This is a genomic window from Streptomyces sp. GbtcB7 (assembly GCF_019091445.1).
Lineage (GTDB): Bacteria > Actinomycetota > Actinomycetes > Streptomycetales > Streptomycetaceae > Streptomyces > Streptomyces mirabilis.
Genome location: NZ_JAGXJM010000044.1, coordinates 1 through 57,671, shown reverse-complemented (window position 1 = coordinate 57,671; position 57,671 = coordinate 1). Strand labels below are relative to the sequence as shown.

Below are 57,671 nucleotides of genomic sequence, written 5' to 3'. Positions count from 1 at the left end.
TCGCCGAGGCGCCGGGGCTCAAGCCTTCCGCCCTGGTCGGGGCGGTGCGTTACTGGGACGCGCAGGTCGACGACGCCCGCTTCACCCTGTCCCTGGTCCGTACCGCCGCTTCCTACGGTGCTCTGTGCGCCAGCGGGACCCGGGTCACCTCGTTCGTACGTGAGGAGGGCCGCGTGGTGGGCGCGGTCGTCCAGGACGTGGAGACCGGACGCGAACGCACCGTGCGCGCCCGGGCGGTGGTCAACGCGACCGGCGTGTGGACCGACGAGACACAGCAGCAGGCGGGCGGGAACGGCTCGCTGCGGGTGCGGGCGTCCAAGGGAGTGCACCTGCTGGTCCCACGCTCCCGGATCGCGATGTCCTCCGGCCTGATCCTGCGCACCGAGAAGAGCGTGCTGTTCGTCATCCCCTGGGGCGACGAGCACTGGATCGTCGGCACGACGGACACCGACTGGACGTACAGCAAGGAACACCCCGCGGTCAGCTCCGGCGACATCGACTATCTGCTGGAGCACGTCAACACCGTGCTCGCCTCTCCGCTCACCCGGGACGACATCCTGGGCGTGTACGCGGGCTTGCGTCCGCTGGTCTCCGGTGAGGCGGAGCAGACGGCCAAGCTCTCTCGGGAGCATGTGGTCGCGCGTCTTCAGCCGGGCCTGGTCGCCATCGCGGGAGGCAAGTTCACCACCTACCGCGTGATGGCCGAGGACGTCGTCGACGCCGCCGCGCGCGAACTGCCATACGGCGTTCCGGCTTCTTCCACGAAGGACGTACCGCTGGCCGGCGCCGAAGGCTACCAAAGCGTGGTCCGGCGCAAGACGGTACTGGCCAAGCGGTACGGGCTGGCCCCCGAGCGTGTCGAGCGGCTCGTGGAGCGTTACGGCACGCTCGTCACCGAAGTGCTCGAACTGGCCGCCGAGGACAGCACGCTCGGCGAGCCGCTGCGCGGCGCGCCCGGTTACCTCCGTGCCGAGATCGTGTACGCCGCCACACATGAAGGCGCGCTCCATCTCGACGACATCCTGACCCGGCGTACCCACATCTTCATGGAGACCAAGGACCGGGGCCTCGCGGCGGCCGAGGAGGCCGCCCGCCTGGTGTCTGCCCCGCTCGATTGGGACGGGGCCAGGGTCGATGAGGAGATCTACCGGTATCGGCAGCGGGTCGAGGCCGAGCAGGAGGCGGGCCGTCAGCCCAACGACCGACGCGCCGACGCCGCGCGGATGCGCGCACCCGGCTTCGGCGACCCACAGCCTGCACGTATGGGGTGACCGGCATGGACACCACCAGCGGGGCCTGCGCGACGCCCCCGCACATCGACGACAACGACAGCCGGACGCGGCAGGGCAGACGCCCCGACCGCCCCAACTGAGAAGGAGAGGAGGGCACATGGAGCACAGCAGCGGCAGCAGGTACGTCATCGGTATCGACAGCTCCACGACCGCGACCAAGGCCGTCGTGTTCGACGAGGCGGGCCACGCCGTCAGCGAGGGGCGCCGTACGTTCCCGCTGCAGCGCCCGCACCCCGGGTGGCATGAGCAGAACGCCCGGGACTGGTGGGACTCCACACGCGGCGCGCTGCGCGAGGCGGTCTCACAGATCGACGCCACCCGGATCGCCGCCATCGGCATCACCCACCAGCGCGAGAGTTTCGTCTGCCTGGACCAGCACGGCAACGAGCTGCGCCCGGCGATCCTGTGGCTGGACGGCCGGGCCGGCAAGCAGATCGCCGAGCACGGCAGCCGGTCCGTGCATGAGCTCTCCGGGAAGCCGCCGGACGTCACCCCGGCGTTCTACAAACTGCTCTGGCTGCGCGAGAACGAGCCGGACACCCTGCGGGGCAGCGCCCGCGTGGTGGATGTCGCCTGTTACCTGACCCACAAGCTCACCGGCGAGTGGCGCACCAGCTGGGCCTCGGCCGACCCGCTCGGGCTGGTCGACATGGCCTCGTTCACCTGGTCGCGGCAACTGCTCGACACGGTCGGCCTGACGGAGGATCAGCTGCCCGAACTCGTGCCCCCCGGTGCCGTACTGGGCGAACTGAGCCGTGACATCGCCGAGGAGCTGGGCCTCCCGGCGGACATCCCGGTCGTGGCGGGTGCGGGCGACGGCCAGTGCGCCGGCCTCGGCGCGGGCGTCACGCGCCCGGGACTGATGTACGCGAACATGGGCACTGCCCTCGCCGCCGGCACCTGGTCGGCGAGCTACCGCTGGTCCCGTGCCTACCGCACGCTGGGCGGCCCGGTCCCCGGCACCTACACGCTGGAGACCCTGCTGTCGGCCGGCAGCTATCTGATCAGCTGGTTCATGGACAAGTTCGGCGCGCCGCCGGGCCTGGGCCAGGGCCTGGGGCTGTCCGGCGAGGAGGTCATGGAGGCCGCCGCCGCCAAGGTCTCGCCCGGCGCGGACGGGTTGATGGCGCTGCCGTACCTCAACGCCGCGCAGACCCCGTACTGGGACCCGAACGCCCGTGGCGCGATCATCGGCTGGTCCGGCTTCCACGGCAGGCAGCACCTGTACCGGGCCCTGCTCGAGGGCGTCGCGTTCGAACTGCGGCTCACCACCGACGGCGTCGCCGACGACACCGGCATCCCCATCGAGCGGTACCTGGCGATGGGCGGCGGCTCGCGCAGCCGCCTGTGGACGCAGATCGTCGCGGACGTCACCGGGCGCCCCGTCACCGTGTGCGCCGAGACCGAGACCACCGCACTCGGTGCGGCGGTCCTCGCCGCGGCCGCCGTCGGGCTCGGCGGTGTCGACGACATCGAGGAGACGGCGGCCCGGATGGCGAGGGCCAAGGCCACCGTCGACCCCGACCCGATCGCACGCTCCCGCTACGAGGACCTGTACCAGGTCTACCGCCGCCTGTACCCGGCGCTGAAGGACCTCTTCCCGCCGCTGCTCGCCGCCTCCGGTGCGGCCGGCGGCAAGGCCTAGGGCCACCACACCGCCGGTTCACCGAACCGGCGGTCGGCACAAGCCACTTCGCTCACCTTCCGTACCACTCCTGGAGAACGACATGAGCACCATCGCCATCGGCTCGGACGACGCCGGCGCAGCGATGAAGGATGCCCTGCGCGACCACCTGGTCGCGCTGGGACATGAGGTGAAGGACTTCGGCTCGGGCGAGCAGGAGGACTACCCGGACGTCGCCGAGCGCGTCGCCGTGGCCGTCGCCGGCGGCGAGCACGAGCGCGCCGTCCTCGTGTGCGGCACGGGCATCGGCATGGCGATCACCGCCAACAAGGTGCCCGGGGTGCGCGCCGCCCTGGTCGCCGACGCCTACAGCGCCGAGCGGGCCCGCAAGTCCAATGACGCGCAGATCGCCTGCTTCGGCGCCCGCACGCTCGGCATCGAGCACGCCAAGATCTGCCTCGACCACTGGATCGCCTCCGAGTTCGCCGGCGGCGGTTCCCTGCCCAAGGTCCGCAAGATCCACGAAGTCGAGCGGCGCCAGCTCGCCACGTACGAGGAGAAGTCCGCATGAGCCGGCTCGCCGAGACCGTCACCATCCTCGGTGCGGGGGCGATGGGCAGCGCACTCGCCGCACCGGCCGCCGACAACGGACACGAAGTCCGGCTGTGGGGCACCTGGCTCGACGACGAACTGCTGGACGCCGTCGCGCAGGGCCGTCCTCACCCGCGGACAGGGGTCCCGCTCGACCCACGTGTGAAGACCTATCGCAGCGGCCAGCTGGCGGAAGCCCTCGCCGGGGCCACGTACGTCGTGCTGTCCGTCAGCTCCGACGGCCTGGTGGACGTGCTGCGTAAGGCGGCCGGGCACCTGCGCCCCAGTCAGGTCCTGGCCGTCACCACCAAAGGCTTCGTCCGTCTCGACGACCGCATCGTCACGCTCCCCGACGCGGTGACCAGCGTGCTGCACGAGACCGCACCGGACGGCAGCCTGGACCTGCCGCTGGTCGCCATCGGCGGCCCGTGCAAGGCCAATGAAGTCGCCGCCCGCAGGCCCACCGCATCCGTACACGCGTGCGGCTCGCCCGGCGTCACCGAGCGCTCCCGCGGCCTGTTCGCCACCGAGGCCTACGCGGTCGAGGAGAGCGACGACCTGATCGGCGTCGAGATCGCCGCCGCGCTGAAGAACGTCTACGCGATCGCGCTCGGCATCTGTCAGGGACTGGCCGAGCACGGCGGTGAGCCCTACCACGACCTGCAGGCCGCGGCGTTCGCCCGCGCCGTTACCGAGATGGTCCAGCTGGCCGGGCTGCTCGGCGGCCGTGCCGAAACCGTGACGGGACTCGCCGGCGTCGGCGACCTCGAGGTCACCGCCCTGTCCGGCCGCAACCGCGTCTACGGCACCCGCATCGGCGCCGGTGAAGCACCTCACGAGGCACTGCGGGCCATGCAGGACGCGGGCCAGACCGTCGAAGGCGTCCCCGCCGCGCTGCTCGCGCGTGAACTCGTCGACCAGCTGATCCAGCTCGGTGCACTGAGCGACTGGTCCGGGCTGCCTCTGCTGCGGCAGATCGCCGACCTGCTCAGCGGTCAGGAGCCGTACGCCGGTCCTGAGGAACTGGCCGGAGCATTCGCCCGAGCCGCCCTGCCGGCGCGCTCCCCAGCGGAGCGTTAGGCCATGCCCGGCATTCAGGGCCAGGGCGCCCGTGCTGGCAGCAAGGCCGCCGGCCAAAGCAAGGGGGCACGCGGATGACCGGATCGATCGGTACGGCCGCAACGCACGACAGCCCGACAGCGGGAGACACCGTGAGAAATACGGCCCTCGAATGCCGGGGCCTGGCCAAGGCCTTCGGAGGGATCCCCGTCCTGCGCGGGGTGTCCCTGAACCTGGAACCCGGCACTGTGACGGCCCTGGCCGGTGAGAACGGCGCCGGCAAATCAACACTGATGAAGATCGTGTCCGGTCAGGTCCGGCCCGACGCCGGGGACGTCCTCGTGGGCGGAGAAGCGCTGCGCCTCGCGGACGCGCGGATCGCCCGTGAGCTCGGCGTCGGGATCGTGCCGCAGGAACTGGCGCCGATCCTCGACATGACGGTGTACGAGAACCTCTTCGCCGGCCGGGAGCTCAAGCGCCGCTCCGGCCTGCTCGACCGCCGTCGGATGGCCGCTCAGGCACGCGAGATGCTCGAGGTGTTCGGTGTCGACATCGACCCCCAGGCCCCGATGCGACGGCTCACTGTGGCCCTGCGCCAGATCGTCGAGATCACCAAGACCACGTCATGGGGCGCCCGGGTGGTGCTGCTGGACGAGCCGACCTCGGCCATCTCCGGGCACGAGGTGGAGCGGCTGTACGGCGTGGTCGACAAGCTCCGCGAGCGCGGCGTCGCCATGCTCTACACCACCCACAAGATGGAGGAGATCCGGGCGATCGCCGACCGCGTGGTGGTCCTGCGGGACGGTGCGCTCGTCGAGGACCGCCCCTGTGCCGACATCACGGACGACGAGATCGTCCACGCGATGATCGGCCGCGAACTCGACGACCTGTTCCCGGCGCTGCCCGCCCCCGGCGACGAAGTGGCCCTGCGCGTCAGCGGTCTGCACGTGGCGGGCTATCCGGAGCCGGTGGACTTCCAGGTCCGTGCCGGTGAGATCGTCGGTCTCGCCGGTCTGGTCGGTGCCGGACGCACGGAGCTCCTCGAGGCGTTGTTCGGTGCGCGCGCCAGCACCGCTGGTGAGATCACGGTGTCCGGTACGGCGGTACGGCGTCACAACGCCGCGTCCTCGATCAGCGCGGGCATGGCCCTCGTCCCCGAGGACCGCAAGGGGGCAGGGCTCGTCCTCGGGATGAGTGTGCTCGACAACGCCACGCTCCCGCGACTGCCCGACTTCAGCCTCGGAGGCTGGCTGCGAAGCGGCGCACGCACGGCGGCCGTGGACCGGGCGATGACCTCGGTGCACCTGCGCAGCAAGGGCCTCGGCCAGCAGGTCGGCACCCTGTCCGGGGGCAACCAGCAAAAGGTCGTCCTCGCCCGGTGGCTGACCGGACACGTCAAGGTGCTGCTGCTCGACGAGCCGACCCGTGGCGTCGACGTCGGTGCGCGCAGCGAGATCTACCGCATCGTCACCGACCTCGCCGCCTCCGGCATGGCGGTGGTCATGGCGTCCTCGGACATGGCCGAAATCCTCGGGCTCGCGCACCGCGTACACGTGATCCGCGACGGCGCCGTCGCGGGCAGCCTGGACCGCGCCGAACTGTCCTTGGCCGACGCCCAGAGCCGCATCTTCCGTCTCGCCGCCGGACTCGACGGCACCTCCACCACCCTTCCCCTCTCCCAGGACGACGCTTCATGATCACGCAACAGTCCCCGCCCACAGACTCGCCCCACGCGACCGGCGCGGCCGTAGCCGCAGCCCCACTGCGCCGGCTCAATGCGGCGCGGTTGCGGGAGTTCGCGCTCAGCCACGCGATGGTCCTCGTGATGCTGCTGGTCGTCATGTACTTCAGCTACCGCAGCGCTCGTTTCGGCACGCTCGACAACTTCCAGACGATCACCACCGCCGCCGCGCCCTTCGCGCTCATCGCGGTCGGCCAGACCCTCGTCATCCTCACCGGCGGCATCGACCTGTCGGTGGGCAGCGTGATCGCCGTGAGCGCCATGGCCTCGGCCTCGACCGTCGCGGGACATCCAGACCGGCTGTGGACGGCCCTGCTGGTCGGCCTGGTCACCGGCCTCGTCGCCGGCTCGATCAACGGAGCGCTGGTCGCCTGGCTCAACGTACCGCCGTTCGTGGCGACGCTCGGTATGCTCACCGCGGCCTCAGGCATGGCCTATGTCATCGGCGACGGGGCACCGATCAACGGCCTGCCCGCGAACTTCAACCAGATCGCCGGCACCCGGATCCTCGGGCTCCAGCTGCCCGTGGTCGTGATGATCGTCGGGATCGTCGTCCTCGCCGTGGTCATGCGCTACACCGCGTACGGCATGCGGGTCTACGCGGTCGGCGGCAACCGGGTCGCTGCCGAACTCGCCGGCATCAAGGCACACCGCGTGCTGTTCAGCGTCTACGCCCTCAGCGGCCTGCTCGCCGGCCTGTCCGGCGTGATGCTGGCATCCCGTGTGCTGTCCGGCCCGCCCACGCTGGGCTCGGGATACGAGCTGGACGCGATCGCCGCGGTCGTCATCGGCGGCGCGAGCCTCATGGGCGGCCGCGGCACGATCTGGGGGACCGTCCTCGGTCTCTTCCTCATGCAAACCCTCAACAACGGCCTCGACATCCTCGTCGTGCCCGCCTACTGGCAGAAGGTCATCAAGGGCGTGCTCATCGTCGCCGCTGTCACGGTCGACGTGTGGGCCAACAGCCGACGCCGCTGACTCTTCTGCCCCTTTCGAAAGGTAACTCTCATGAACAGACGAACCCTGCGGTTGGCGGGCACCGCCGCATGCGCCATGGCGCTGGTGACGACAGCCGCGTGCGGGGCCGGTGACACGGGTGCGGACAAGCTCCGTATCGGCGTCACCGTCTATGACATGTCGTCCTTCATCACCCAGGGCAAGGAAGGCATGCAGGCCTACGCCAAGGCCCACAACATCGAACTGGTCTGGAACTCGGCCGGCGGCGATGTCAGCACCCAGGCCACCCAGGTGGAACAGCTGGTCAACTCCGGCGTGGACGCCCTGGTCATCGTGCCGGTCGAGGCCAACTCGCTCGCCCCGCAGCTCGCGGAGGCCAAGGCGAAGAACATCCCCGTGGTGGCCGTGAACACGACGCTCACCAGCTCCTCGGCGCTGGCCGCCACCGTGCTGCCCGACGATGTCGCCGCCGGGGAACAGGAGATGCAGATGATGGCCGACAAGCTCGGCGGCAAGGGCAACATCGCCATCCTGCAGGGTCCCCTCGGGTCCTCTCCCGAGCTGGACCGCTCGCGCGGTATCAACAACGTGCTCAAGAAGTACCCCGGCATCAAGGTGCTCGCCAAGGACACCGCCAACTGGAACCGCGACCAGGCCGTCGACAAGGTCAAGAACTGGATGTCCAGCTTCGGTGGCAAGCTCAACGGACTCGTCTCCGAGAACGACGACATGGGCCTTGGCGCGGTGCAGGCGCTGAAGGAGGGCGGCGGGAAGAAGATACCGGTGGTCGGTATCGACGGGATCGAGGACGGGCTGCGTGCCGTCCAAAGCGGCGACTTCATCGGTTCCTCGCTGCAGCACGGCCGGGTCGAACTCGCGGAAGGCCTCGCGGTGGCCCAACGCATCACCGAGAAGAAGACGGTCCGCACGCACTACTCGTACATCATGCCGCCGATCACCCAGTCCAACGTCGCCACCTATCTCGACCACGTGGTGACCGGCAAGGACGCCTTCCTCAAGCGGCTTCCCGCTCTCGTCGACGCCAACCTGCAAAGCGGAAGCCTGGCCAACGAGAAATGAGCCGCCCGGTGGGGGCAGTCCCGGAGCCGGCCTCCCCCCACCACTCCCCGGTCCCTGCCCGGGGCATGCCAACACCCCTTTTACAGGAGCACCCTTGAACGACACACTGCGCCGGCTCAACGACGCGGGGACCGCCGTCTGGCTGGACGACCTCAGCCGCGACCGCCTCGACTCCGGCGAGCTGGCACGGCAGGTAGGCGAAGGCCTGATCGCCGGCGTCACCACCAACCCCACGATTTTCCACCAGGCCATCACGGACAGCAGCGCCTACGACAGCCAGTTGGCCGCCCTCGCCCGGCTCGGCACCACCCCTGCCGACGCCCTGCGCCTGCTCACCTGCACCGACGTACGGCGCGCCGCGGACATCCTGCGCCCGATCCACGACGCCACCGGCGGGGTCGACGGCATGGTCTCCATCGAGGTCGCTCCCGGTCTTGTGCACGACACCGCGGGCACGCTGGCCGAGGCCCGGCTGCTCCACTGGCTGGTCGATCGCCCCAACGTCCTGATCAAGATCCCGGCCACAGACGCGGGCCTGTCCGCCGTGGCCGACTGTCTCGCCGAGGGCATCAGCGTCAACGTCACCCTGATCTTCGGACTTGCCCGCTACCGGCAGGTGATGGAGGCACATCTGGACGGACTGGAACGCGCTGCGCAGGCGGGCCACGAGGTCTCCCGCATCGCCTCCGTCGCCTCGTTCTTCGTCTCCCGTGTCGACGCCGCCGTCGACGCACGCCTCGACAAGAGGGACACCGCGCAGACACGCGCACTGCGCGGCCGGGCCGCGATCGCCAACGCACGGCTCGCCTACGAACTCCACGAGCATGTCCGCTCCGGGCAGCGCTGGCAGGCGCTCGCCGCGCTCGGCGCCCAGCCGCAGCGCCCGTTGTGGGCATCGACGGGGGTGAAGGACCCCGCGTACGACGACACCCGCTATGTCGTCGAACTCGCCGCGCCCGACACCGTCAACACCATGCCTGCCGCCACCCTGAGCGCCGTCATCGACCACGGCGAGCCGCGCGGCGACACCGTACGTGGCCAGTACGAACAGTCCCGCAGCACCCTTGAGGAGCTTGGCGCCGTAGGCATCGCCCTCGACACGATCACGGAGGAGCTGGAGACCGACGGCGTCGCCCGCTTCCAGGACTCCTGGCAACAACTGACCGCCGACATACGCTCCGTGCTCGGCGCCGAGGAGAACCCCGATGCCTGAACTGCTCACCGCCGGCGAGGGCCTCGACGACCTGTGCGTCACCACCCTGCGCACCCTGGCCATCGACGCGGTGCAGGCCGCGAACTCCGGCCACCCGGGTGCCCCGATGGCGCTCGCCCCCACCGCCCACACCCTGTGGCACCGCTTCCTGCGCTACGACCCCACCAGCCCCCTGTGGCCGAACCGCGACCGCTTCGTCCTCTCCGGCGGCCACGGCTCGGCGCTGCTGTACGCGCTGCTGCACCTGGCCCGGGTCACGGAGGTCACCGCCGACGGAAAGGTGTCCCAGCGCCCGGCCGTCACACTCGAAGACCTCCAGCGTTTCCGGCAGTTGGACTCGCGGTGCGCCGGACACCCCGAGCACGGCCTGACCACCGGAGTCGAGGCGACCACCGGCCCCCTGGGCACCGGTGTCGCCTCCGCGGTCGGTATGGCCGTCGCCGCCCGCTGGCTCGCGGCCCGCTACAACCGCTCCGGATATGAGCTGTTCGGATACGACACGTACGCGCTGTGCGGCGACGGCGATCTGATGGAGGGGGTCGCCGCCGAAGCTGCCTCGCTCGCCGGGCATCTGAAGCTGGCCAACCTCTGCTGGATCTACGACAGCAACCGGATCAGCATCGAGGGCAGCACGAGCCTCGCCTTCACCGAAAACGTCGCCGCCCGCTTCCGGGCGTACGGCTGGAAGGTCACCCGCGTCACCGACGCCAACGACCGGACGCGGATCGGCCGTGCGCTGGGCGTCTTCCACGCCGAGCGCACCAAGCCCACTCTGATCATCGTCGAGAGCAGCATCGGCTACGGCGCCCCGACCAAGCAGGGCACGGCCGCCGCCCACGGCGAGCCGCTCGGCGAGGACGAAGCCGCCGGTGCCAAGCGGTTCTACGGCTGGCCCGAGGACGCCCGCTTCCTGGTGCCCGACGAGGCATACGCGCACATGGCAGCCGGCATCGCCGAGCGCGGGCAAGCACTGCGCCACGCCTGGGACGAGCAGTTGGAGGAGTACGCGGAGCAGTACCCGGAACTCGCCGAGGAGCTGCGCCTGATGCGGCGCGGGGAGCTCCCCGTCGGCTGGGGGCGGGACATCCCCGCCTTCCCCGCCGACCCGAAGGGCCTGGCCACCCGCGACTCCTCCGGGCAGGTGCTCAACGCGGTGGCCCGCAACGTGCCATGGCTGCTGGGCGGTTCGGCGGACCTCGCGCCGTCGACCAGGACGACGCTCACCTTCGACGGCGCCGGGGACTTTGCGGCGGACCATCCGCAGGGACGCAACCTCCACTTCGGCGTCCGGGAGTTCACCGCCGCCGCGGTCACGGGCGGCCTCGCCCTGTCGGGGCTGCGTGCCTACTGGTCGACGTTCCTGGTCTTCTCCGACTTCGCGCGCGGGGCGCTGCGGCTCTCCGCCCTCATGAAGCTGCCGGTCGTGCACGTCTTCACCCACGATTCCATCGCCGTCGGTGAAGACGGGCCCACCCACCAGCCGATCGAGCACCTCGCCTCACTGCGTGCGATGCCGGGCCTGGACGTCTTCCGCCCCTGCGACGCCAACGAGGCAGCCGAGACATGGCGTGTCATCGTGGGGCAGGCCGGCCGCCCGGCCGCTCTGGCCCTCACCCGCCAGGCCCTGCCCACCCTGGACCGTACGGTATACGGCCCGGCGTCCGGCCTGGCCCGGGGCGGTTACGTGCTCGCCGACCCGGCCGACGGCGAGCCCCCGGAGGTGCTGCTGATCGCCACCGGCAGCGAGGTGCACCTTGCCCTGGAGGCGTTCCACAAGCTGGCCGCCGACGGCGTCCGTGCCCGCGTGGTGAGCCTGCCGTGCTGGGAGCTGTTCGAGCGCCAGTCCGCCACGTACCGGGACGAGGTGCTGCCTCCGTCGGTCGCCGCGCGCGTCGCCGTGGAGCTGGGGTCTCCCTTCGGCTGGGAGCGCTACGTCGGTCGGGACGGCGCCATCGTCGGGCTCCGTTCCTTCGGGGAATCCGCTCCGATGGACGTTCTGCTCACGGAGTTCGGCATCACCGCCGAAGCGGTCACCGAGGCCGCACGAGCTCAACTGGCCGCCGCGGGCTGACAGCCCATCCCACAAGCGCGGTCCCCCGCGTGGGCCGAGCGTCCCCGACCAGACGCTGTCCGGCCCGCTGCGGGGGGCCGCCGTCTTCTCCCCGGTATGGAGCGGCGCCATCCGCCGGTTCCCCGTCAGCGACAGCCAGCTGTACCGCGCCCCGATCCACGAGCCGGCCACCGCCCGGCAGGACGCCTGGTTGATCTCATGGGGGCGTACAGCGCCGCACCCTCCCACGTACTGCCGACCCATCGCGCCGAGAAGGATCAAGCCATGACGACGGCCGCAGCCCTGTCGCGTCAACGGCCAGCCGCCGCCCGCTTCCGGAGGATCACGCACATCCCCGCCGCCGCCGAGGAGTTCCTGTTCGGCGCACTCTCCCCGAGCGACTGCCGGTTCACCCTCACCGACCAACTGCCGTGCGCAGAACTGCCGTACGAGGAGGGCGCCGGCCTGCCGCTCGATCTGCACTACGTCACGGAGGCCATGCACAGCATCTGCGAACTGGCCGCCAGCCGCGTGCCACGCTTCGCCGCTCTCGGTCAACTGGCCGTCGCCCGAGCCGTGGTGACCGTCGAGGGCGGCGAGTTCTGGCGCTGCACCACCCAACGGCGCCACGCCGTCATGGAGTCACGGCTACGAGGTGCCTTTCCACCCGCTGAACCGGCCACCCTGCAGTGCGACGCCACCCTCCTGGTCCAGGGCAAGCCCTACGCCTCCGGGTTCCTGCTGCTGCGGGAAGCGGCCGTACCCGAGAGCACGGGGAAACCGCCCCGGCGGCTGCCCTCCCGGCGGTCGGTTCCCGCCCAGGTGGCCCGCTGCGACCCGCGCAACGTGGTGCTCGCCGATCCCCGCTTCGACTCCCACGGCGTCATGCTCGCCGACATCGCACCCGATCCGGCCAACACCGCCTTCGACCCCGTGGCCACCTCCCGGGCCCGGATCACCATCACCGTCGAGGCCACCCGGCAGGCCGCCGTACTCGCCGCCGCGGAACTGCACGGATTCTCGGCCGCCCACTGCATACCCACCCGCTGGAGCGCCGAACTCCCCGAAACCCAGGTGTTCCCCGACATGCCGGCGCGGTGCCGGGTGGTCGCCGGCCCGGTGGTCCGCGATGCCCTCGGGCGCCCCGAAACCACGATGAGCATCGTCCTGTCCAGCTCAGACGGGGGCCCGGCCGGGGCGGTCACCGTCACGCTGGCCCAGGACTGCTGACCGATGAGATTTCGGCTCCTGGGGCCGCTGGAGGTCCACCCGCAGGTCCCCTCGGCCGCCAAGCAACGGACCATCCTGGCCCGCCTCCTGATGGACGCCGGCCGCATGGTGTCCACAGACAGCCTGATCGAGGAGCTGTGGGGCGCCGGAGTGCCCCGCACCGCCCGCAGCACCCTCCAGGTCTACGTCTCCCAGTTGCGCAAGACGCTCGCCGTCGGCGGTGCCACGGCGCTCCTCACCCGGGCCTTTGGCTACCAGCTCGATCCGGGGGCCGGCGAACTGGACCTGCACTGCTTCCAGGAACTGAGCGCCGCAGGTGACCGCTCGTACACGGCCGGCGCATACGAGAAGGCGGCCGGCGAACTGACAAGAGCCCTCGCGCTGTGGCGGGGCCCGGCCCTCGCCGACGTGCCGCAAGGGACGTATCTGCGGGGTGCCGTGGACCGGCTGGAACTGCTCCACCTGGACGTTCAGGAACAGCGGATCTCCGCCGACATCTGGCTCGGCCGCCATCGCCAGGTCATCCCTGAGCTGACTGCGCTGGCCCGCGCCCACCCGCTCCGCGAGTCGCTGCACGCCCACCTGATCGTCGCCCTCTACCGTGCCCAGCAGACATCCGAGGCCCTGGCCCGGTACGCCGCCCTGTGCACCCAGCTGGCCGACGAACTGGGCGCCGATCCCGGCCCGGCGCTACGCGAGCTGCATCTGCGCATCGTACGGTCGGCCGAGGTCCGGCACGTCGAGGAGTGCCTCACCCCGCACTCCGATCCGATCGGGATCACGGTCCTGCGGGGGGCGGACCCGGCACCGCTACCGACCGCACCCGTCGGGCACCTGCCCCGTATGCCCAAGGTCTTTGTCGGCAGGGGCAAGGAGCTGGCCGAGGCCGAGGCTGTCCTGCGCGACCGCCGGCCCGGCATCCTCGTGGTCACCGGCGGCCCCGGCGTGGGTACTTCCACCGCCGCCGCCGAACTTGCCCACCGCACCGCCGGCGCCTTCCCGGACGGCCTGGTCTTCCTCTCTCTCCGGTCGCCCGACGGCGGCCACATGACGACCGGCCGGATCCTGGCGCTGCTGCTTCGTAAATTCGCCCCCGAGCGCGCCGGACGGTACGCCGTCCCGGAGCTCGACGTGCAGGAAATGGCGGACCTTCTGGCCACCGTGCTGGAGGGACGCCGGGTGCTGCTGGTCCTGGACGACGTCCACCACGAGGCGCAGGTCCGCCCGCTGACCGTGACCGATGCGACCCTGCTGCTGACCACCCGGCGCCGCGCGCTCGCTCTGGAGGGCGCCGTGTGTGTGCCGTTGGGGCCGCTGACACCGGACGACTCGGTGGCGCTCCTGTCCGGTGCGGCCGGCGGGGGAGCCGACGCCGTCCGGCAGGACCCGGAGACGGCCGGGGCCATCGCCGCGTATTGCGAGCACCTGCCCCTGGCGCTGCGCGCGGCGGCCGCCTGGTTCGGAGCCCACCCCTCCTGGCCGGCCCGCGTACTGCTCACCCGGCTCCGGGACCCCGCGACCCGACTGGATGCACTGGCCGTCGGCGACCTCGACATACGCGCCCGACTGACCGCCGCTGCCGATGAACTCCCGTCCCATGTCCGCAGGGCCTTCGGTCTGCTCTCCCTCGCTCCGTCCGGCGGTTTCGAGGCATGGGCCGCGGCCGCCCTGCTCAACGAGCCGACGCCACACCGTGCAGGCGAGCCCACCCCGCCTCCCGAACCGGCCCCGGAACCGGCGTGGGGCGACGATGCCGCACCGGGCACCGTCGTCCGCGGCAAGCCCGCGCCGCACGCCGTACGGGGCGAGAAGGCACTGGAGACGCTGTTCCAGACGCGACTGCTGGACGCCCGTACGGTGCCCGACGGGCCGGTGCGCTATCGGATGAACGGGCTCGCCGGCGCGGTCGCCACCGAACTGCTGGCCCACGAGGATCCGGACGGCACGCGGACCCGGGCTGCCGTGGAGCGGCTCAGCGCGGCCTACACCGCCCATGCCTGGCGGGCCATGCGGCTCCTGCTGCCCAGCCGGCGCCCCGCCCACCCGTCCGCTACCGGGCCTGCCCAGCCGGGCTTCGCCAGCGCCGCGGCGGCGCTGCACTGGTTCCGCGAGGAGTGCGACGCCCTCGCGGACCTCACGGGCCGGGCACACGAAGCGGGCCTGTGGACCTGGACCGGCGCGCTGGCCGAGAGCCTTGTCGGCTATTGCGAGGCGGGTTTCCTCTGGAAGACCTGGTCCCGGGTGAGCGTGCTGGCCCTGGACGCCGCTCGGCACGCCCGGGACCCGCGCGCCGAGGCGATCGCCCTGTGTTCCCGCGGCAGCCTGGCCTGGCAGCGAGGCCAGGCTGACCTCGCCGCCGCCCGCTTCGACCTGGCCTACCGCCGCGCTCGTCAGGCGTCCCACCGGCACAGCGAGGTCCTCGCCCTGATCGGCCTCGCGGACACCGAATACGGCTGGGGCCACTTTCTGTCCGCCCGTCACCTCTATTCCAAGGCCCTCGCCCTCAGCCACACCGAGAACCATCAGCACAGCACCTGCGACGCGCTGCGCGGACTGGTCCTGGCCGAGGCCGCCGAGGGCCACCTTCCGGCCGCCCTCGAAGCGCTCAGCACCGGCGCCGGCATCGCACGCGCTGCAGGCGACCGCCGTTGGTCCTGTTTCCTCGAACGGCTCGCTCACTGGCTCACCACCGACTTCCGGTCCGGCGGCCCCATCGAGGTGCGCCCCGGCGTCTGGCACGTGCCCGCCCACTCCGGCTAGGACCAGGCTGAATCGCCCCAGGCTTCGATAGGACGGCGGACGTCATGGTCGCGAGCGCCGCCGCGCGCCCGTGGGCTGGGCGCGCGGCGGCGGGGTGTGGTTCAGCCGGTGAGGGGGATGGTGCCCTTGATCGGGAGACCGTTGCGCGGGGTGACGGTTACGGTCAGGTGGGCGGCTGTTGAACACCAGTGAGGGTGATGCCGCCGTGGTTGTTGTCCGGCGCGGTGTGCACCGCAGCCACCCGGACGCACTGACAGGGCCGAGGTGACGGTGCCCACCGCCGTCACCTCGGCCCTGCCGGCCCGTGGCCGATGCACCTACACGGTGGGCAAGGTACCGCCGTCGATGACGTGCTCGGCCCCGGCAATCCCAGAGGCACGGTCGGAGCTGAGGAAGGCGACGAGCTCGGCCACCTCCGCGGTCGTCACCGGCCGGCCGAGGGGGATCCCGCCGGGGTACAGCGCGTCGGCGATCTGCCGCAGCACGGTGGCCCGGTCGGTTCCCGCATCGTGAGCGAGCCGGTCGGCCACCTCTTCGGTGGCGGGCGTCAGGATGAGGCCCGGGGCGACCGAGTTGACGCGGACGCCGGCCGGCGCGACCTCGGAGGCGAGTCCCTTGCTGTAGACGGTCAGGGCGGCCTTCGCGGCAGACAGCGCGATGCTGTTCTGCGGCGTGTCACCGCCCACCGCACCCAGCCGCACGTTCGTCAGCGGCATACCACGCTGGATGGTGGTGACGTGCAGCACGACACCGTGGCCGGCCGCGACCATGCCGGGCACGAGAGCCCGGTCCAGACGCACGGCGGCCATCAGCGCGATGTCCAGGATCTTGGTCCACTGCTGGTCGTCCACATCGGCGAAGCCGCCTTGCGTCAGGCTGGCGCCGACGTTGTGGATGAGCACGTCCAGGCCGCCTAGGTGATGGCGTACGTGGTCCACAACGGTCTCAATGCCGGAGACGGTGGACAGGTCGGCCGAGACGAAGACCGGGTGCGCCGCGTCGGACGGGGGTGCGGTGCGGGCGGTCACCAGGACGGTCGCGCCGGCCCGGCTGAGGCGCTCGGCGATCGCCGCCCCCAGGCCTTGGGTACCGCCGGTGACCAGGACGCGCTTGCCCCGCAGGTTCTCGTCGGGGATGTGGTCGCTGAGGGGAGAGGCGTGGGTCATTGTGGTCCGACTTCCGTGTGCGCGCCGGTGCGAGCACATCGCGCGCGGCGCCTGGGGGCGGTAGATGGGTGACGCGGGGGCCGGGAGGGCGAGTTCGCCGGCCCCGTACTACTGGGCCGGCGAACCCTGGGCGAGCTGCGGCATCAGACGTTCGGCGTTGCGGGTGGTCAGGGTGTGCCACGTATCGGGTGACGGCTGTTCGGCTGTGTCGAGGGAGGCGATCTGTGCGCTCACGCCGAAGCCTGGGGTCCAGCAGTAGTCGGAGCCGTACAGGATGCGATCAGAGCCGAAGCCCGCGGCCAGAGTGGGGATCTGCCGGGGGAAGGGGGTGCCGGCCATGTCGAACCACAGGCGGCTGATCTGCTCCAGGACGGTCTGCTCAGTGGTGTCGGCCTGGCCGGTGTCGCCGAAGACGGTGCGGAACAGCTCCATGCGGTCGGCGAGCAGGGGGATCGCGCCGCCACTGTGGGTGAAGATCCACTGGATGCCGGGATAGCGGCTGATGACGCCGTTGAAGACGAGGTCACTGATGGCACGTGCGGAGTCGAAGATGAACTCCAGCATGGGCCGGGGCCGTCCCAGGGCCACGGCATCGGCGTGCGGGGGAGAGGTGGGGTGGACGAAGACGACACCGCGGCGGCGGTCGAGTTCGCTCCACAGCGGTTCGTACCGCGCGTCACCGAGGTACACCCCGCCGGTGTTGGTGGTGACGGCCACGCCGTCGCTGCCCAGGACATCCAGGCCATGGGCGAGTTCGCTCAGGGCACCCTCCACGTCGGGCAGGGGCAAAGAGGCGAAGTGGCCGAACCGCCCGGGATGCCGGTGCCGGACCTCGGCCGCGTACTCGTTGACCGCCCGGCTCAGGAGCCGGGCCGCCTGATGGTCACCGAAGTGCACGCCGGGCGACGAGAGCGACAGCACGGAGGTGCGGATGCCGTGGCGGTCCATCAGCTGGAGGTGTTCGGTGGCGTCCCAGCGGGGCCAGTGAGGCATGCCGTCGGGGTAATGGTGACCCGCCGACCGGGCTGCCTCGACATACTGCTCCGTGACGAAATGGGCGTGCAGGTCGATGAGGAGACCGGCCGGCGTGGTCATGGGGTGATCCTTTCAAGGTGCTGCGCCGCAGCGGGAAGAGGTACTGCCTCCGTCCCGTGCCGCGGATGGGGCGGGTGGTGGTGTCCGTTCAGCGGCCGAGAAGCTGGGGGACGCCGACTGCGATGGAGCAGCGCTCCGCGAAGCCGAGGACCTGCAGGCAGTACTCGTGGCCGACGATGCTGTCCGCGACGCCGTGCGCGGAGCCGGCGAAGAGGGCCGCGTCGACGTAGGGGGAACTGGTCAGCAACGCGGCGGCGAACTCGTCGACGAGGCCCTGCCGGACTGTCCACATGGTGTCGAACTCGCCCAGGCGGTAGTGGACGGGAACGGTGATCGAGGAGGCGACGCGCTGCCACTCCCGTACCCAGCCGCCGACGACCTCCATCCCCTCGGCCCGCAGCACGGGCTCCAGAATGCCGGGTATGGCGTGGAGGCCGAACTGATAGGGGGCCAGGGCCCACAGGGGCGGCATGGTCAGCTGGGCCTGCAGCTTCGTCATGTCGGTGCGTTCTTCGACGGCGCTGGAGCGCCAGGCGTTCACCACGTTCTCCCGCGGAAGCTGGCCGATGTCCGCGGCGGCCAGACCGAGCAGCGGCCAGCCGGGCTGGTCCTGCTCGCTCCACAGGGAGGCCAGATGCAGGCTGATGGCGGCCCCGATGGAACACCCGACCACGACGACACCAGGTGCGGTCTCGCGGTGCCGCTCCCACAGTTCGGCGACAGCCAGGTCGAGACGCTCCGCGTGGGCCCTCATCCCGCCCGTGTCGGAGTCGGGCGGGAAACCGAGCGTCTCGTTGCCGCCGTAGCCGGGACGATTGAGCGCGTAGGAAGGGAATCCGTGATGCGCGGCCCGCAGGATCTGGGAGTGGCCGGGAATGTCGAAGCTCTTCGCGGTGGCTCCCCCGCCGTGCACGAACACCAGCACGGGCATGTCCGTCGCCTCGTCAGGCAGTGCGGCGATCCCGGTCGTCTTTCCCTCGAGCAACGAGACGTCGCTGGTCAGAACTTTCATGGAGAACTCCTGGGCTGGGGGGCACGGCGCCGCGCGGGCACCGCCCGTGAACATGGCCCTAACCTAAGAGCACGTGCCATACAGAGGCATCAGGTATGCCATTGAGTGGAACAAAGGAGCAGGAACGTGCCTGACAGGACCTCGCCCGAACCATCCCCCCTACGGGGCCGCAGGCCCCCGCAGGGGGACGCGGTCATCGACAGGGCCTTCGCGCTGCTGGGCGCCTTCGACCCCGCACACCGGGTCCTGTCCCTGGCCGACCTGACGCGCCTGACCGGCATGCCGCGCAGTACCACGCTGCGCCTGGCCAGGAAACTGACCGGCACCGGCGCGCTGGAACGCCGCGAGGACGGCCGGTACACCATCGGCCTGCGGCTCCTGGAGATCGCCTCGCTGGCGCCGCGCGGCCACGGCCTGCGCGCCGTCGCCATGCCGTTCATGGAAGACCTCTTCCACGTCACCCGCCAGCACGTCCTTCTGGCCGTACGCGACGGCGACGAGGCACTGCTGGTCGAGCGGCTGTCCGCCCACGACGCCGACCCGGTGCTGTACCGCGTCGGCGGACGTATGCCACTGCACTCCACAGGCGTCGGCCTCGTCCTGCTCGCCGGCGCACCGCCATCCGTGCAGGACCGGGTTCTGGACAACCTCCCCGCTGAGGGGGCTGATCGGCGCACGCAAGGACCGGCAGAACTGCGCCGGGTCCTGGCCGAGGTGCGCCGCGGCGGATTCGCCACCGTGACACTGACCACCCCGTGGCCACGAACCTCCGTAGCCGCACCCCTCCACGGTCCCGACGGCACGGTCTGCGCCGCCCTGTCCGTCGTCGTACCCAGCGCAACCGCAGACCACAAATTCGTGACACCCGCCGTCCGTACCTGCGCGCGGGCGATTTCACGCGAGCTGTGCAGCACACCTTGCCAAGACAAACCCCACCCCTTCACCGGTTGAAACGGACAGCCGTCGCCCGAGGCCCGTGGAAGCCTGCCGGAGGAAGGTGCCGGCCCTCGACGCCCGCTGGCTGCGGACCCTTTCGTGTACTGTACGTACAGTAAATGAGAGGCATCGTGGCGTCGCTCGGCGCAGGCAGCTGTGTCCGCGCCTGGCTCGTCCCTCCTTGGCGGTGACCTGTCGTTCCGTCGGCTGAGCGGGAAAGCCCACTCCTCACTGCATGAAAGAAGCCACAGGCAATGAGTACTTGGATGGTTACTGGAGCCTCCCGCGGATTCGGCGCGCGGATCACGCGAGCCGCCCTCGAGGCCGGGCACGACGTCGTGGCCACCGCCCGCGATCCGCGGGCGGTCAGCGCTCACTTTCCCGACGCGGGAGACGCGCTGCTCGTTCTGCCCCTGGATGTCACAGACGAGGACCAGGCGCGGGCGGTCACCGCCGCGGCGACCCAACGGTTCGGCGGCATCGACGTCCTCGTCAACAATGCGGGCCGAGGCCTGCTCGGTGTGGTCGAGGAAGTTTCGGACGAGGCGGCCAGGGCGGTGTACGAGACGAATGTCTTCGGCACCCTCAACATGCTGCGCGCTGTCCTGCCGGGCATGCGCGAACGCCGCTCGGGCCACATCTTCAACATGAGTTCCGTCGGCGGCTTCACGGGCGCTCCCGGCTGGGGCGTCTACGCCTCCACCAAGTTCGCCGTGGAGGGCCTGTCCGAAGCGCTCGCGGCCGAGACCGCGCCGTTGGGAATCAAGGTGACCGTGGTCGAACCCGGCCTCTTCCGCACCGACTTCCTCGACGGCTCCAGCCTCCACACCGAGACGAACGTCATCGACGACTACCAGGCCACCGCGGGCGGCACCCGGACCTTCGCCGCGGACCGCAACCATGACCAGCCGGGAGACCCCGCCAAGGCGGCCCGCATCATCGTCGGCCTCGGCGGCAGCGAGGAGGCCCCGCTGCGCCTGCAACTGGGGGCAGACTGCGTGGCCCGGGTGGAGGACAAGCTCCGATTCGTGCAGAGCGAGCTGGACCAGTGGCGCGAGGTGGCCATGAGTACGGATCACGACGATGTCGCTGCCGGCTGAGCCGCCCTCCGCGGTGCCCGCGCCGGCGGTCCACCCCCGCAGCGTGCGTGCGAGAGAAGCGGTCCTGGCCGCGGCCGCTGAGCTGCTCGCCGAGGGCGGAATCGCGGCGGCCACGGTCGACGCCATCAGCGCGCGGTCGGGTGTGAGCAAGATGACCATCTACAAGCATTGGCCGTCCCGGACCGCCGTTGCGGCCGAGGCGTTCGGCCGCCGGATGGCCGACGCGATCCCGCTGCCGGACACCGGGGACGCCGCCGCCGACCTGCGTGAACAGGTGCGCCGCGTGAGCGCCTTCTACGCCAGCGACACAGGCCAGGTCTTCCGGCAGCTGCTGGCCGCGTGCGCCACTGATCCCGAAGCGGCCCCGTACTTTCGCACCTACTTCCTCCAAGCCCGCCGCGAAGCCATCGCCCTGCTGTGGGAACGGCTCGCCACACAGGGAAAGGCCCGTGCCGGCGTCAGTGCGGAGACGGCGACCGACATTCTCTTCGGCCCGCTCATCTTCCGCCTGATGAGCGGGCACGCCCCGCTCGACGAGGAACAGGCCGACGCGATTTCCATGGCGGCTCTGAACGGACTGATCGGCCCCGACACGTAGTCCACGCGGTCCATCGCCGCGCCGGACAGAGGAGACCACGTGACCGAGAGCGTGAAGGGGCAGCACCGCCTCCGTCGCCAGAGCGGACTCCGGTGACGGCGTGTCTGTCGGAGTTCGGTGCCGAGGCCGCGGTTCTGCAGCTCAGCCGGAGGTGCACTGCCTGGTCCGGTGGGCGTGGCCCTTGGCGACCAGGCTGTCGGCCGTGGTGCGCACCACGGTGGTCTTGATGGTGCGGTCGGGGTGGGCCCGGGCAAGCGCGGTGGTGATTTCCGCGGCGGAGCGTAGTTCGGGTCTGCTGGCCGAGGTGGTTGCGAATGAGCCCGGCGGGGGCGGGCTGGGCGGTTGCCTTGGCTGTCTTGTCAGCCGCGGTCTGTCGGACGGCGGGGGAGGAGAACCGGGGCAGCGCCACCGCAGGGTAGGTGAGCATGGGCGGCCTGTCCTGGATTGAGGATCACCCTTCCGCGCCCCGTTCACCGTCGCTGGGCGCAACAAGTGGGCATACGTAGCCCTCGCCGGCTGGGCGGCTGAACTGCACGCCAGCCAACACCGGTGCTCGTCCACGCCATTGGGACTGGGGCTTCAGTTGGCCTGACGTTCCGACACTCCGCCGCGAAGACCTGGACGACGAATAGCCGAGGCGGATCATGGCAAGAACGGGTGCCCCGCCGCTGCCACGAAGAACTTGCTGGCGGCGGTGGCGGTGCGCAGTGCCCCCGGATCTTGCCTTCGGTGCCGATGTCGGCGAGTGCGGTGAACATCGCCCGCCCGGTGGCATTTTTGATGTTGAGGGCAGCGGAGGTGCAGTGGCGCGCGAAGACGACCGGTTCCGGCGCGCTGTGGCCGGCGCGCCGGAACCGACATCACCTCGCTGTCACCTCTCTGGCTGGTGTGGTGAGCCGGAGACCTCAGGGAGCGATACCGACGCCGTCGATGAGGCTCCAGGACTTCTCCTGGGCGGCGGTCATGGCCGGCCAGACGAGTCCGCCCGGCCGTGCATTGACCCGTGAGGCGTAGGAGCTCGGGTGGAAGCTCGGGTCGTAGAGGCAGCCGGTGCCGTATGTACGATCGAACCGCGTGCAGGATGCCGCGATCGACTGGGGCGTCGGCTTCTTTCCGGTGCGCACCCACCTGTCCAGGGTGGAGATGGAGTTGGCGTACTCGGAGTTGCTCAGTGCGCTGTGCTCGCTCTCCTTGGTGAAGGTCTGCACCACGTACTTTGCCCGGTGCGCGCCTTGGAGGGTGGCTCGGTAGGCCGCCTCGTGTTCGACGAACGCCGTCGGGTCGTCGATCGCGTGGAGGGTGAGGACCGGGATGTCGACCTTGCCGGTGAGGTCGCTGTCATAGGACAGGTCCCGTACAGCGGTCGGGTCGGCAGAGAACCGCTCGACGCCGGCGTTGAGCGCCTTGTCGTCATGTGAACCGGAGTACCACACGCCCTGGTTGCTGAACGGATTGCGGTCGCCCAGCCGGTTGTGCACGATGTCGCGGAAGGTGAAGGTCGCGAACTGCAGATGTGACTCCAGGGTGCGCTCGGGGATCTTTGTGACGGCGAGAATGTCGTCGAGGTTGCGCTGCTGCAGCGCGGTCCGATCCTGCGGGGCGGAAGCGTATCCCGTGCATTCCTGCAGGCGGGCGCGGAGCCCGGCGGCTGTCATGGTCGAGCCGGCGCGCAGCCCTTCCCACAGCGGGTACTGAGGCTCGCTGGGACGGGGGTGGTTCTGGCAGTAGTACTGGTAGACCACACGCAGGTCGACCCGGTAGTCGTATCCGCGTGAGCCGCCGCCGAGGACGCCGCTGGTGAGCAGGGCTCCGTCGTACGGGCCGTTTTTCTTGCCGTAAAGTTCCACGACCTTGGCGGCGACGTTCCCGCCCCAGGACTGGCCGTGCACGTAGGTTCGCTTCGGCTTGCCGAACTCCTGGACGAACAGGCGGCGCAGGTTCTCGGTGTCGGCGGCCGCCATCCGGGTGCCGTAACCACCGCGACGATAGGACGAGCCGGCCCAGGCGTAGCCCTCGTCCACCATGACCGACCAGCGGTCCAGATCGTTGATGCTGCGGGCAGGGTCGGAGCCTTCGCCGAGGTCGGGACCGCCGTGGGCGTGCACGACGAGCGAGCCGTTCCATGTCTTGGGGATGGCGATCGCGTAGTAGGCGCCGTTCGCATCCTGACCGGTGTAACACGTGGCCCTTCCCGTCAGGCTTGACGGGCATGCGACGGATGCCGGATGGCCCGCGTCTGCATGGGCGGAAGATGTGCTCGTGAGTGCGCCGATGACCACCCCGGCAAGACAGGCGGCCAGCCCCACGCGGCGCTGCTTACCGGACCGGAACCATCTGGGGATGCGTGCGAGCGTGCTGGACCTGTCCAAGGTGCGGCTTCCTGTCCTCGTGGGCGCACCGTTGCGCCGCGAGTGGTGATGCTAAGGAGGCTGCAGCCGAGGGGCCACGCTCTTGATCATTATGTTCATAGTGTTCGCTCAGCAATGCGCTGACCCGCGGCCTGCAACGCTCAGCCGCCCGGCCCGAGCCCGCGGCCATACGCAGTCACACCCACCTCAACTCCAGCGACATCACCGCCATGCTGCACGGCATGGCCCTGCCCTCTCGTTTCAGGGGGTGGTGGTTGAAGGTGGTGTCCTGATGGCACTTCGCCTGGCTGACCTGCCTGTTGGCGATGGCCGGAGGCGTCTTCGACGGGGATCCCGATGGCTGTTTCGTCGCAGCTCGTGAAGATGCCGGACATCGGTGACCCCAGGTGCCCCCTTGGGGCATGGTGGATGTCCCGCGCGTGGGTCCACGGTGATGACACCGTGTTTTCGATCTTTGGGCTGCGATGAGCTGTGCCTGCGTTCCTCGGGTGGCGAGCGTTTCCTCCTCCCGGCCGGGGAAGTGCCGCCCCGGCCGGGGGTGTTCGTCGTGCCCCGGGTCAGTGCGCGGCCTGGAAGGCCCGGCCTGCTGCGGTCGTCGTCGTGCCGTTCGTGAAGAGGCCGCTGCTCGGCTTCGACGGGTCGGCGCCGAGCCCGAACCACGCATAGCGCTGGAGGTAGGGAAGGGAGTCGAGGGTTTTTGTGGACGCGGTGATGAAGGCGGCCTGCTGCGCCGGGGTGGGGAAGCGGGTCCCGTGGGAGAAGTCGATCAGCGCGTATTCGGTGAGCCAGATCGGCTTGTGGTAGCGCTGGTAGACGGACTCCAGGTACGACCTCAGCTGATCAACGGCCTGCGGGGTGCGAAAGTCCCCTCCATACCAGTGGAGCGTGATGAAGTCGACCCGGTACCCCCTGGCCGCAGCGCCGGACATGAAGCGGTCCAGCCAGCCGCCGGGGACGTCCGCGCCTGTCGCTACCGCCGGGCTGCCCAGGATCTTGCCGGCCTTCATGAGCCGCGGCCACAGCTCCAGCGCCTGCTCGACCGTCATGTTCGACTGCTGGGCCATGTCGGGCTCGTTGAACCCGAGCAGGTAGGGGCCGTGCGCGCGGGCCTGGGCGAGGGAGGCGTCGGTGACGGAGGCCGCTCCCCAGATCATGGGCACGAAGGTCGCCGACGGCGGTGTCGTGACGCCCGGATGCTGGGTGGCCCAGGTGTAGTACCAGCTCGCCCCGGATGTGGCGAGCGCCTGGCTCGCTCCGTTGAAGGACCACACGCCTACGCCCTTCTTGGCGGAGGAGATGACCTGCACCGGGGCCGCGGCCCCGGCGGTACGCGTCGGCTTGGAAGTCGGTGCCGCCGTCCGCGTCGGGGACGTGCTGGGTGAGGCGGACCGGACAACCGAGGGCGAAGGGCTCGGGGACGCGGTGACCGCCCGGGTGGGCGGGGCGGGCAGTGTCGTCTTCGCGGCAGGGGCAGAAGAACCAGGCGTCAGATGGGCCGCGACCAGTACGGCCACCGCGACCAGTGCCACCGCCGCGCCGCCGAGGACCGGCTTGGGGACGGCACGTGTCGCCCTTCGGTCGGGCCGGCGCGCCGGGCGTCTGCGATTCGCCCGATGGCTGCGCCCGACTCCCGCCGCACGCGCGGGCTCCGAGGAGCCGCCGGTGTTGGACGACAGCCCATGGTGGGTGCCGAGGTCTGAAGGGGGCGTACCGCTTCCGGTGACAGCGGCGAGCACGCGGGCCGGGTCGAGGCTGGTGGGAAGGGCGAGCAGGGGCAAACCGCTCAGCAGGCGGCCCATGGGGACCAGCTTCCGGTCCAGGCCCGCGCAGACTGGGCAGCCGCGGATGTGGCGGGCGAACCGCTTACGCCACAAAGGGCTTGGCGTGCCGTCCCACGTCGATGCGGTTTCGTCAAGCCCGGAGCAGCCCGGGGCGGCTCCCAGGCCGCGCACCACCAGACGTGAAACCTCCATCTGCTTCTTCATACGCTGCACACGCACGCTCGCGTGACGGGCTGACAGCCCGAGGGCGGAGGCGAGTTCGGCCCGCTCCAGCTCGCCGGTCTCCTCCAGCCACCACAGGGACAGCAGGTCCTGATCGTCCGGGTCCAGCCAGCGCGTGGCCTCGGCAACCTCACGGCGCTGCTCGGTCAGTCCGAGGCGCAGGATGGTCAGGCCCGCGAAGTCCAGCGCGGGGTCGGGTATCGCCTCCGCCTCTTCCAGGCGCGTATCACGGGTGCGCGCCGTGGCCCTGACACGTTCGCGGTCCCGTACCTGCCTGATGGTGATGGCTACAAGCCAGGACCGGAACGCGGAGGGTTCCTGCAGTTCCGGCAGTCCTCGCACCATGCGCAACAGCGTCTCCTGTACGACGTCGTCGACATCGGCGTGACCCTTCAGGGCCCTGCCGACGATGTTGTAGACCAGCGGCAGGCACTGAGCCACCAGATGATCCAAGGACTGTCGGTCACCGGCGCGCGCCGCCATCACCACCCCGGTGCCGGGTCCACTCCGGTGAATCTTGAGCATGTAGGTCCATTCCTCTGCGTGTGGGTCCAGCTGTGGCAGCTTCCCCGGCCCGCAGTCCGGACCGTGAGGACGCTCCCTTGAACGGAGACCGCCGGCGCACACGCGGACAACAGAAAGTTCGGCAGGGGGGATGTGAAATTTGTGTTGTCAGGCTGCCGCCGACACGGTCACCGATACGTGCGCACGCACCCGAAGAGCACGAGGAAGGCACAAGGATGGCACGAGGACGCAGTCGACACGGCGCGAGACCTCCGCGACACCGCTGGTGGTACGCCGGGGCAGTCGCCCTCGCGACGGCCGCCACGGTCCTGATCACCTACAGCGTCTGGTCACCGTCCGGGACCAACGGCAATCCCACGGCGAACCGGCAGGTCGCCGCCGGAGAACCCACGGCCACCGCGTCCCCGTTTCGGACGCCGAGAACCTCTCCCTCCCCGTCGACATCGCCGAGCCACAAGCCCTCTCCTTCCGCCACGGCGAGCGCGTCGGCGCACAGCGGGAGCAAGGCAGGGGGCGGGGCGGGCACGCCCGCGCAGCAGCCGTCGACCGCGCCGGCGGGCAAGCGCCTGATCACGGTCGTCAACCGCACCCAGAAGACGGTCTGGGCGGTCGTCACCAACACCTCGGTCTACCCGGAAGGCCGCAAGCTGGCGCCGGGCCAGAGCCTGTCGCTGACCGTGGCGAACAACTGGGGCGGACGCATCTGGGGCCGGACGGGATGCACCTCCACGGCAGCGGGGTTCTGCGCGACCGGAGACTGCACCAGCGTCTGCAACGGCCCCAACCCGCCCACCACCCTGGGTGAGTTCTCCTTCGACGCGTACGCCGGCATGGACTTCTACGACGTGAGCATGGTCGACGGCTCGAACCTGCCCATGTACATCAACATCTCCCACACCACGACCACCGACCCGGTCAGCCCCGCGGGATGCTACAAGGGCGTCTGCACCACGGAGGTCAACTGTCCCAGCCAGATGCAGGCCCTCTCCAACGGCCAGGTCGTGGGCTGCAAACCGCCGTGCGCAGCGTTCGGCGGCGACACATACTGCTGCCTCAACAAGTGGGCGGGCCGCGAACACTGTGTCCCCTCGAAATGGCCGGTCGACTACACCCAGGTCTTCAAGAAGGCCGCACCTTACGCCTACTCGTACGCCTTCGACGACGGGGCGACGATGCCGTGCAAGGGCGCCTGCTACTACCGCGTCACCTTCGGCACCACCGGCTAGCCCCGCACCCTCAAGGCGGGCCGGCCGCTGTGAAGGGGTGTGCACAGCAAACGGCTTTGTCGCACTTTCGGTGGTGACGGAATGTGAGGTCACGCCAAGAGGATGCGGTGGCGGGGGATCGGGAAGCCGGCTCGACCGTACATCTGCCGCGCGATCAGCTTCCTCTTGGTGTTGACGCCCTCGGTGGGGCCGTTGCCGTAGGGGAGAGCGAGCCCGGCCAGGACTGCCTCGCGGTCTTGGCCGAGGCCGTTGAGAAAGGGGACCGGCTCCCCGTCAGGCCGGGGCCGACCACGCTGAGCGCGACGACCGGCTGACCACCGACGAACGCGAGGAACTCGCAGTTGGGTTGCGCGCACGTCGGCCGTCCACCGGCACGTCTGCCACGATCCGCTCGTGGTAACCATTCGCCCGGCTGCGGCGATCGCCACGGTCACCGTCCTCGAACGGCTCGGCGTCGAGGTGGACTTCCCCCTCGAGCAGACCTGCTGCGGCCAGCCGCAGTACAACACCGGCTACCGGCCGGGAGACCGAGCCGCTGGTGCACCGCACGGCCAAGGCGTTCGACGGCTACGACTACGTGGTGGCCCTGTCGGACTCCTGCGTGGCCATGGTCCGCGACAACTATCCGCGGCTCGGCGCAGCACGCGCCGTCGCCGAGGGACGAGGCAACGAGCCGGCCGACCAGGCCCGTTCGCCGGTCGGCCGGGTCCACGAGTTCACCGAGTTCCTGGTCGACATGCTGGGCGTGACCGACGTCGACGCCTACTTCCCCCAGGCCCACGCGTCCAGCACCCGGCCGTGCTGCTGATGCTCGAACGGTTCGGCTCTCCCGACCCGCTGAGGAAGGCCGGACGCCGCAGGCTGGTCGGCATCTGCTCTTCTCGGGTGAACTCGGCGTGGCCAAGCCGGACCCGGATGTGTGCAGCGTCCTGGCCGAGCAGCCGGGCGCCCGGCCCGCGGACTGCCTCTTCCTGGACGACCGGCAGGAGAACGTCGACAGCGCCCGCCGGGCCGGGCTCCGCGCGGAACACTGGAGCGGCACCGGCACCGGCACCGGCACCGGCACCGGCACCGGCACCGGCACCGGCACCGGACGGACCGGCCGGAAACCGCTACCGGGTGTGCTCGGCACCGTCCCGGTCCCGTCCCGCCGCACGCCGGCCAACCCCCTGAACGTTGATTTTTCGGTCGCGGTGCCACCGGACCACGGCCCGTTTGGCGGTGGAGTGTCCCCGGGCCTCACCTATTGCCCATGGGGACGATCGTTCGGGTGAAGCCTCATGGAGCCTTTCGCCGCGTAGGCGACCGCCCTTCATGACCACGCACACGTTCAGCCCCGGCCAGGATCCGCCGGGGCTGTGTGCGTCATGGGCCATCGGCCGGAAGGGCCGGGCGAGCTCCTCCGCCGGCTGCCGGCCCAGTTTTCGTTGTCCACGACCCCACACGTCGTCTCCTGAATGTAGGCCTCCGCCGACCCGCCATGACTCGGCGGTGCGCGGATGCGGACAGGACAGAACAGAACAGGAGAAGTGAACATGGATCATCCCCCGCCGTCGAAGCGCCGACGGAGTCGGCCGACGGGTGCTTCCGGAAGGCGAAGGCGCGTGCCACGGCGCCCGTTGACCGCGCGCGGCGGCGTACGCGCGGCCGGTGCGGCCGTCTTCGCCTGCCTCGCATTGACGACAGGCGTGCTGCTCGCCCGCACGCAGACGGACACCGGGCCGGGAGGGGGCACCGTCTCTGCCGACCGGCCGTCCGCGCCGCGCACGGTAGGTGCCGGGGGAGCCTCCCTGCCCAGTGCCTCCGCCAGTGCTTCCGCCAGTGCCTCTGCCTCGCCGCGGCCCTCCGCTTCCCCGAACGCCCTTCCGTCCGCCACGGTCCGCGCTTCGAAGTCCCCCACCGTCAAGAAGCCGTCGGCGCCGGCGGCCGGGCCCGGCGAACGGACCATGACGCTGGTCAACCGGCTCGACCAGACGATCTGGCCCGCCATCGCCGCAGACCCCGTGCACCCGGTCAAGGCCACGGGCTGGGTCCTGCCGCCCGGCGGCAGCCTCAGCTTCACGATCCCGGACCACTGGGACGTACGGGTGTGGGCGCGCACCGGCTGCGACTTCGACGCTGCCGGCAACGGTCACTGTCTGACCGGTGACTGCGGGCACTTCCAGTGCGGACGGACCTGGGGCGAGTTCCCCTCAACACTCGCCGAGTTCAACCTCAACGCCTGGACCGGCATGGACTTCTACGACGTCAGCCTGGTCGAGGGCAACAACCTCCCGATGTGGATCAACAGTTCCGGCGGCACCTCGCACGACAAGATCGATGCCAACGGATGTTCGGCCGCGGGCTGCACGCGTGACGCCAACGCTACGTGCCCCGCAAAGCTCCAGCGCATCCGTGACGGCCATGTCGTGGCCTGCCTGAGCGCCTGTTTGGTCTTCAAGACGGACCGAACCTGCTGCACCGGCCCCAACGCCGCCCGGCCGCAGTGCGTTCCCTCGTCCTGGCCCGTCAACTCTGCCGCAGTCTTCAAGAAGGCGGAGCCCTTCGCCTATTCGTACGTCAATGACGACGAGACGAGCGTGCTCACCTGTTCCGGAGAGTGCGACTACCGCATCACATGGGGAGTCACTACATGACCTACCTTCAGCGAGGAAGAGAGTGACAGGCTGGTATCGAGTGACGTCCGATGCGGCCCCCGTTCTTTGACAGCTCGGTCATGTCACAGGGATGCGATCTGCGTCGGCCAACGGGCCGTTCACGGCTTCACCAGCTTCCCGTCATGACTCCTGCATCGTGACAGAGGCCGGCCTGTACTCCCGCGAGGCATGCCATCGCTACCTGGACGGGGGCCTTGGAGAGCGTCTGTGAACTGGGTCAGCGGGTGGGGCGGTTGCTGAGCTGCCAGGTGGCGACGGTCCAGATCACGGCTTCGCGGGCGGCTGGGAGGGTGTCGTAGTCGCGTACGAGGCGGCGGAACTTGGTCAGCCAGGCGAAGGAGCGTTCCACGACCCAGCGGCGGTGGAGCAGGACAGAGCCCTTGGTCTGGTCGGGGCGCTTGACGATCGCCACGGCCAGGTCCCAGATCTTGCGCGCGTCGCGGACGAACCGGCCTGTGTACCCGGCGTCGGCCCACGCCAGGGTGATCGTGGAGAACGTCTCGCGCAGCGCGGCGGTGATGCGGAACGCACCGTCGCGGTCCTGCAAGGAGGCGGTCGTGAGCCGCCAACCGGCCTGGGGGGGAACACTTATGACGCTTCGTCAGCGTTCTGGGTTCACCCATGCTGCCACCCTTCAGGGTGAGCCGCCGGGCGGCATCGAGCCTCCGGCGGATTTCCGGGCGGCGTGTCAGTCCGGGGATGTACGCCTTTGGGCTCTGCCGGCTGTGTTCGGCTCCGTCCGGCCCGCTGTCCGTGGCGTACTTGGAGCGGGCCCGCCCGTCGGGCGCCCAGTGCGAGTTCGGCGTTCGGAGTCCAGCCGAGGGAGGCGAGGACCTGGGCCGCCACCTCCTCGTGGCGCCGCTCGCGGTCCGGCGCGCCGGCTGCGAGCCCGGGCCCGCGCAGGCGGTTCACGCCGTGGTCTCCAGGCCGGAGCGGCCGCGGTGGCTGCCCTCGTCGCGGTGGACGTGGTCGGTGACGACGATTTTGAGCGTCCAGTCCTCCTGCGGGTACGTGACCCGGTCGCGAACCGCCGCGAGCAGGCGGCCGGCGCGGGCGTCGGTGACGGCAGGCACCACCGCGCTCTTCCACTTCGGCAGGCAAATGCGGCCGGCCGCCGGGGGCAGCGCCGGACCGGCCGCCTTCGGCGCCGTCGCCACGTCCGCGCAGCGCGCCGCGGGCGGCCGCTTCGCTCGCCGGCAGCGCACCGAGACGCGGGCCACGGTACTTCGTGTGGACCCGGTGCCTCCTGAGTTGCCCAACTCTGGCTCGATGTTGGCCATTTTGTGCACCCGGACTTGCCGACGCCTTGACGATCCGTTTCCTGGACGTTCAGCCAGCCGCCTGTGCCTGCGTTGTGTGCCGTCCCTAAGGTCCCTGAGTGTTTCGGAAGAAGGGGCTCATGGACACACCTCTCGCAGTTCAGGCGCGCGGGATCACCAAGTGTTTCGGTGACGTCGTGGCACTCGACGGCGTCGATCTGGACGTGGCGCAGGGCCAGATCCACGGCCTGGTCGGACCGAACGGCGCCGGCAAGACGACGCTGCTCGGTCTCCTGCTGGGCCTGGCCGTCGCCGACAGCGGCCACCTCGAGATCCTGGGCACGCCGCTCAGGCGCGCGCTCGCCGCCCCCGACGGCGTCGCCGGCTTCGTGGACGGACCCGGCCTCTACCCCTCGCTCACCGCCCGGCAGAACCTCGCCGCGCTGGCCGCTCTGCGAGGCCACGACGCGCGGACAGCGGGGGTCGACGACGTGCTCGACCAGGTCGGGCTCACCGATGTCGCCGACGACCAGGCCCGCGGCTTCTCCCTCGGCATGCGCCAGCGGCTCGGACTCGCCGCCGCCCTGCTCACCAAGCCCCGGCTGCTGGTGCTCGACGAACCCTCCAACGGCCTCGACCCGGCCGGCAAAAAACACGTACACGGTGTCCTCACCCGGCTCGCCGCGGACGGAACCAGCGTCGTGCTCTCCAGCCACCGCATGGACGACCTCCAGGCACTGTGCTCCGAGGCCACCATCGTCGCCACCGGACGGGTCGTCTTCTCCGGCCCGCTGAGCAAGCTGGCCGCCGAGAGCCGCGAACTCGACTACCGGCTGCTCACTTCCGACCCGCAGGCCGCCCGCCGGCTGGCCCTCGACATGGCCGCAATCCGCGTCGTCGACGACACCGGGACACGCCACGACGCCGAGGCGCTCGTCGTGCGCGCGCCGGTGCCCGCCCTCGACGAACTGGTGGTGCGGCTCGTACAGGCGGGCATCGCGCTGCGCGAGCTCGCCCCCCTGGTGTCGCCGCTCGAAGCCGCGTTCCTCGCCCTCACCGAGCAGAAGGAGACCGGCCGGTGACCGCGACCCTCACCCACGACAACGTTGCCGAAACCCGTCGCGTCTCCGTTCCGCGCGCCTACCGCTTCGAACTGGTCAAGCTGGTCTCGCAATGGCGGATCCGCCTGCTGGTCCTCGCCTGCTGGATCGCGCCGGCGCTCTTCGTCGCCGCGGTGAGCCAGCAGAGCACACTCCCCTCCGACACCCTCTTCGGCCGCTGGATGCACGCCACCGGGTGGGCCGGAACGCTGGTGATGCTCGGCTTCGCGGGCACCTGGGCGCTCCCGCTGCTGACCTCGGTGGTCGCCGGCGACGTGTTCGCCTCCGAGGACCGGCTCGGCACCTGGCGCCACCTGCTCGTGGCGGTCCGCTCACCCAGGCGGATCTTCGCGGCGAAGGCATTGGCCAGCCTCACCGTCATCCTGCTGCTCGTGGCCGGACTGGCCGCATCCAGCACGGCCGGCGGGATCGTCGCGGTCGGCAACCAGCCGCTGGCAGGCCTCGACGGCCACCTGCTGAGCCCGGCGGACGCCGCCGGCAAGGTCCTGCTCGCCTGGATCTGCGTACTCGCCCCGACCCTGGCCCTCGCCGCGATCGGACTGCTCGGGTCCGTCACTTTGGGGCGCTCCCCGATGGGACTGCTGCTGCCCGCGCTCGTCGCGCTCGCGATGCAGCTCGCCCAGATGATGCCGCTGCCCGTCGCCGTACGCCTCGCCCTGCCCAGCTACGCCTTCATCGCCTGGAACGGCCTGTTCACCAGCCCCATGCAGCTCGGCCCGCTCCTGATCGGCATCGTGGTCAGCCTGCTGTGGGCCGTGACCGCGACCGCGCTGGCCTACGTGCTTTTCCTGCGGCGCGACTTCACCAACCCGACCTACGACGGCTCGGGGCGCCGCGCGGTCACCGCCGCAGGCCTGCCGCTCGCCGCTCTGGTCGCCGTGACGGTCGCGGTGCTCGCCTCGGCGAGCGGGGCCTCGGGCTCCGGGATCGAGCAGGACAAAGTGCAGCGCTCGGTTGCCACGGCGTTCGCCCACCTCTATCGCTTGCAAACCGAGCAGCTCAACCGCCCCGCCGTCACAGAAGCGCAGTTGAAGGCCACGGCGACGTGCGACAAGGGCAGCGTCAAGGTCGCCGCCGAGGGGCCGGGCAACGACTGGCGCTGCGTCGTGTCCTGGCATCTGCCCGGCATCGAGGTCGTGGGGACGGCGATCTACCAGCTCGACCTCACACCTGACGGTCGTTTCATGGCCGACGGCGACGGACCGAAGGAAGTCAACGGCTACTTCCTGGTCCGCACCCCGACCGGGGACGCACCCAACCCGCTGTGGCAGTTCGACGGCAACGTCGACCTGCTCGCCACCCCGAAGGGATAACTCCATGCAGGTAGCACGGCAGCGTCGGAGCAACGAGAAGGAACAGATCAACCTCTTTGGCAGACGCGTCGGACGCCGGAGCACTCTGGTAGCGGCGGGCATCGCTGTGGCCCTCGCCGTCACGGGCACCGCTGTTGCCTCGACAAGCCAGTTCGCCACCCAGCAGGTCGGCCAGATCACCGCCAACGGCCAGGTCATCTCGAGCGACCAGTACATCGCCCCGTACGGCAGCCGCACCGTCATCAACAACGGCAAGATCATGTCGTCCTCGGTCAGCCCGGACGGGGGCCATCTCGCGGCCTCGGTCACCGACGGCGACGCGTCGCTGGTCGTCATGGACCTCAAGACCGGACAGGTGCAGCAGCGCGTCGGCACCGCCTCGACGGACGACCTGCGCATCACGAGCGGCGCCGTCGGCCAGGAGGGCCCGACGTACTCGCCCGACGGTTCGCAGCTGTGGCTGGGCCAGAGCGACGGCTACACCAAGTTCACCGTGAATTCGGACGGAACCCTCTCCAGCCCGACGACCATCTCGATCCCGGCCGACGGCTCCAAGCACGCACTCGTGGGTGCCGCGGTGTTCTCGGCCGACGGCTCCACCGTGTACTGCGCGGTCAATGGCCAGAACCGGGTGGCCGCCATCGACGCGGCGACCGGGACCATCAAGCAGAGCTGGGCCGTTGGCAACGCACCCCGTGGCATCGCCATGGCCGGCAACAAGCTCTACGTCAGCAACGAGGGCGGGCGCCCGGCCAAGGCCGGCGACACCACGATCAACTCCTACGGCACCCAGGTCCCGGCCAACCCGCAGACCGGTGCCACCACCACCGGCACGGTCAGTGTCATCGACCTGGCGGACCCGACCGCAGCCGTCGGGAGCATCGACGTCGGTCTGCACCCGACAGCCCTGTACGCCAAGAACGGGGCGGTGTTCGTCACCAACACCGCCGACAACAACGTGTCGGTCATCGACACCCGCAAGAACAAGGTCGTGCAGACCATCGCCACCCAGCCGTGGCCGGAGGCGTCGGTGGGCTACGAGCCCAACGCGGTGACGCTCACCGACGACGGCCGTCTGCTGGTGACGCTCGGCCGCGCCAACGCCGTCGCCGTCTACCGCTACAAGTCACCGCAGGAGCCCGCCAGTTACGTCGGCCTGCTCCCGACGGACTACTTCCCCGCGGAGATCACCACCGTCGGCAAGAAGGTGATCGTCTCCAACACCCGCGGTATCGACGCCCGCCGCCCCACCAGCAAGGCCGGACACGGCACCCACGACACGACGTCGAGCCTGACGCAGTTCACGCTGCCCGACGACAGCGTCATCAGGTCCCAGACGGGCAAGGTCTTCAAACAGAACGGCTGGACGCGCGGCTCGGTCTCGCTGGCCCATGGCAAGGGCAACCAGAAGCCGGTGCCGGTCCCGGCGCGGCTCGGCGCTCCCTCGACGATCAAGCACGTCTTCATGATCGTCAAGGAGAACCGGACCTACGACCAGGTCTTCGGCGACATGCCGCAGGGCAACGGCGACCCGTCGGTGACGCAGTTCGGCGAGAACGTGACGCCGAACCAGCACGCGCTGGCTTCGCAGTTCGGGCTGTACGACAACACATACGACATCGGCACGAACTCCGCCGAGGGTCACAACTGGCTGATGCAGGCCGACGACCCGGAGTACACCGAGTCCTCGGCCGGTGAGTACACGCGCAGCTACGACACCGAGGACGACGCTCTGGGCCACCAGAAGTCCGGCTTCATCTGGACCGGTGCGCAGGCGGCCGGGAAGTCCGTCAAGGACTTCGGCGAGTTCCAGTCGTTCGAGAGCAAGCCGGCCGGTGCGTCCTGGCAGAACCTGTACTGCGACACCAAGAACATGGAGGCGACCGGGCAGGACACCGCCTACCCCATTCAAACGGGCTCGGCGATCCCGTCGCTCAACAAGGTGTCGGTGCCCGGCTTCCCGCTGTTCGACACCAGCGTCCCGGACGTCTACAAGGAGCAGATCTGGAAGCAGGACTTCGAGAAGAACGGTCCGGCGAACCTGAACATGTTCTGGCTCTCCAACGACCACACCGGTGGCCCGGCGAACGCGGCCGCCCAGGTCGCGGACAACGACCTCGCGGTCGGCCGGATGGTCGATGAGATCTCGCACAGCAAGTACTGGAAGGACTCGGCGATCTTCGTCGTCGAGGACGACTCCCAGGCCGGCCTCGACCACGTCGACGGCCACCGTGCCCCGATCCAGATCATCAGCCCCTGGGCCCAGCACGCCGCCGTCGACAGCCACTACTACTCGCAGATCACGATGATCCGGACCATCGAGCAGATCCTCGGGATCCACCCGATGAACCAGAAGGACAGCGCGGCCACCCCGATGCGCGGGGCGTTCACCCGGCAGCCCGACTTCACGCCGTTCAAGGCGCTGCCCAACCGGACCTCGCTGACCGACGGCCTGAAGACCCCGCCCGCCTGCGGCGTGGACACCCCGGCACCGCAGGACCCCAGCGCGGCGCCCGTGCCCTCGGCCAAGGTGCCGGCCAACAAGCGGGCACTCGCGGCGACGTGGGAGGAGTGGAAGACGCACCAGCGGCTGACCGGGCCGGGCGCCATTCCCGACTTCGCGAACCCCGCACAGATGAACCACTTCACCTGGTACCAGACCCACGGATGGACCAAGCCCTACCCCGGTGAGGACAAGATCTTCGCGCCCAAGGACGTCCCGGGCGCCTACATCCCCTCCTCGGAGTCCGACGGCTGACGCAGACTCACCGCGTCAAGGGGCCCCCGGCCGGCGTCACCGCCGTCTGGGGGCTCCTTCTGTCTCCCGCGCGGCACATAGAGGATGTGGACTCGAACCACCGACGTCCGCTCAAGCACAGGACCGCCCACCAGACAGAAAACACCCCGCGCGGAACGCGAGCCGCCTCTCCTGCCGCGGCCAGGAGAGCGCCGTGACAGATGCCGGATCCGGACGACGACCCGCAGGCAACCCCAACGGCCGCTCGCCCAGGCCGCGTCGGTACGAGCCGTGCACACCTCCCGCCCCCACCCGGCAGCCCGGGCACAGGCCCGGCCCACCGGGGCGCGGCGCCGGCCGCGCTGAGGCCGCAACAGCAGGGAGGCAACAGGACATTGCGCCTCCGCCGCCCGGTTCCAGGGCGCTGAAACCATCGTGAAACCGCGCTGAATGCGCCCTGCCGCAACCTCCTCGGCATGACGACAACGACCTCGCACTCACTCGCCATCGCGGCCAAGGGGCTGCGCAAGGCCTACGGCGACAAGACGGTCCTCGACGGCATCGACCTGGCGGTGCCGGTCGGCACGGTCTTCTCCCTGCTCGGCCCGAACGGCGCCGGCAAGACCACCGCCGTGAAGATCCTCTCCACCCTCATCACCGCCGACGCCGGCGAGCTGCGGGTCGGCGGTCACGACCTCGCCGCCGACCCGCAGGCCGTACGGGCCGCGATCGGCGTCACCGGACAGTTCTCCGCCGTCGACGGCCTGATCACCGGCGAGGAGAACATGCTCCTCATGGCGGACCTGCACCACCTGTCCAAGCAGGAGGGGCGCCGCGCCGCCGCCGAACTGCTGGAGCGCTTCGACCTCACCGAGGCCGCGAAGAAGCCCGCCTCCACCTACTCCGGCGGCATGAAGCGCCGCCTCGACCTCGCCATGACGCTGGTCGGCGACCCGCGGATCATCTTCCTCGACGAGCCGACCACCGGCCTCGACCCGCGCAGCCGCCACAACATGTGGCAGATCATCCGCGAGCTGGTCTCCGACGGCGTCACCGTCTTCCTCACCACCCAGTACCTGGACGAGGCCGACGAACTCGCCGACCGCATCGCGGTGTTGAACGACGGCAAGATCGCCGCCGAAGGCAGTGCCGACGAGCTGAAGCGGCTCGTCCCCGGCGGCCACGTCCGGCTCCGCTTCACCGACCCCGCCGCCTACCAGTCCGCCGCCGTCGCCCTGCGCGAGGTCACCCGCGACGACGAGGCACTGGCGCTGCAGATCCCCAGCGGCGGCAGCCAGCGCGAACTGCGCGCCATCCTCGACTGGCTCGACTCCACCGGCATCGAGGCCAACGAGCTGACCGTGCACACCCCCGACCTCGACGACGTGTTCTTCGCCCTGACCGGCCCCACCACCGTCCCCACCCAGCCCAACCAGCCGAACCAGCCCAAGGAGAACGTCCGATGAGCGCCCTCTCCCTCGCCGTCCGCGACTCGAACACGATGCTGCGCCGCAACCTCCTGCACGCGCGCCGCTACCCGTCCCTCACCCTGAACCTGCTGCTCACCCCGATCATGCTGCTGCTGCTCTTCGTCTACATCTTCGGCGACGTGATGAGCACGGGCATCGGCGGCGCCGACCGCTCCGACTACATCGCCTATATCGTCCCGGGCATCCTGATGATGACCATCGGCGGCACCGTCATCGGGACCGCGGTGTCCGTCGCCACCGACATGAACGAGGGCATCATCGCCCGCTTCCGCACGATGGCGATCCACCGCGGGTCCGTGCTCGTCGGGCACGTCGTCGGCAGCGTGCTGCAGTGCATCGCCAGCGTGGTCCTCGTCGGCGCCGTCGCAGTCGCCATCGGCTTCCGGTCCACCAACGCAACCGCCCTGGAATGGCTGGCGGCGTTCGGCCTGCTCGCGCTGTTCGCCCTGGCACTCACCTGGATCGCCGTCGGGATGGGCATGGCCAGCCCGAACGCCGAGGCGGCCAGCAACAGCGCGCAGCCGCTGATCCTCCTCCCGCTCATCTCCAGCGCCTTCATCCCGGCCGACACGATGCCGGGCTGGTTCCAGCCGATCGCCGAGTACCAGCCGTTCACCCCGGCCATCGAGACCCTGCGCGGCCTGCTGCTCGGCACCGGGATCGGCAACAACTGGTGGATCGCGATCGCCTGGTGCGTCGGCCTGACCGTGCTCGGTTACCGCTGGTCGACGGCGTCCTTCAACCGCGACCCGAAGTAGCGGCCATGACAGCGCGGGCCGCCTCCCGCAACTCGTCCCGCTCCAGGGCGGCGTACCCCGACACCGCGTCGGCGTACGCCGCCCTGTCGGCGACTTCCGCCGCCTTCCGGGCGCGGTCCGCCGACATCGTCGGCTGGAACTCGCGCATCACCCCCAGCCGTTCGGCCAGCGCGATCATCCGTACGGCATCGGTGTCGCCGGACGCGAGCCCCGTCATACCGAGGGCGTGCAACACCGTGCCGAACAAGGGGAGTTCGGAGGGCGAGCCGACCGGATCGCACAGCAGCGTCCGCAGCCGCTGCCGCAGCCGGTCGACCACCTCCGCGACCAGCCCGAGCCGGCCGGCATGCGCGTGCGCCGTCACCGCCACCGACTGGATCAGGAACGCCCACGGGTCGAGCCGGGCGTCGCCGCCGCGCAGCGAGCCGGCCGCGAGCATCCGCTCCACAGCACCGCGCCACAGGCCGAGCCCGACCTCCGTCAGCCCGCGGGCGAGCGCGATCTCGGCGCGCCCGCCGAGGTCGGGCCGGTAGAAGTCGTCCTCCTGCGGGGTGTTGTCGCTCTCCGCCTGCCGCAACCAGTCCTCGGCCTCGTCGGTCTCGCCGCGCTGCAGACAGGCGAGAACCAGGAGCGAGCGGATGCTGATGTAGTCGTGCCCGTCCCCGAGCCGCGGCAGCACCTTGAGCGCCGCCTGGAGATGCTCGTACGCCTCCTCGCCCCGCCCCGTGCGCAGGCACAGCTCGCTCAGCCGGGAATGCACCATCAGCTGCACGGACGGGTTGTCGACCGCCGCCAGTCCGGCGACCGCCCGGCGGGCCGAGACGAGCGCGCGGTCGATGTCGTGCTCGAACTCCCAGACGTAGCAGGCGACGCACTCGGCGATGCCGGAGAGCAACGGCTGCGCGCTGCCGCCCTCGCCCTCGCCCTCGCAGAGCCTCCGCAGCACGTCGTAGCCGGGAGGCCGTATCTCGGGGATCGCGCTCAGCACGATCGCGGTGGCGCGCATCAGTGTGTCCGGCGGGGCCGGAGGCAGCCGCCGCAGGGTGACGAGCTGGCGTACGGCGCGCGGGCCGGGGCCCATGAACACGGTCGCCGTGCCCAACACCGCGGCGGTGCGGGCGACTTCGACGTACTCGGGCCCAGGGTGGTAGTGCGACAGCGGCGGGCCGGTGTCCGCGGTGATGGCGGCGAGGCGGGGAAAGTTGGTGCCGGTGGACCACAGACTGGCGAGGACGGCGGTGACGGCGGCGGTGGCGGGGTTGTCCGTACGGGCCAGGGCGTGCCGCAGCGCCAGCACGAGGTTGTCCTGCTCGGCCTTGATCCGCTCCCAGGCGGCCTGCGCATCCGAGCCGAAGAGCGCGTCGTGGTAGGCGACCCCGAAGTCCCGCGCCCAGGCGAGGAGCCGGCCCACGGCCTCCTCGTCCCCGCCCGTCTCCGCACGCCGGGCCGCGCTGAACTCCCGTACGGTCTCCAGCATCCGAAACCGCACCCCGGCCGGGGTCTCGGCGACGGTGAGCAGCGACTGACCGGCCAACTGCTCGAGAAGCAACAGCGCATCCTCGCCGAGGACCCGCTCCGCCGCTTCACCGCCAAACCCCCCGGGGAACACGGACAGCGTGCGCAGCGCCGCCCGGGCGTCTTCCGCGAGCAGGTTCCAGCTCCACTCCACGACCGCGTGCAGCGTGCGGTGACGCTCCGGCACACCCCGCACCCCGCCGCGCAGCAGCGCGAACCGGTCACTGAGGCGGCGGCCGATCTCCGGCACCGACAGCACCCGCACCCGCGCCGCGGCCAGCTCCACGGCGAGCGGCAGCCCGTCGAGGTGACGGCACAGCCCGGCCACCGCGTCCGGCGGCAGCTCCACGCCGGGCCGCGCCGCCCGGGCCCGCTGCGTGAACAGCTCGACGGAGACGCCGAGACCCAGCTCCGGCAGCGCGTACACCGCCTCCGACGTCAGGCCCAGCGGAGCCCGGCTGGTGGCCAGCACCCGCAGGTCCTTCGAGGACGAGACCAGCGCCTGTACGAGGCCGGCGGCACCGGCGATGACCTGCTCGCAGTTGTCGAGGACCAGCAGCGCGGACCCGGAGCCGAGCACACCGAGGATGCCGGACACCGGGTCGTGACCGCGCACAGCGCCGGGCCGCCCCTCGCCCGCGCCGAGCGCGGAGGCCACCTCCGCGGCCACGTCCTCGTCCGCCGTGACACCGGCGAGCGGCACGAAATACACCACGCGCTGCTCGGCCCGGCGGCTGACGGCGTGCGCGAGCCGGGTCTTGCCGAGGCCGCCGGGGCCGACGACGGTGACGGCGCGGGAGGCGCACAGCAGCCGCTCCACCGCCGCGACGTCCTCGTCCCGGCCCAGCAGCGGGTTCGGCTCGTGCGGCACACCGTGCCGGACCACGGGCGACTCGCCGCGCAGCAGCTCCTGCTGTACGGCCTTGAGCCCGGCGCCCGGATCCGTGCCGAGCGTCTCGCGCAGCTCACGCCGGTACGCCTCGTACCGCATCAGCGCGGCGGACGGGCCCGCCGTCGCCGCCTCGCCGCGCAGCAGCTCGGCGAGCACTTCCTCGTCCCGCGGATGCTCCGCGGCGGCCACGGCCAGCGGCCCGGCCGCCTCCGCATGCCGCCCCAGCCGGGCGAGCGCGAGCGCCCGCGCGCGTACGAGCGCGTCGCGGACCGGGGCGCGCTCGGCGCGCAACGCGGCCACGGGGTCGTCGGCGCTGCCGGCCCCGTCAGGAGTGCCCTCCCACAGCGCGAGCCCGGCCTCGGCCGCGGCCAGCGATCCCGCGTGGTCCCCGGCCCTGGCCCGGTCCGCGCCGGCGGCGGCGTGCAGCAGCAGGGCGGAGCTGTCGACCTGGTCGTCGGCGAGCGCGAGCCGGTATCCGGCCGGGGTGCTCGCGAGGACGCCGGCGCCCAGCTGCGCCCGCGCCCTGGACACGAGGACCTGCACCGCCTTTCCGGGCCGCTCCGGCAGCTCGTCCGGCCACAGCCCGGCCACCAGCCGCTCGGTGCTGCATCCCGAGCGCAAGTCGCCCGCCAGCAGCGCGAGGAGACCGCGGAGCCGGGGCGCGGTGACCTCCTGCCCGCGATAGGCGACACGTGGCAGCAGGGTCAGGTCGGTGGTCACCCGTGCAGATTAGCCAAGGCCCCGGCCGCCGGAACTCCCGCCGCAGGCCGAACTCCCGCCGCCCGGGCGGCCCCGCCCCACGCACGCCCGCCGCCGGGGCGGCTGCCGCAGCCGCGCCGACCGTTCCTGCACCCCGCACCGACCGTTCCCGCCCCCGTGCGCCGACCGCTCCTGCTCCTGCGGGCCAGCCGATCCCGCCGCCGTGCCCGCATCCCGTGCCGCCGCGCGTCGGCCAACTCCGCGGGTAGGAGCACGTATGCGGTCCGGTGGGGCACTCGCTACGGGGAGGAAGGGAAAGCTCCGTGGCGAAGGCGTGATCGTCCACCTGCCATGCTCACCGTCTACCGTGCAGGAGCTCGCAGGCCCGACTCTTGCGGAGACTGGCAGCAGGTCGGCGTCCTGGTGGGCCTGACCGTGGCCGGAGCCGCGCTCGCCCTCACCGTCTGCAGTCTCGTGGACCGGTGACGGGTCCTCACCGTCCAGTGCCGGACCGTGCGGTCGCGGCGGCCGGCCGTCCTGCTCAGCCTTCGCGCCAGCCGAGTTTGATGAGCAGACTCTTCGCCTCTTCCGCGACCTCCGTCTCGGCGACCACGTCGTAGCGGGCGGCGACGATCTGGCTGCGGGAGGCAAAGTCGCGGCGGCCTCCGGTGAACGCGTGGCCGGCGAAGCCGAAGAGCGCACCGAAGATCGCGCCGTAGAACAGGCCGCTGATCATCAGCACCAGGACGTGGTGGTTGCCCGCGGCGAACAGCGACAGGAGCAGGCCGATGAGCAGGCCGAACCAGGCTCCCGAGCCCGCGCCGGCCAGGGCCGCCCGGCCGCGGGTGAGCCGGCCGAGGACCGTCTCGACCATCCGCAGGTCGGAGCCGATGATCGCGGTGCGCTCCACCGGGAACTTGCTGTCGGAGAGGAAGTCGACCGCGCGCTGGGCGCCCTCGTAGGTCGGGTACGAGCCGACCACCGGCCGGTCGAGCGGCGCCGTGGGCGGATGCTGGGTCATCGCAGGGCTCCCTTTCTCGCCGTCCCCGTCCAACAGGCTGCTGGGAGACGGTGGCCCCCGCAAGGCGGGGCATGCCGGCCGGGTGCACGTGCTGCCACGAGCGGCCGGACGCCTCAATGGCCTCTTGGTGCGCGCGGGGGGTGTCGGTGCCCACTGCGCGGGAGGGGGCCGGTGGGGTAGCGGAGGGGAGGGTGTCCCGTCGCCGTCCCCTCGGCGCAGGGGTCGATGGCCTTATGGACGCCCGCATGCCAGTCCGGGAGCGTACGGCTGTCCGGCGGAGGAATCATCCGCGGCCACCAGCCCTTGGCGCGCCTCGCCGTTCCGCTGCGCGCCTGCGGGAGCAGGAGGTCTGGGCCGGGCGGAAGGTGGTCGCATCTCCGTACGGGCGAACGCACGGAGTGAGGGTGAGCTGCCACCCATACGGGCCGCAGGACTCGTGGGGCGGGAGGGGCAGTGATGCAGTGGCACAGGAATGTGCTGTTGGGAGTCCCTCAGGAGGCATCGGCGATGATTCGTCACCCACCCCGTGCTGCCCGGTTCCTTGCCCTGGCCCTGGCTGCGGGCGCCATGTCGGCCACTGGGGCCTGCTCGAACGGGAGCGGCGCAGCGACCTCTACGTCATCCAGGTCCGCTGGAGCTCTGACCCAGGCGGAGGCGGAAACCGCGTTGATCAACGCGACGAATCTGGAGGGCAATTGGACGCGGGTCAACGATGCCGCCACCTGGCGGGATTCGCTGCTCATCGGCAAAGTGGATGCTGCCCAGTTCTTCACCGACAGCAAAACGACCGCTGCTGACTGCCAGAAGCTGCTCGACGTGCTCTACAGTGACGCGCTGTTGGGCAAGCCCTCCGGGACAAGTGCGGTGGCAGGCTTCTCGGGTGGCAGTGACGGCGCCCGAATGCTCTATCAGGTCGCCGGCTATGACCGTGGGCAACTGGACTCATCGCTGGCTTGGCTCAAGACGCTGCCGGTGAAGTGTGACCAGTTCACCGTCACGGGCAAGGACGGAAGCACCCGCACTGCCCAGGTCATCGAGACCTCGCTGCCGAAGGCCGGCGACTCTCGCCAGGGGTTGCGCCTGACGCTTCAGGGCCCGGTGGGTAACAACCCCGCCACGCTGACGCTTGATCTTGCCGCCGTCCGTGTCGGCACCAACGCGATCGCGGTGACGAACGGAGGGCTTCGCGGCACCGAGGCCGACTCTACCCAGCAGGCTGTCACTCTCGGTACGCAGCGGCTCAAGGATGTGCTCGCCGGCAAGACACCTGCTGAACAGCCCCCAGGACAGCAGGAGTCAACTTGACCCGGCCCTAATGGACCGGGTTTGGAGGTGGCGCCCAACTGGCTGCTGGGTGGGCTCCTCCGTCCAGACACCCTTATGGGGTGGCAGGGACGCGTGACTCGCGCCCCGCAGTTCCGGCAGGTGAAGAGGGCCTGGCCTGCCCGGTTCTTCTTGTCGGTGTGGCCGCACTGGCAGCACTGCTGCGAGGTGTAGGCGGGATCGACGAACACCACGGGCACGCCGGCCCTGCGGGCCTTGTAGACGATGAAGTCTGCGAGCTGGGCGAAGGCCCAGGAGTGGAATGCGACCCGTTGGGGCTTGCGGAGCCGTACTCTCTGCCGGATTCCATGGAGTTCTTCCCGCCTGCCTCAGGCAGCCCGCCCACCCGACCCGATCAAGCCCCGCCGCTGAGAAGGCTCACACCCGGCGGGACCGACGCCCGCAGTCCCCTCACCAAGGCGCGCACGACAGCGGAACCGGCCAGTTCGGAAGTGGTGACATAGCCGACCTGGCGGGTCGGGCGCTCGGGGCCGAGATCAGTGATCCCGACCGAGTCCGGTGCCCCGACCAAGGACAGCGCCGGCATGATCGCCATTCCGTGGCCTCCGCTCACCAAGGAGAGCACCGCTCCGTCGTCCTCGGCCTCGACGGTTGCCTTCGGGATCCAGTCCTGCGCAGCCCACCAGCCGCGGGTGTACGAGCCACAGTTCTCGGCCCAGTCGACCAGCGGCAGTGAGCGCGGGGCGGCGTGACCCGTCGCGTGCACCAGCGCATACGGCTCTTCAAGGAGCCCGCTTGCGACCAGACCGGGCGGAAGCAGCACGGAGCCGCCCAGTGTGGCGATGGCTATGTCGGCCTTCCCATCGGCCACTTCGCCCGCGGTGCCGCGCCCCACCTCGCGTACGATCCGCACCCGCGGCTCGATCCCGGGGTGCCGGGCGCGCAGCCGCTGCAGGACGGCCGGCAGCAGATGGAGAGCCGCGCTGCGGAAAGCCGCGATCCGCAGCGGCCCCTGCGCAGCATCGGGCAGGGCCGCGCCGCGCGCCTCGGCGGTCAGGACGTCCAGCAGGCGCAGGACGCGGCGGGCGTACGCGACGGCCTGCTCTCCGGCAGGGGTGGGGCGGGCGCCGGTGCGGCCGCGTTCGAAGAGAACGGCACCGATCTTGCGCTCGCTGCCGCGAACCGAGTGGGAGACGGCCGACTGGGTCAGACCGAGTGTGCCGGCGGCGGCCGAGAAGCCGCCCCTGTCCGCGACCGCCACCAGGACGCGCAGTTCCTGGGGGGCGAGATCGGAGTCGGTCGTGCGGGCCACGGGGCGCTCACCTCAACGTATGAGAACTGCTCATGGAACGGTGTGTCGCATGAGCCCAACCGGCTGCCCAGGGGGCGCATTCCCGCCCTACGGTCCGGGCATGAACGAGACCGCGCTCACCGTGCACCAGACCGCCCGCCCCCACGGCTTTCCCACCGCCGGGCACTTCGCCTTCGTCGAGTCCGCACTTCCCGGCCCCGCAGCCGGCAGCGCGCTCGTGGAAAACCTCTACTGGTCCGTCGACCCCTACCACCGCGAGATGATGGACGACGTGCCCGGCGGCTTCACGCTCGGCGCACCGCTGGAGGGCCGTACCATCGGGCGGGTCATCGCCTCGCGCACGCCTCGGCTGACCGAGGGCGAGATCGTGTTCCACCGGCAGGGCTGGCGTACGCACGCGGTGGTCACGCCCGAGGAGATCCGGCAGCTGCCCCGCTTCGACGAGGTGCCCCTGACCGCGTACTTGAGCACCCTCGGCGGCACCGGCCTGACCGCCTATGTGGGCCTGACCCGGATCGCCCGGCTCCAGCAGGGGGAGGACCTGTTCGTGTCGGCCGCCGCGGGCGGGGTCGGCACGGCGACCGGGCGGTTCGCCAGACTGCTGGGCGCCGGACGGCTCGTGGGCAGCGCGGGCTCGGCGGCGAAGGCCGCCCACCTCACGCGGGAGGTGGGCTATGACACCGTCTTCGACTACCACGACGGGCCCGCCGCCGACCTGCTCGGCAAGGCCGCGCCGGGCGGCATCGACGTGTTCGTCGACAACGTCGGCGGCGCCCAGCTGGCCGCCGCGGTGGGAGCGCTGCGCGAGTTCGGGCGCATCGTCCGCGTCGGCACGATCAGCCAGTACAACACCCCCGACGCGCCGCCACCGCGCTTCAACTACGCGGACATCGTGGAGAAGAGCCTGCGCATGGAGGGCTTCCTGGTCAGCAACTACCGCGACATGCAAGAAGAGTTGTACGAGTTCGCGGTGCCGCATCTGCAGAGCGGCCGGCTCGCTCTGGACGAGACGGTGGTTGACGGCTTCGAACACATCGTGGACGCATTCCTGGGAATGCTGCACGGCAAGAACACCGGAAAGATCATCGTTCGAGACCGCACACAAGTCCGTCCATAAACATCCCCGCGCAGGAAACGACCTTGCCGAGGTGGCTGGTACCGGTCCCGGCTGCCGGGTCCTTGAGGTGGGGGCGGGCACCGGCAAGGCGACCTTGCCGCTCGCCGAGCGCGGTTGCCGGATCACCGCCGTCGAGCTGGGCGCGACATGGCCGCCGTCGCCCGCGTCAACTGGCCGGGTTCGGGGCGGTGGAGGTCGTGACGGCGGACTTCGAGACCTGGCCGCTGCCAAAGGAGCCGTTCGACGCACGGATCCGTCCTGGTCGGCGAGCCGGTGGACGACGCTGGTCACCGCATCGAGATGCGGCGTGTGGGTAAGAAGGCCGCGGGTCGGCTGCTGGACGGACGGGTGTGGGACGAGTTCCCGCGTCCACGTGCCGAGGCTGGTGCTGTCGGCGCCTGACCAGGGAGAGCTGCTGGGAAGGTTTCCGGACGGGGTTCTGCTCGGCGGGGACAGCAAGAGGTTCTCACCGCAGCTCTTCGCCGCGGCCGGGGCGCGCGAACCGCGGCGCGGGACGTGAGCGCCGCGGTCCACGGCTTCATGGAAGGAACTTCACCTCTGGGAAGGCCGCGCTCGGGCCGTCGAGCAGATGCCCTCGGCGGTGCCGCAGGTGCAGGTCGAAGAAGGCGAGCGGGTAGGCCTGTTGGATCCGTACCGACCGGGCCGGGTCGAGGGTGCCGATCCAGTCCTGGATCTGCTGGTCGGTCATGCCGAGGATCTTGCCTGCCTGCGGGATGAGCGTCGCGTTGTCGCCGTATGAGTTGTGGATGGCCCCGTCGGCCTGGATGTCCAGCCGCCAGCCGCGAAGGTGCGTCCAGAACTCGGCGACGTCCGGCATGGCGGCCCGGGTGAACACGGCGGTCATCATCATGAACGGCCGGTCCAGGTCGGCGGTGATGGTCGGCTGCATCGGGCCGTCGAGGCTGAGCCCGGCACGGACACGCTGGTCGGCGAGCATGGTGAGCGCGGTGGCGGTGCCGCCCTTCGACCAGCCGAACGCGCCGATGCACTTCGGGTCGAGGGCGCCGAGAAGGCCCTGGGGCAGCGGCTTGCCGTCGACGTCGGGGTTGCGCCCGGCGGCGAGCCCCTCCACACAGTCGAGCAGGAACCGGAGGTCCGCGGCGAAGTCCCTCGGGTACATCGGGACGTCGGCCGGAGTGACCACCCGGCCGTCGGGGAACTCGGTGAACGTGTCGTAGGTGTGGTCGACGGTGACCACGGCGTAGCCGTGGCTGGCGAGTTCCTGGACCATGATGGTGTGGTCGCCGCGGTGGCTGCCCGAGCCGTGCGCGTACACGATGACGGGCAGGCGACGGCCCGTATGGTGCACGGGTACGCCCACGTGTGCGGCGGTGAGCGGGCCGAGGGCGGGGTCGAGGGGGAAGCCGGCGTCCGCCAGGAACGCCCGCAACGCGCCCTCGGTCATCCAGGGGGCGCGCGGCAGGTCCTCCGCCCTGCGGGCGGGGTACCAGACGCTGGCCATCAACTCGCGGTGATGCCCCGGGCCGGCCACGGGATCCGGGCGTGAGGTGTCGATGAGGTGGAGCGGCACCGTGCCCACCGGGTGCGGTCCGGTGGGCGGAGGCAGTGTGAGTTGCACCGGGCTGGAGGCGGTCGGAGCCGCCCACGCGCGGGATGCGACGCCGAGCGGCACGGCAGTCCCGAGCCCAGCGATCAGCGCTGCCCCGAGCATGCGACGGCGCGTCATTGGTTTTCGGCTGCTGGACGCCGTGACGGTCATGAATCCTCCTGAGTCTGGGTTTCTTGGACGGAACCGGGCTCGCAGCCCGTGGCGCTGGGTGTGGCGTGGCATCGTCATGGCTTCGCGCTGCTGCAGGTGCGGCTGGTTACGTTTGGCGGCCGGCAGGCGCGGCGGGCGACCGCATGTCGGTGTGCTTGCGTCGGGTGTGTCACGCGTCGGCGATGACCACAGTGCGGGGCGGGCCCTGCCGGTCCGGGCCGTTCGCGGTGGCGGGCGGTGACATGAACCATCCGCCAAAAGCCGGCCCGGCATGGCGCCCGGCTGGGCAGGGAGGGCCAGGGTGGCCCGCGGTCGCAGGGGTGACCGCAGGGCGCGCCACCGGCGCGGGCCGCGTCGAAAGACCTGGAAGACCTCACACAAGACCCGGCTGCCAGGAGACCCGACAGAAGCCCTGGCCCGATCCGGGCCGCCGACCGGGCACCGGATCCCGCTATGCCGCGCTCGGTGGGGTTACCTGGGCGCGGCGCCGGCGCGCGCGCAGGAGAGAGACCGCGCTGCTGAGCAAAACCACGAGCAGGGCGCCCACGCCCGCGGGGGAAAGCGGATAGAGCAGCGACGCCGTCATCTGCAGCGCGATGGGAAGCAGGGCCACCGCCAGGCCCGCGGCAAGCAACCGGTCACGCCTGCTGAAGAGCAGAGCGACCGCGAAGGCCCCGGCCCAGAGCGTATGGGTGATCAGCGGGCCCCCCGTCAGGGGGTAGTAGACGCTGACGAGCAGCGCCCCCCACAGCGCGACGGCCAGCGCGGTGGTGCCCGCGATCGCGGCGCGCTGTGGCTGGGAGGGGCCGAGCAGGTCCCTGGGTGCGGCGAGGACGACGGCGCCGGTGAGCAACGGCACGGTCAGGTTCAGCGCAGCGCCCGCGTAGGTGCTGGCGAAGAGGTGGGAGAGCAGGAGCAGGGGGAGGTCGGCCAGCCGCAGCAACGTCGCCGGCACGACCAGTGCCCGGGCCGCACTCCAGCGCCCGGTCCAGACGGCCGCGAGTGCCGCCAGCCAGAGCAGCGGCATGAGGCCCTGGTTGGCCAGGAGGAGCACGCCCGGGAGTGAGGACGAGCGCGGGGTCCGGATGCCGGGGGCGAAGAACCACAACAGGTTCGCCCCGCTGCCGCCCGTCGCGACGGCGACCGTCAGCGGTGCCGCATGCGCCAGGACCTGACCGGCAGTCCGGTCGGAGCCAAGTCCGGTGCGCCGCCGCAGGCCGTGCCCGGCGACGTCGAGCGCCTCTCGCAGCCGGCCGAGGGGGCCGGCGTCCTTCGTGGCCTCGGCGTAGATCGCGCTCAACTCGGCTTCGTGCTCGGCACGGTAGGCGGCCGGGTGGAAGCGCAGAGCCCAGCGGAGGGGGCGCGGCGGGTGCTGCTCCGTCATGCCAGGGCACCTTTCGGGCGGATGGCGGGGACGTTGCGGGCGGCCATCCGGCGCTCCGCCTCGGCGACGACGGCGCGCAGCCGCTCCATCTCGGCGGCCAGCGTGGAGCGCCCGGGCTCGGCGAGGGCATAGACCTTGCGGGCCCGGCCGTCGACGACCTCCTCGCGCTCGACCCGGATCAGGCCCTGCTGGAGCAGCCGGTCCAGCGCGCCGTACAGGGTGCCGGTGCGCATCCGCACGCGGCCCTGGGAGATCGCGTCGATCTCCTGGATCAGTCCGTAACCATGCCTGGGCTCGTCGGCCAGGGCGGTGAGCAGGAGCAGCGTCGGCTCCTGAAGCGGTCGGTCACTCATGCCGCCTATATATATCGGTGACCGACATATATTGTCGAGTGGTGCATCCACTCTGCAGCTCGTAAAGCCCGATCTGCTGCCTTGGGGGTGCTCCTCCGCTGTCGGGTTTGTGATCTGGAGGGCCGCCCTTTTCAGGCTGTAGCCGACAGCACGCGGTTTCGCCCGGCCCGGCCGGTAACCCGGCTGGAGCGGGAGAGCCTGATCCAGACCACGGCGTCCGGGGAGATCGGCACGGTTTGGCGCTCCCGGCTGCCCTTGCCGACCACCGTGATGGTCGGCCGGCCGAAGCCCACATCGCCACAGGCCATGCCAAGTAGTTCACTGGCGCGCACCCCGCTGGAGATGTAGGTGGCCAGGGCCGCGGGGTCGCGGTGGCAGCGCATCGCCGTGAACAGGTCGGTGACCCGCCGGGAGCGAACAGCGCCCCGTTCCCCGGCATTTGAGCTGCCGGGGAACGGGGCGCTTCCGTGCGCCGGCCGCGTCTGATCGTTCGGATATGACCCTGTAGTCCCAGCCCTGGCACCGGGGAACAAGCAACCTGCCGGTAGTTTTTCAGGGATTCGTGATCATGGTCGTCTTCGGTTGGCGGGGCACGGTCCTGGTCTTGTCGAAGTGTCCGTACACCATCGCTGGGGGCTCGCCGAACATGTCGGCGATCTTGCTGGATGGTCTTCTCCCGCTCGTCGTAGAGCCGTTGGGCGCCAGCCGGGCGGAGCGCCGTCTCGGCTCGCACCAATTGATCATCGTGGGCGGGCCAGGAGGATGGCGACGTCATCGTGCAGCGGTGTGGGCAGGAGTTGGCTGAAGACATGGTCACGGGTCTCGCAGAGTGTCTGGCGAGATTGTCGTAGTGCGTGGGCCAGTCGGCCCAGGCCGTGGTCCAGATCGTGGTCGTGGCTTTCGATGAGCCCATCGGTGTACAGGGCGAGAAAGCTGCCCGGCGGCAGGGGGACGCGTTCGGACTCGAAGGCATCACTGACAGGGGCGCCCAGAGGGGGACCACAGGTCCCGTCGAGGAACCGCACGGCGCCGTGGGATTCGACGAGGAGTGGCGGAGGATGGCCGGCCCGGGTGATCAGGCAGCTGGCGGTGGCGGGGTCGTAGACCGCGTAGGCGCAGGTGGCCAGCTCACAGTCGCCGAAGTCGGCGACAGTGGCGTCCAGCTGCTGCAGCAGGTCGATGGGGGGCATGCTCTGGGAGGCCAGGGCGCGGGCCATGGTCTGCAGCTGTCCCATGAACGCCGCGGCACGGATGCTGTGTCCCATGACGTCTCCGATGATCAGGCCGGTCTTGTTGCCAGGGAGGGTGAGGACGTCGAGCCAGTCGCCCCCCACTTCGTTGTCGCTGCTGGCCGGGAGGTAGCCACTGGCGAGTTCGAGTCCGGGCACGGTGGGCAGTGGCTTGAGGAGGCTGCGCTGCAGGGTGAGGGCCGCTTCGCGGCGGCTGGCGTACAGGCGGGCGTTGTCGATGTTCAGCGCGGCCCGGGCGACCAGTTCATTGATCAGCACCGTGTCCTGTTCGTCGAATGGTTCGCTGCGGGTACGGGTGGCGATGACCAAGCCGAGCACTTTGCCCCGGGCATCGAGCGGGATCAGGCGGGCCGTTCCTGGCGCGCTGCAGGCAAAGAGGCCGGCCATGGGGTCGGCGGGCCCGGTGTTCATTGTGGGTAGCGGCAGGGGCACGGTGCGGGGGCGGGCCTCGGTAAGAACGGTTGTGTACACCGATCCGGGCGGGATGCGGCAGGTCATCTCTGGTGCAGGCCCACCGGCGGCCCGTGCCGGCCCGGGCCCCGCCACGGCCAGGCGATGCAGCAGCCCCTGGGCGGAGACGCACACGTCGTCGGGGGCGAGGACGCCTTCCCACACGAGCACCTCGGCGGTGTCGGCGAGCTGCGGCACCAGTATCTGGGCCAGCCCTCGGGCCGCCTGCCGCAGGTCCAAGGTGGTGCCGATGCGCTCGCCGGCCTCGGCCAGCAGCGCGAACCGCTGGCGGGCCCGCTCGGCCCTCAGATGGTCGGCCTGGTTCTCGGTGATGTCGATGACTGAGGCAATCACGCCGAGCCGCTCACCGTCGCCGTCGGTCAGCGGGGCGTAGGAGCATGACCAGACGCGGTCCTGGTCGGGGGCCGCGGCGGTGCGGCCGGTGCGGAGATCAATCACGGCCCGGCCGGTTTGGAGTACGCGCCGCATCGACGCTTCCACCGCCGCGTGATCAATGCCGGGAACCACGTCATGGATGCGCTTACCGACATGGTCGGCCGCGGGCAGGCCGTTCATGTCGGCGAGTGCGCCGTTGACCCGCACGTAGCACAGCTCCTGGTCGAGGAGTGCCAGGCCGATCGGTGACTGGCCGAACAGTCCTTCCAAAGCGGCCAGCGAGTCCCGCATTCGCCGCACGGATGAGGTCTCGGCGGCGATGACCGTCATGCCGGGCCGTCCCTGAGGGTCGGCGATCGGGCAGATCCACATCTCCATGTCGACCAGATGCCCGTCCCGGTGCCGCACCGGGTACGCCCCGACCACGGTCTCACCGGCCCGAGCCCGGCGGATGAGGTCGGCTGCCAATTCATGGTTGCACTCCGGGACCAGCAGCGGGAGGCCGTCCTGGCCCAGGATCTCCTCGGGCCGCCAGCCCAGCAGTTGTTCAGCCGCCAGCGCCCACTGCCAGACACTCCCGTCGTGGTCGACGGCCCAGACCGCCATGGGAAGCAGATCCCGGAACACACTGGGATGCCCGACTGTCGGCTGACCCATGACCGGGGGGCCGCCGTCCGAGTCCGATTGTCCTGTGACGGCCATGCCAATTCCTGACGATCGCAAAGAACGCCCCACAGGCGCTGCTGACGATTGCAACATCGAATAAATAAGTCGAAATTAGGCTATAGCCTGCCATAAGGGCAAACCATGGATGTGGCATCACGGTGTGGAGACGGCCGCGGACGTCACACTGGGCGGCTGCTACTACGAGCGGTTCGCCGGCCACGCGGTGTCGGTAGCCCGGCGCGTGGTCTACCTGGTCGTAGGTGAGCACGCGGATGAACTTCCCACCGACGGGTCCGTGGCCTCGTGACCCTGACCTGCACGTGGTGAGTCTGAAACGTGCTGTGACAGCAGCCTAGGACGTGGCGGGGGCTTGTGCCGGTGACGAGGCGCTCTACGGCGCGGGCGGCCGCTGCGGACCCAAGTCTGTTCCAGCTCCTGGCCCGGCGCAGTATTTGCACGGATCGAGAACTGCACGTGCGGCAATGTCGTCCGTCACGGCCTTGGCCTGATGGCTGTGGATCTTCGGTATCGCCACGAGCGTCGCTGTGACGGCGCCGGCGACGGTGCAACGGTGGCGCGCTGCGGCAACCCGTGGATCTGTCACCCCAACGAGGAAGGCGATCGAAGGGTTCAGCCACAGCCGCACCCGAGAGTCCACCTGGCCGTCCAGTGCGACGTACCGGTTCGCTGCCAGCCAGGCACTCCGGAGCGGAGTACTACTACCGCTATCCCAACGGTGACGAGGTCTTCAACGAGACCGCGGCCTACCTGGCCCGGCTGCCGGAGAGTGCCGTCGTCACCCTGGACACGGCGGAGAACAGCAGCTGGCGCTTCTTCTCCCTCAAGGAGATCTCCTACCGGCATCGCCGCAGCCCGAAAGCTCGGACGCCTTGGGAGATCGTGCCTTCGACACCCGCTCGGTGGGCGTACCGCTCTTTGTCGGCGACGGGTGGATCCGCCGCGGCTCAAAACTGACCCACTTCGTGGTCTTCTGACCAACCTGACCTTGATCGAAGGTCAGGAGAAGAGAGTGATTTCCGTGGAGGACTGGGCAGAGATCAGCGGGCTGCACCGGGCCGAGCAGATGCCGATCCGGGCGATCGCCCGGCAGCTGGGCATCTCAAAGAACACCGTGAAGCGGGCCCTGGCCACGGACCGGCCGCCGGTCTACTCCCGGCCCAGAGACTCTCCGGACGGCTCTTGACGTACTCGCCCCGTGATGACGCCGACTCCCGGCGCATGACCGCCGTGCACACACACGTGACCGGCAAACTCGGCGCCTCCGTCCATGGCCCGCAGGCCTGGGGCTGGCACGGCCGTACCCTCGGCCACCGCGCCGCGCACCCCGTGCACGGCGCGTGCCGGCTGCGCCTGGCATCCGTCCCTGCCGGGCGGCCGGGCGGGAAACTCTGGGAAGGCACCGAGCGGGCCGCCGCCGCGTTCCCGGCGTCCGCAAACCAGCCCTCCACGCCCTGCACAACCGGACCTGCGACGGATACGCCTACCGCGCCGAGCTGTCCGCGTTCGTCGACGAGCCGCTGCTGTCCCCGCACCCCGTCCTGCGCGACGAACTCGACCTGCCCGGCCCCTGGTTCGAGACGATCCGTACGAACCTGTCGGCGATCGCGGCCACCCCCACCGACCGCACCGCCATGCGCCAGGAGTGGATCTCGCGCGCCTTCCCCGAGTACACCGGCCACCCGGCACCCCAGATCACACAATGGGCCTGCGCGCACGGCGACTTCCACGCCGCCAACCTCACCACCAGGCCCCACGATCCTCGACTGGGACGGCTGGGGCACCGCCCCCCCAGGGCCTCGACGCCGCGACTCCCTACGCCTCCTCCCTGCTGCAACCGAACGTCGCTGCCCGCGTCCGCGCAGCCTTTCCCCTCCTGGGCAGCCCGGCCGGCCCGACCGCCGAAGCGACCGTGTGCGCCATGCCGCTGCAGACTGTGGCCTGCGGAGACAACGTCACTCTCGAAGACCAGCTTCGGGACTGGTCCGAGAAACTCCGCTGCCGCTGCACGGCTCCATAAGCCGTGCTTCGTTCGAGTGATGCTCTCGACGGCCCGGGACTGAACAAATCCCCAGCATGTGAGGTTTCTTCACCGTCATCCGGTGCCGGCGCTACGTGCGCTGCCGGCGTGAGTACTTCGGGATCATGCAGTGCGTGGCGTCAGCGGAACGCTCTGCGGTCCCTGTTTCACGCACCCGAGCACTTCTCGTGAACTGCATGCATGAGGCGCTCACGCCGGATTCGGCCGAAGTGGCGTGGATGCGGACGACGCCGCACGGACGACCACGCGCCGGGCTGGTCGACGTCGTGGATGTGTCCGGGTGACCCGTCGCCCGGCACGGGTGGCTCGCCGACCGACGGCATCTACCCGGAGCAAGGGAAAGAAGGTACTGATGCAGACAGGTCTGCCATTGGCTGCTGTGACCGAGCCAGCCCCGCACACCTCGCCATGGCCGTACGTTCCAGGCGGGCAGGCTGCGGCAGGGACCGCACGACGGGCGGCCGAGGCGGCCCGCGAAGCCGGGTTCTCTTCGGGATCCGTCCGCCGAACGGCGCCGCGAGAGCTGCGCGCGGGCCGTGGTCTCAGCGCCGCCCGCCCGACCGGAGCGTTGCTGTGATCCCGGCTCAGAGGAAGCGGACTGACAGGGACCTGCGGGCCGTGGTCGTCGGAGCGGGGTTCTCCGGGATCGGCGCCGCCGTCCGGCTTCGCGAAGCCGGGTTGAACGATGTGCTTGTTCTGGAGAAGGGCACGCAACTCGGCGGCACCTGGAGGGAGAACACCTACCCCGGCTGCGCCTGCGATGTGCCCTCGACGCTCTACAGCTACTCCTTCACCCCGGATGCCGCCTGGAGCAGGGTCTTCGCCGGACAGCGGGAAATCCTTGCCTATCTGCGGGCGACGGCCCAGCGGTACCGGCTTGATGACATGCTGCGCTGCGGTGTTCAGGTTCTGGGGGCCCGGTGGGACGGGGCGGCCGCCCGCTGGCTGCTGGAGACCAGCGACGGGCCCTACAGCGCGGCGGTACTGGTCCTGGCCACCGGCCCGTGGCACGTCCCGCGCCGCCTGGAGATCCCCGGGATCGAGGACTTCAACGGTCCCGTGTTCCATACCGCCCGGTGGGACCACAGCGTCGACTTGGCCGGGCGGCGGGTGACCGTGGTGGGGAGCGGCGCCTCCGCCGTCCAGGTCGTCCCGGCCATCGAAGCCCAGGCTGCGTCCGTGGGCCTCTTCCAGCGCACCGCCCAGTGGGTGCTGCCCAAGCCCGATCTGCTGCTACCCGCGGCGTTCAACCGGCTTCTGGACCGCGTACCCGGTACGCGCGGCGCCCTGCGCGCCGGGCAGTACGCCCTGCAGGAGGGCTTTGGCTACGCCTTCCGCCACCCTCAGGGCGCCCGCCTCCTCGAGGCAGGCGCCCGCGCACACCTGCGGCTCGCGATCCGCGACCGGCAGCTACGCCGGCAGCTGACACCGGATTACCGGTTGGGCTGCAAGCGTCTTCTGACGTCCAGCACCTTCTACCGGGCCCTGTCTCAGCCGCACGTCCGCCTGCATCCCACCGCGGTGACCGCCGTACGCGGCAACGAGGTCGTCGGCGCCGACGGCACCATCGTCCCGACCGACGTGCTCATCGAGGCCACAGGCTTCCGCGTCGGTGAGCTGCCGCTGGCCAAGAGTCTGTACGGCACGAACGGCCGGACACTCGACGAAGCATGGGGCGGTGAACCGCAGGCGTACATGGGCACCACCGTGAGCGGCTTCCCCAACCTCTTCCTGCTTCTGGGACCCAACCTGCTCGGCGGCTCCACCTCCGCGATCACGGTCCTGGAAGCCCAGCTGACGTACCTCATTGCCGCCCTGGCCCACCTCGACCAGGGCGGCCACTGTGCCCTGGACGTCCGGTCGGCCGCACAGGCCGCCCACAACACCGCCGTCCAGGACGCGCTCGCGACCACGGTCTACAACACGGGCGGCTGCACCAGCTACTACTTCACTTCCACCGGGCGGAACACCTTCGCCTGGCCATGGTCCACCGGGCGGCTCGTGCGCCGACTGAGCCGATTCGACGCCGACGCCTACACCTCCGACGCACCTGCCCGGCCCCTTCCCCTGCCCTCTCAGACAAGGCCGCAGCCTGGAGACCGTACGGGAGCCGCGAACGCAGAGCAGCCATGACATGGTGGATGATGCTTCGCTCGCTTCACCAGCCTCCGGCCGCGCGGACAGGTGCTAGCCCTCACCTACCTGCCGGCCGACGGCGAAGTGGCGGCGATCGGGCGGGCCGCAGCGGACAGTGCTCTTACGCCGAGTCTCGCGAAGGCATCCCGAGGTACGGCGGATCGCCGGCGACGTCGCCGACTGGATGCTTTCCTACGACCGCGAGCGCCGGCCAAGCGTAGGCTGACGCAACGGGTGACGGACGTCTAAGGATGTGCAGGCATGAAGTACATCAGGCTGGGCTCGACAGGCCTGAAGGTCTCGCGGGTCTGTCTCGGCATGATGAGCTACGGCGACCCCGCCCGGCGTGCGTGGTTCCTGGACGAGGAGGCGGCCGAGCCCATCGTGCGGCGGGCAGCGGAGGCCGGGGTGACGTTCTTCGACACCGCGGACAT

General features: G+C 70.6%; 44 protein-coding genes and 6 pseudogenes (1 of these 50 running past the window's edge). 32 read left to right on the top strand and 18 right to left on the bottom strand.

The genetic code is table 11. The features are described 5' to 3' along the window. From glpD to KVT44_RS46155, 11 genes are all read left to right on the top strand, one after another. Window positions 1-1,271: the 3' portion of a glycerol-3-phosphate dehydrogenase gene (gene glpD / locus KVT44_RS46205; RefSeq protein WP_217574214.1), read on the top strand. Its footprint begins 406 nt before the window's first position; only the last 1,271 of its 1,677 coding nucleotides appear in the window; its start codon lies off the left edge, out of view; the stop codon is at window positions 1,269-1,271. Between the two features lie 118 nt (window positions 1,272-1,389). Further along, window positions 1,390-2,937 (top strand): FGGY-family carbohydrate kinase, encoded by a 1,548-nt coding sequence (locus KVT44_RS46200; RefSeq protein ID WP_190174237.1) that lies wholly within the window; start codon window positions 1,390-1,392, stop codon window positions 2,935-2,937. A gap of 82 nt (window positions 2,938-3,019) precedes the next feature. Further along, window positions 3,020-3,487 carry an RpiB/LacA/LacB family sugar-phosphate isomerase gene (locus KVT44_RS46195; protein ID WP_168516061.1) on the top strand — a complete coding sequence of 156 codons (468 nt, stop codon included), beginning with the start codon at window positions 3,020-3,022 and terminating at the stop codon, window positions 3,485-3,487. After that, window positions 3,484-4,587, top strand: coding sequence for a hypothetical protein (locus tag KVT44_RS46190; RefSeq protein ID WP_217574189.1), 1,104 nt, complete (start codon window positions 3,484-3,486; stop codon window positions 4,585-4,587). Before KVT44_RS46195 ends, KVT44_RS46190 begins: the two co-directional genes overlap by 4 nt. 131 nt (window positions 4,588-4,718) lie before the next feature. Then, a complete protein-coding gene (locus tag KVT44_RS46185) occupies window positions 4,719-6,263 on the top strand; it encodes a sugar ABC transporter ATP-binding protein (RefSeq protein ID WP_217574187.1) in 1,545 nt (514 codons plus the stop codon). Then, complete coding sequence (locus tag KVT44_RS46180) at window positions 6,260-7,285, top strand: ABC transporter permease (protein WP_217574185.1); 1,026 nt, start codon at window positions 6,260-6,262, stop codon at window positions 7,283-7,285. Before KVT44_RS46185 ends, KVT44_RS46180 begins: the two co-directional genes overlap by 4 nt. A 30-nt stretch (window positions 7,286-7,315) precedes the next feature. Further along, window positions 7,316-8,344, top strand: coding sequence for a substrate-binding domain-containing protein (locus KVT44_RS46175; protein WP_302832193.1), 1,029 nt, complete (start codon window positions 7,316-7,318; stop codon window positions 8,342-8,344). A 94-nt stretch (window positions 8,345-8,438) separates the two neighbouring features. Further along, window positions 8,439-9,557: a transaldolase gene (tal, locus tag KVT44_RS46170; RefSeq protein WP_217574182.1), complete on the top strand. Its 1,119-nt coding sequence runs from the start codon at window positions 8,439-8,441 to the stop codon at window positions 9,555-9,557. Further along, window positions 9,550-11,628: a transketolase gene (gene tkt, locus KVT44_RS46165; protein WP_217574180.1), complete on the top strand. Its 2,079-nt coding sequence runs from the start codon at window positions 9,550-9,552 to the stop codon at window positions 11,626-11,628. Before tal ends, tkt begins: the two co-directional genes overlap by 8 nt. A 264-nt stretch (window positions 11,629-11,892) precedes the next feature. Continuing rightward, window positions 11,893-12,837, top strand: a complete 945-nt coding sequence (locus tag KVT44_RS46160) for a hypothetical protein (RefSeq protein ID WP_217574179.1) — start codon at window positions 11,893-11,895, stop codon at window positions 12,835-12,837. Between the two features lie 3 nt (window positions 12,838-12,840). Then, window positions 12,841-15,597 carry an AfsR/SARP family transcriptional regulator gene (locus KVT44_RS46155; protein WP_217574177.1) on the top strand — a complete coding sequence of 919 codons (2,757 nt, stop codon included), beginning with the start codon at window positions 12,841-12,843 and terminating at the stop codon, window positions 15,595-15,597. Between the two features lie 317 nt (window positions 15,598-15,914). On the opposite strand, the gene KVT44_RS46150 is transcribed toward KVT44_RS46155, so the two are convergent. From KVT44_RS46150 to KVT44_RS46140, 3 genes are all read right to left on the bottom strand, one after another. Further along, complete coding sequence (locus KVT44_RS46150; RefSeq protein ID WP_217574175.1) at window positions 15,915-16,763, bottom strand: SDR family oxidoreductase; 849 nt, start codon at window positions 16,761-16,763, stop codon at window positions 15,915-15,917. A 108-nt stretch (window positions 16,764-16,871) separates the two neighbouring features. After that, the gene (locus KVT44_RS46145) at window positions 16,872-17,858 is read right to left on the bottom strand and encodes an amidohydrolase family protein (RefSeq protein ID WP_217574172.1); all 987 of its coding nucleotides are present in this window, start codon (window positions 17,856-17,858) and stop codon (window positions 16,872-16,874) included. A gap of 88 nt (window positions 17,859-17,946) precedes the next feature. Beyond that, on the bottom strand, window positions 17,947-18,870 hold the full coding sequence (locus KVT44_RS46140) for an alpha/beta hydrolase family protein (RefSeq protein ID WP_217574170.1): 924 nt from the start codon (window positions 18,868-18,870) through the stop codon (window positions 17,947-17,949). 126 nt (window positions 18,871-18,996) lie between these two features. Here KVT44_RS46140 and KVT44_RS46135 point away from each other — a divergent pair, with 126 nt between their 5' ends. The 3 genes from KVT44_RS46135 to KVT44_RS46125 all read left to right on the top strand — a co-directional run bounded on the left by KVT44_RS46135 (window position 18,997) and on the right by KVT44_RS46125 (window position 21,504). Next, the gene (locus KVT44_RS46135) at window positions 18,997-19,821 is read left to right on the top strand and encodes an IclR family transcriptional regulator (protein WP_190174247.1); all 825 of its coding nucleotides are present in this window, start codon (window positions 18,997-18,999) and stop codon (window positions 19,819-19,821) included. Between the two features lie 239 nt (window positions 19,822-20,060). Further along, a complete protein-coding gene (locus KVT44_RS46130; protein WP_217574168.1) occupies window positions 20,061-20,906 on the top strand; it encodes an oxidoreductase in 846 nt (281 codons plus the stop codon). Between the two features lie 43 nt (window positions 20,907-20,949). Next, the gene (locus KVT44_RS46125; RefSeq protein ID WP_217574166.1) at window positions 20,950-21,504 is read left to right on the top strand and encodes a TetR/AcrR family transcriptional regulator; all 555 of its coding nucleotides are present in this window, start codon (window positions 20,950-20,952) and stop codon (window positions 21,502-21,504) included. A 905-nt stretch (window positions 21,505-22,409) separates the two neighbouring features. Here the strand turns inward: KVT44_RS46125 and KVT44_RS46120 are convergent. Both KVT44_RS46120 and KVT44_RS46115 read right to left on the bottom strand, forming a co-directional pair. Further along, window positions 22,410-23,777 carry a hypothetical protein gene (locus tag KVT44_RS46120; protein WP_308314302.1) on the bottom strand — a complete coding sequence of 456 codons (1,368 nt, stop codon included), beginning with the start codon at window positions 23,775-23,777 and terminating at the stop codon, window positions 22,410-22,412. A gap of 653 nt (window positions 23,778-24,430) precedes the next feature. Continuing rightward, entirely contained in the window at window positions 24,431-26,401 is a 1,971-nt protein-coding gene (locus KVT44_RS46115) for a sigma-70 family RNA polymerase sigma factor (protein ID WP_217574164.1), read from the bottom strand. Between the two features lie 215 nt (window positions 26,402-26,616). Here KVT44_RS46115 and KVT44_RS46110 point away from each other — a divergent pair, with 215 nt between their 5' ends. After that, window positions 26,617-27,627, top strand: a complete 1,011-nt coding sequence (locus KVT44_RS46110; protein WP_217574162.1) for a thaumatin family protein — start codon at window positions 26,617-26,619, stop codon at window positions 27,625-27,627. A gap of 89 nt (window positions 27,628-27,716) precedes the next feature. Here KVT44_RS46110 and KVT44_RS46105 read toward each other — a convergent pair. Then, a pseudogene (locus KVT44_RS46105) lies at window positions 27,717-27,875 on the bottom strand (ISL3 family transposase); the annotation flags it as partial. 145 nt (window positions 27,876-28,020) lie between these two features. Here KVT44_RS46105 and KVT44_RS46100 point away from each other — a divergent pair. From KVT44_RS46100 to KVT44_RS46090, 3 genes and pseudogenes are all read left to right on the top strand, one after another. Then, window positions 28,021-28,399, top strand: a pseudogene (locus KVT44_RS46100) (heterodisulfide reductase-related iron-sulfur binding cluster); the annotation flags it as partial. Window positions 28,400-28,499: 100 nt separating this feature from the next. Further along, window positions 28,500-28,901: an HAD-IA family hydrolase gene (locus KVT44_RS46095; protein ID WP_217574210.1), complete on the top strand. Its 402-nt coding sequence runs from the start codon at window positions 28,500-28,502 to the stop codon at window positions 28,899-28,901. Window positions 28,902-29,231: 330 nt separating this feature from the next. Continuing rightward, complete coding sequence (locus KVT44_RS46090) at window positions 29,232-30,263, top strand: thaumatin family protein (protein ID WP_217574160.1); 1,032 nt, start codon at window positions 29,232-29,234, stop codon at window positions 30,261-30,263. A gap of 238 nt (window positions 30,264-30,501) precedes the next feature. Here the strand turns inward: KVT44_RS46090 and KVT44_RS46085 are convergent, their stop codons facing one another. Next, complete coding sequence (locus tag KVT44_RS46085) at window positions 30,502-30,876, bottom strand: transposase (RefSeq protein WP_308314301.1); 375 nt, start codon at window positions 30,874-30,876, stop codon at window positions 30,502-30,504. Between the two features lie 316 nt (window positions 30,877-31,192). After that, entirely contained in the window at window positions 31,193-31,504 is a 312-nt protein-coding gene (locus KVT44_RS46080) for a hypothetical protein (protein WP_217574156.1), read from the bottom strand. A gap of 179 nt (window positions 31,505-31,683) precedes the next feature. On the opposite strand from KVT44_RS46080, the gene KVT44_RS46075 reads away from it, so the two are divergent. The 5 genes from KVT44_RS46075 (at window position 31,684) to KVT44_RS46055 (ending at window position 38,962) form a co-directional block, all read left to right on the top strand. Continuing rightward, complete coding sequence (locus KVT44_RS46075; protein ID WP_217574154.1) at window positions 31,684-32,625, top strand: ABC transporter ATP-binding protein; 942 nt, start codon at window positions 31,684-31,686, stop codon at window positions 32,623-32,625. Further along, entirely contained in the window at window positions 32,622-33,977 is a 1,356-nt protein-coding gene (locus KVT44_RS46070) for an ABC transporter permease (RefSeq protein ID WP_217574152.1), read from the top strand. Before KVT44_RS46075 ends, KVT44_RS46070 begins: the two co-directional genes overlap by 4 nt. A 4-nt stretch (window positions 33,978-33,981) precedes the next feature. Then, window positions 33,982-36,735 (top strand): bifunctional YncE family protein/alkaline phosphatase family protein, encoded by a 2,754-nt coding sequence (locus KVT44_RS46065; protein WP_217574150.1) that lies wholly within the window; start codon window positions 33,982-33,984, stop codon window positions 36,733-36,735. A 455-nt stretch (window positions 36,736-37,190) separates the two neighbouring features. Beyond that, complete coding sequence (locus tag KVT44_RS46060; RefSeq protein WP_217574148.1) at window positions 37,191-38,180, top strand: ATP-binding cassette domain-containing protein; 990 nt, start codon at window positions 37,191-37,193, stop codon at window positions 38,178-38,180. Next, the gene (locus tag KVT44_RS46055) at window positions 38,177-38,962 is read left to right on the top strand and encodes an ABC transporter permease (RefSeq protein WP_217574146.1); all 786 of its coding nucleotides are present in this window, start codon (window positions 38,177-38,179) and stop codon (window positions 38,960-38,962) included. Before KVT44_RS46060 ends, KVT44_RS46055 begins: the two co-directional genes overlap by 4 nt. Here KVT44_RS46055 and KVT44_RS46050 read toward each other — a convergent pair. After that, window positions 38,943-42,089 carry a BTAD domain-containing putative transcriptional regulator gene (locus tag KVT44_RS46050; protein ID WP_217574144.1) on the bottom strand — a complete coding sequence of 1,049 codons (3,147 nt, stop codon included), beginning with the start codon at window positions 42,087-42,089 and terminating at the stop codon, window positions 38,943-38,945. The two genes, KVT44_RS46055 and KVT44_RS46050, sit on opposite strands and share 20 nt — an antisense overlap. A gap of 330 nt (window positions 42,090-42,419) precedes the next feature. Between KVT44_RS46050 and KVT44_RS60295 the strand changes: the two genes are divergently transcribed. After that, a complete protein-coding gene (locus KVT44_RS60295) occupies window positions 42,420-42,554 on the top strand; it encodes a hypothetical protein (protein ID WP_302832192.1) in 135 nt (44 codons plus the stop codon). Window positions 42,555-42,609: 55 nt separating this feature from the next. Here the strand turns inward: KVT44_RS60295 and KVT44_RS46045 are convergent, their stop codons facing one another. Beyond that, a complete protein-coding gene (locus tag KVT44_RS46045) occupies window positions 42,610-43,089 on the bottom strand; it encodes a general stress protein (protein ID WP_054231705.1) in 480 nt (159 codons plus the stop codon). A gap of 666 nt (window positions 43,090-43,755) precedes the next feature. Here KVT44_RS46045 and KVT44_RS46040 point away from each other — a divergent pair. After that, window positions 43,756-44,394 (top strand): hypothetical protein, encoded by a 639-nt coding sequence (locus KVT44_RS46040; RefSeq protein ID WP_308314298.1) that lies wholly within the window; start codon window positions 43,756-43,758, stop codon window positions 44,392-44,394. 104 nt (window positions 44,395-44,498) lie between these two features. Here the strand turns inward: KVT44_RS46040 and KVT44_RS46035 are convergent. Further along, a pseudogene (locus KVT44_RS46035) lies at window positions 44,499-44,732 on the bottom strand (zinc ribbon domain-containing protein); the annotation flags it as partial. Between the two features lie 35 nt (window positions 44,733-44,767). Beyond that, window positions 44,768-45,685 carry a LysR family transcriptional regulator gene (locus KVT44_RS46030; RefSeq protein WP_217574142.1) on the bottom strand — a complete coding sequence of 306 codons (918 nt, stop codon included), beginning with the start codon at window positions 45,683-45,685 and terminating at the stop codon, window positions 44,768-44,770. 100 nt (window positions 45,686-45,785) lie between these two features. On the opposite strand from KVT44_RS46030, the gene KVT44_RS46025 reads away from it, so the two are divergent. Both KVT44_RS46025 and KVT44_RS59045 read left to right on the top strand, forming a co-directional pair. After that, window positions 45,786-46,802 (top strand): NADP-dependent oxidoreductase, encoded by a 1,017-nt coding sequence (locus tag KVT44_RS46025; RefSeq protein ID WP_217574140.1) that lies wholly within the window; start codon window positions 45,786-45,788, stop codon window positions 46,800-46,802. A gap of 16 nt (window positions 46,803-46,818) precedes the next feature. Continuing rightward, window positions 46,819-47,047 (top strand): annotated as a pseudogene (locus KVT44_RS59045) (class I SAM-dependent methyltransferase); the annotation flags it as partial. 293 nt (window positions 47,048-47,340) lie between these two features. Here KVT44_RS59045 and KVT44_RS46020 read toward each other — a convergent pair. From KVT44_RS46020 to KVT44_RS46000, 5 genes are all read right to left on the bottom strand, one after another. Further along, window positions 47,341-48,543: an acetylhydrolase gene (locus tag KVT44_RS46020; protein ID WP_217574138.1), complete on the bottom strand. Its 1,203-nt coding sequence runs from the start codon at window positions 48,541-48,543 to the stop codon at window positions 47,341-47,343. Window positions 48,544-48,994: 451 nt separating this feature from the next. Then, the gene (locus tag KVT44_RS46015) at window positions 48,995-49,927 is read right to left on the bottom strand and encodes a hypothetical protein (protein WP_217574136.1); all 933 of its coding nucleotides are present in this window, start codon (window positions 49,925-49,927) and stop codon (window positions 48,995-48,997) included. Next, complete coding sequence (locus KVT44_RS46010; RefSeq protein ID WP_099919252.1) at window positions 49,924-50,280, bottom strand: PadR family transcriptional regulator; 357 nt, start codon at window positions 50,278-50,280, stop codon at window positions 49,924-49,926. The genes KVT44_RS46015 and KVT44_RS46010 overlap by 4 nt, the downstream gene beginning before the upstream one ends. 131 nt (window positions 50,281-50,411) lie before the next feature. Next, on the bottom strand, window positions 50,412-50,663 hold the full coding sequence (locus KVT44_RS46005) for a tyrosine-type recombinase/integrase (protein ID WP_217574134.1): 252 nt from the start codon (window positions 50,661-50,663) through the stop codon (window positions 50,412-50,414). A 357-nt stretch (window positions 50,664-51,020) separates the two neighbouring features. Further along, window positions 51,021-52,982 (bottom strand): SpoIIE family protein phosphatase, encoded by a 1,962-nt coding sequence (locus tag KVT44_RS46000; protein ID WP_254650811.1) that lies wholly within the window; start codon window positions 52,980-52,982, stop codon window positions 51,021-51,023. A 208-nt stretch (window positions 52,983-53,190) separates the two neighbouring features. Here KVT44_RS46000 and KVT44_RS45995 point away from each other — a divergent pair. From KVT44_RS45995 to KVT44_RS60290, 3 genes and pseudogenes are all read left to right on the top strand, one after another. Next, window positions 53,191-53,349, top strand: a pseudogene (locus KVT44_RS45995) (phosphate transport system regulatory protein PhoU); the annotation flags it as partial. A 362-nt stretch (window positions 53,350-53,711) separates the two neighbouring features. Then, complete coding sequence (locus KVT44_RS45990; RefSeq protein ID WP_217574131.1) at window positions 53,712-54,017, top strand: hypothetical protein; 306 nt, start codon at window positions 53,712-53,714, stop codon at window positions 54,015-54,017. Window positions 54,018-54,072: 55 nt separating this feature from the next. Then, window positions 54,073-54,243: pseudogene (locus KVT44_RS60290) on the top strand (helix-turn-helix domain-containing protein); the annotation flags it as partial. A 300-nt stretch (window positions 54,244-54,543) separates the two neighbouring features. Here KVT44_RS60290 and KVT44_RS45980 read toward each other — a convergent pair. After that, the gene (locus tag KVT44_RS45980; RefSeq protein WP_217574129.1) at window positions 54,544-54,735 is read right to left on the bottom strand and encodes a hypothetical protein; all 192 of its coding nucleotides are present in this window, start codon (window positions 54,733-54,735) and stop codon (window positions 54,544-54,546) included. 984 nt (window positions 54,736-55,719) lie between these two features. Here KVT44_RS45980 and KVT44_RS45975 point away from each other — a divergent pair. Next, window positions 55,720-57,234, top strand: a complete 1,515-nt coding sequence (locus tag KVT44_RS45975; protein ID WP_308314297.1) for an NAD(P)/FAD-dependent oxidoreductase — start codon at window positions 55,720-55,722, stop codon at window positions 57,232-57,234. A gap of 264 nt (window positions 57,235-57,498) precedes the next feature. Next, on the top strand, window positions 57,499-57,671 hold a 173-nt coding region (locus KVT44_RS45970), incomplete at its 3' end, for an aldo/keto reductase (protein ID WP_217574208.1).

Excerpts from the sequence above, each read along its gene's own strand:
- KVT44_RS46200 (WP_190174237.1), top strand. The coding sequence starts at position 1,390 with ATGGAGCACAGCAGCGGCAGCAGGTACGTCATCGGTATCGACAGCTCC.
- KVT44_RS46195 (WP_168516061.1), top strand. The coding sequence starts at position 3,020 with ATGAGCACCATCGCCATCGGCTCGGACGACGCCGGCGCAGCGATGAAG.
- KVT44_RS46190 (WP_217574189.1), top strand. The coding sequence starts at position 3,484 with ATGAGCCGGCTCGCCGAGACCGTCACCATCCTCGGTGCGGGGGCGATG.
- KVT44_RS46180 (WP_217574185.1), top strand. The coding sequence starts at position 6,260 with ATGATCACGCAACAGTCCCCGCCCACAGACTCGCCCCACGCGACCGGC.
- KVT44_RS46175 (WP_302832193.1), top strand. The coding sequence starts at position 7,316 with ATGAACAGACGAACCCTGCGGTTGGCGGGCACCGCCGCATGCGCCATG.
- tkt (WP_217574180.1), top strand. The coding sequence starts at position 9,550 with ATGCCTGAACTGCTCACCGCCGGCGAGGGCCTCGACGACCTGTGCGTC.
- KVT44_RS46160 (WP_217574179.1), top strand. The coding sequence starts at position 11,893 with ATGACGACGGCCGCAGCCCTGTCGCGTCAACGGCCAGCCGCCGCCCGC.
- KVT44_RS46155 (WP_217574177.1), top strand. The coding sequence starts at position 12,841 with ATGAGATTTCGGCTCCTGGGGCCGCTGGAGGTCCACCCGCAGGTCCCC.
- KVT44_RS46150 (WP_217574175.1), bottom strand. The coding sequence starts at position 16,763 with ATGACCCACGCCTCTCCCCTCAGCGACCACATCCCCGACGAGAACCTG.
- KVT44_RS46145 (WP_217574172.1), bottom strand. The coding sequence starts at position 17,858 with ATGACCACGCCGGCCGGTCTCCTCATCGACCTGCACGCCCATTTCGTC.
- KVT44_RS46140 (WP_217574170.1), bottom strand. The coding sequence starts at position 18,870 with ATGAAAGTTCTGACCAGCGACGTCTCGTTGCTCGAGGGAAAGACGACC.
- KVT44_RS46130 (WP_217574168.1), top strand. The coding sequence starts at position 20,061 with ATGAGTACTTGGATGGTTACTGGAGCCTCCCGCGGATTCGGCGCGCGG.
- KVT44_RS46115 (WP_217574164.1), bottom strand. The coding sequence starts at position 26,401 with ATGCTCAAGATTCACCGGAGTGGACCCGGCACCGGGGTGGTGATGGCG.
- KVT44_RS46110 (WP_217574162.1), top strand. The coding sequence starts at position 26,617 with ATGGCACGAGGACGCAGTCGACACGGCGCGAGACCTCCGCGACACCGC.
- KVT44_RS46075 (WP_217574154.1), top strand. The coding sequence starts at position 31,684 with ATGGACACACCTCTCGCAGTTCAGGCGCGCGGGATCACCAAGTGTTTC.
- KVT44_RS46065 (WP_217574150.1), top strand. The coding sequence starts at position 33,982 with ATGCAGGTAGCACGGCAGCGTCGGAGCAACGAGAAGGAACAGATCAAC.
- KVT44_RS46060 (WP_217574148.1), top strand. The coding sequence starts at position 37,191 with ATGACGACAACGACCTCGCACTCACTCGCCATCGCGGCCAAGGGGCTG.
- KVT44_RS46055 (WP_217574146.1), top strand. The coding sequence starts at position 38,177 with ATGAGCGCCCTCTCCCTCGCCGTCCGCGACTCGAACACGATGCTGCGC.
- KVT44_RS60295 (WP_302832192.1), top strand. The coding sequence starts at position 42,420 with ATGCTCACCGTCTACCGTGCAGGAGCTCGCAGGCCCGACTCTTGCGGA.
- KVT44_RS46045 (WP_054231705.1), bottom strand. The coding sequence starts at position 43,089 with ATGACCCAGCATCCGCCCACGGCGCCGCTCGACCGGCCGGTGGTCGGC.
- KVT44_RS46025 (WP_217574140.1), top strand. The coding sequence starts at position 45,786 with ATGAACGAGACCGCGCTCACCGTGCACCAGACCGCCCGCCCCCACGGC.
- KVT44_RS46020 (WP_217574138.1), bottom strand. The coding sequence starts at position 48,543 with ATGACCGTCACGGCGTCCAGCAGCCGAAAACCAATGACGCGCCGTCGC.
- KVT44_RS46015 (WP_217574136.1), bottom strand. The coding sequence starts at position 49,927 with ATGACGGAGCAGCACCCGCCGCGCCCCCTCCGCTGGGCTCTGCGCTTC.
- KVT44_RS46010 (WP_099919252.1), bottom strand. The coding sequence starts at position 50,280 with ATGAGTGACCGACCGCTTCAGGAGCCGACGCTGCTCCTGCTCACCGCC.
- KVT44_RS46005 (WP_217574134.1), bottom strand. The coding sequence starts at position 50,663 with ATGCGCTGCCACCGCGACCCCGCGGCCCTGGCCACCTACATCTCCAGC.
- KVT44_RS46000 (WP_254650811.1), bottom strand. The coding sequence starts at position 52,982 with ATGGCGGTCTGGGCCGTCGACCACGACGGGAGTGTCTGGCAGTGGGCG.